The organism is Escherichia sp. WS568 (assembly GCF_046486085.1).
GTDB lineage: Bacteria > Pseudomonadota > Gammaproteobacteria > Enterobacterales > Enterobacteriaceae > Escherichia > Escherichia coli.
In genome coordinates, this window is record NZ_JBJQMC010000018.1 from 57,672 (window position 1) to 107,203 (window position 49,532).

General features: G+C 51.5%; 49 protein-coding genes, 1 other RNA gene and 1 pseudogene (1 of these 51 only partly in view). 23 read left to right on the forward strand and 28 right to left on the reverse strand.

Translation table 11 applies throughout. The annotated features are described in order from the left end of the window. Both ACJHWR_RS18385 and pdeB read left to right on the forward strand, forming a co-directional pair. Positions 1-174: the 3' end of a YlaC family protein gene (locus tag ACJHWR_RS18385; protein WP_000136192.1), read on the forward strand. The gene continues 297 nt to the left of window position 1, outside the view; only the last 174 of its 471 coding nucleotides appear in the window; its start codon lies off the left edge, out of view; it ends in the stop codon at positions 172-174. 163 nt (positions 175-337) lie between these two features. Continuing rightward, positions 338-1,888 carry a cyclic-guanylate-specific phosphodiesterase PdeB gene (gene pdeB / locus ACJHWR_RS18390; protein ID WP_012311818.1) on the forward strand — a complete coding sequence of 517 codons (1,551 nt, stop codon included), beginning with the start codon at positions 338-340 and terminating at the stop codon, positions 1,886-1,888. A gap of 40 nt (positions 1,889-1,928) precedes the next feature. Here pdeB and ACJHWR_RS18395 read toward each other — a convergent pair whose 3' ends face one another. Both ACJHWR_RS18395 and ffs read right to left on the reverse strand, forming a co-directional pair. Next, positions 1,929-2,282, reverse strand: a complete 354-nt coding sequence (locus tag ACJHWR_RS18395) for a DUF1428 domain-containing protein (protein WP_000878140.1) — start codon at positions 2,280-2,282, stop codon at positions 1,929-1,931. 119 nt (positions 2,283-2,401) lie between these two features. Continuing rightward, an RNA gene (gene ffs, locus ACJHWR_RS18400) (signal recognition particle sRNA small type) lies at positions 2,402-2,498 on the reverse strand. 162 nt (positions 2,499-2,660) lie between these two features. On the opposite strand from ffs, the gene ACJHWR_RS18405 reads away from it, so the two are divergent. Next, positions 2,661-2,972 (forward strand): MGMT family protein, encoded by a 312-nt coding sequence (locus ACJHWR_RS18405; RefSeq protein ID WP_000409911.1) that lies wholly within the window; start codon positions 2,661-2,663, stop codon positions 2,970-2,972. A gap of 30 nt (positions 2,973-3,002) precedes the next feature. Here ACJHWR_RS18405 and ACJHWR_RS18410 read toward each other — a convergent pair whose 3' ends face one another. Further along, on the reverse strand, positions 3,003-3,575 hold the full coding sequence (locus ACJHWR_RS18410; protein ID WP_000779831.1) for a YbaY family lipoprotein: 573 nt from the start codon (positions 3,573-3,575) through the stop codon (positions 3,003-3,005). Positions 3,576-3,792: 217 nt separating this feature from the next. Between ACJHWR_RS18410 and tesB the strand changes: the two genes are divergently transcribed. Next, positions 3,793-4,653, forward strand: coding sequence for an acyl-CoA thioesterase II (gene tesB / locus ACJHWR_RS18415; RefSeq protein ID WP_000075876.1), 861 nt, complete (start codon positions 3,793-3,795; stop codon positions 4,651-4,653). A gap of 48 nt (positions 4,654-4,701) precedes the next feature. Here the strand turns inward: tesB and amtB are convergent, their stop codons facing one another. The 6 genes from amtB to cof all read right to left on the reverse strand — a co-directional run bounded on the left by amtB (position 4,702) and on the right by cof (position 11,542). Next, the gene (gene amtB / locus ACJHWR_RS18420; protein ID WP_000685029.1) at positions 4,702-5,988 is read right to left on the reverse strand and encodes an ammonium transporter AmtB; all 1,287 of its coding nucleotides are present in this window, start codon (positions 5,986-5,988) and stop codon (positions 4,702-4,704) included. A 29-nt stretch (positions 5,989-6,017) separates the two neighbouring features. Continuing rightward, positions 6,018-6,356, reverse strand: a complete 339-nt coding sequence (gene glnK, locus ACJHWR_RS18425; protein WP_000780338.1) for a P-II family nitrogen regulator — start codon at positions 6,354-6,356, stop codon at positions 6,018-6,020. A 180-nt stretch (positions 6,357-6,536) separates the two neighbouring features. Further along, positions 6,537-8,318 (reverse strand): SmdB family multidrug efflux ABC transporter permease/ATP-binding protein, encoded by a 1,782-nt coding sequence (locus ACJHWR_RS18430; RefSeq protein WP_001256220.1) that lies wholly within the window; start codon positions 8,316-8,318, stop codon positions 6,537-6,539. Next, complete coding sequence (locus ACJHWR_RS18435; protein ID WP_001235636.1) at positions 8,311-10,083, reverse strand: SmdA family multidrug ABC transporter permease/ATP-binding protein; 1,773 nt, start codon at positions 10,081-10,083, stop codon at positions 8,311-8,313. Before ACJHWR_RS18435 ends, ACJHWR_RS18430 begins: the two co-directional genes overlap by 8 nt. 29 nt (positions 10,084-10,112) lie before the next feature. Next, positions 10,113-10,571, reverse strand: a complete 459-nt coding sequence (gene decR, locus ACJHWR_RS18440) for a DNA-binding transcriptional regulator DecR (RefSeq protein ID WP_000884589.1) — start codon at positions 10,569-10,571, stop codon at positions 10,113-10,115. 152 nt (positions 10,572-10,723) lie between these two features. Then, positions 10,724-11,542, reverse strand: a complete 819-nt coding sequence (gene cof / locus ACJHWR_RS18445; RefSeq protein WP_000113027.1) for an HMP-PP phosphatase — start codon at positions 11,540-11,542, stop codon at positions 10,724-10,726. A gap of 99 nt (positions 11,543-11,641) precedes the next feature. On the opposite strand from cof, the gene ACJHWR_RS18450 reads away from it, so the two are divergent. Further along, the gene (locus ACJHWR_RS18450; RefSeq protein ID WP_001238237.1) at positions 11,642-13,342 is read left to right on the forward strand and encodes an SgrR family transcriptional regulator; all 1,701 of its coding nucleotides are present in this window, start codon (positions 11,642-11,644) and stop codon (positions 13,340-13,342) included. A gap of 64 nt (positions 13,343-13,406) precedes the next feature. Further along, a complete protein-coding gene (queC, locus tag ACJHWR_RS18455) occupies positions 13,407-14,102 on the forward strand; it encodes a 7-cyano-7-deazaguanine synthase QueC (RefSeq protein ID WP_000817228.1) in 696 nt (231 codons plus the stop codon). 51 nt (positions 14,103-14,153) lie between these two features. Here the strand turns inward: queC and fadM are convergent, their stop codons facing one another. The 9 genes from fadM to bolA form a co-directional block, all read right to left on the reverse strand. Further along, the gene (gene fadM, locus ACJHWR_RS18460; protein WP_001194534.1) at positions 14,154-14,552 is read right to left on the reverse strand and encodes a long-chain acyl-CoA thioesterase FadM; all 399 of its coding nucleotides are present in this window, start codon (positions 14,550-14,552) and stop codon (positions 14,154-14,156) included. A 105-nt stretch (positions 14,553-14,657) separates the two neighbouring features. Further along, positions 14,658-15,029 (reverse strand): helix-hairpin-helix domain-containing protein, encoded by a 372-nt coding sequence (locus tag ACJHWR_RS18465; protein ID WP_000680294.1) that lies wholly within the window; start codon positions 15,027-15,029, stop codon positions 14,658-14,660. A gap of 150 nt (positions 15,030-15,179) precedes the next feature. Beyond that, positions 15,180-17,051 carry a peptidylprolyl isomerase gene (ppiD, locus tag ACJHWR_RS18470; protein WP_000969382.1) on the reverse strand — a complete coding sequence of 624 codons (1,872 nt, stop codon included), beginning with the start codon at positions 17,049-17,051 and terminating at the stop codon, positions 15,180-15,182. A 191-nt stretch (positions 17,052-17,242) separates the two neighbouring features. Beyond that, a complete protein-coding gene (hupB, locus tag ACJHWR_RS18475; RefSeq protein WP_254892905.1) occupies positions 17,243-17,533 on the reverse strand; it encodes a nucleoid-associated protein HU-beta in 291 nt (96 codons plus the stop codon). A gap of 190 nt (positions 17,534-17,723) precedes the next feature. Continuing rightward, a complete protein-coding gene (gene lon / locus ACJHWR_RS18480; protein ID WP_001295325.1) occupies positions 17,724-20,078 on the reverse strand; it encodes an endopeptidase La in 2,355 nt (784 codons plus the stop codon). 187 nt (positions 20,079-20,265) lie between these two features. Beyond that, complete coding sequence (clpX, locus tag ACJHWR_RS18485) at positions 20,266-21,540, reverse strand: ATP-dependent protease ATP-binding subunit ClpX (RefSeq protein WP_000130305.1); 1,275 nt, start codon at positions 21,538-21,540, stop codon at positions 20,266-20,268. 125 nt (positions 21,541-21,665) lie between these two features. Then, positions 21,666-22,289 carry an ATP-dependent Clp endopeptidase proteolytic subunit ClpP gene (clpP, locus tag ACJHWR_RS18490; RefSeq protein ID WP_000122253.1) on the reverse strand — a complete coding sequence of 208 codons (624 nt, stop codon included), beginning with the start codon at positions 22,287-22,289 and terminating at the stop codon, positions 21,666-21,668. 245 nt (positions 22,290-22,534) lie between these two features. Beyond that, entirely contained in the window at positions 22,535-23,833 is a 1,299-nt protein-coding gene (gene tig / locus ACJHWR_RS18495) for a trigger factor (protein ID WP_001198386.1), read from the reverse strand. 343 nt (positions 23,834-24,176) lie between these two features. Then, positions 24,177-24,494 (reverse strand): transcriptional regulator BolA, encoded by a 318-nt coding sequence (bolA, locus tag ACJHWR_RS18500; RefSeq protein WP_000973448.1) that lies wholly within the window; start codon positions 24,492-24,494, stop codon positions 24,177-24,179. 304 nt (positions 24,495-24,798) lie between these two features. Here bolA and ACJHWR_RS18505 point away from each other — a divergent pair, with 304 nt between their 5' ends. The 9 genes from ACJHWR_RS18505 to ACJHWR_RS18545 all read left to right on the forward strand — a co-directional run bounded on the left by ACJHWR_RS18505 (position 24,799) and on the right by ACJHWR_RS18545 (position 33,173). Next, positions 24,799-25,377 (forward strand): lipoprotein, encoded by a 579-nt coding sequence (locus ACJHWR_RS18505; protein ID WP_001295326.1) that lies wholly within the window; start codon positions 24,799-24,801, stop codon positions 25,375-25,377. A gap of 43 nt (positions 25,378-25,420) precedes the next feature. Continuing rightward, positions 25,421-26,896, forward strand: coding sequence for a muropeptide MFS transporter AmpG (gene ampG / locus ACJHWR_RS18510; RefSeq protein WP_000098423.1), 1,476 nt, complete (start codon positions 25,421-25,423; stop codon positions 26,894-26,896). A 459-nt stretch (positions 26,897-27,355) separates the two neighbouring features. After that, positions 27,356-28,303, forward strand: coding sequence for a cytochrome o ubiquinol oxidase subunit II (gene cyoA / locus ACJHWR_RS18515; RefSeq protein WP_001239436.1), 948 nt, complete (start codon positions 27,356-27,358; stop codon positions 28,301-28,303). 21 nt (positions 28,304-28,324) lie between these two features. Further along, on the forward strand, positions 28,325-30,316 hold the full coding sequence (gene cyoB, locus ACJHWR_RS18520) for a cytochrome o ubiquinol oxidase subunit I (protein WP_000467180.1): 1,992 nt from the start codon (positions 28,325-28,327) through the stop codon (positions 30,314-30,316). Beyond that, positions 30,306-30,920: a cytochrome o ubiquinol oxidase subunit III gene (locus tag ACJHWR_RS18525; RefSeq protein ID WP_000179819.1), complete on the forward strand. Its 615-nt coding sequence runs from the start codon at positions 30,306-30,308 to the stop codon at positions 30,918-30,920. Before cyoB ends, ACJHWR_RS18525 begins: the two co-directional genes overlap by 11 nt. Beyond that, positions 30,920-31,249 (forward strand): cytochrome o ubiquinol oxidase subunit IV, encoded by a 330-nt coding sequence (locus ACJHWR_RS18530; protein WP_000019869.1) that lies wholly within the window; start codon positions 30,920-30,922, stop codon positions 31,247-31,249. Before ACJHWR_RS18525 ends, ACJHWR_RS18530 begins: the two co-directional genes overlap by 1 nt. 11 nt (positions 31,250-31,260) lie before the next feature. Then, positions 31,261-32,151 carry a heme o synthase gene (gene cyoE / locus ACJHWR_RS18535; protein WP_000971336.1) on the forward strand — a complete coding sequence of 297 codons (891 nt, stop codon included), beginning with the start codon at positions 31,261-31,263 and terminating at the stop codon, positions 32,149-32,151. Between the two features lie 184 nt (positions 32,152-32,335). Then, on the forward strand, positions 32,336-32,647 hold the full coding sequence (locus tag ACJHWR_RS18540) for a DUF1778 domain-containing protein (protein WP_001353405.1): 312 nt from the start codon (positions 32,336-32,338) through the stop codon (positions 32,645-32,647). Further along, positions 32,631-33,173: a GNAT family N-acetyltransferase gene (locus ACJHWR_RS18545; RefSeq protein WP_000227787.1), complete on the forward strand. Its 543-nt coding sequence runs from the start codon at positions 32,631-32,633 to the stop codon at positions 33,171-33,173. The genes ACJHWR_RS18540 and ACJHWR_RS18545 overlap by 17 nt, the downstream gene beginning before the upstream one ends. Before the next feature lie 55 nt (positions 33,174-33,228). Here the strand turns inward: ACJHWR_RS18545 and ACJHWR_RS18550 are convergent, their stop codons facing one another. After that, complete coding sequence (locus ACJHWR_RS18550; protein ID WP_012311701.1) at positions 33,229-34,164, reverse strand: tetratricopeptide repeat protein; 936 nt, start codon at positions 34,162-34,164, stop codon at positions 33,229-33,231. 406 nt (positions 34,165-34,570) lie between these two features. On the opposite strand from ACJHWR_RS18550, the gene ACJHWR_RS18555 reads away from it, so the two are divergent. Then, entirely contained in the window at positions 34,571-35,935 is a 1,365-nt protein-coding gene (locus tag ACJHWR_RS18555; protein ID WP_001000978.1) for an MFS transporter, read from the forward strand. A gap of 127 nt (positions 35,936-36,062) precedes the next feature. Here ACJHWR_RS18555 and yajQ read toward each other — a convergent pair whose 3' ends face one another. Continuing rightward, positions 36,063-36,554: a nucleotide binding protein YajQ gene (gene yajQ, locus ACJHWR_RS18560; RefSeq protein ID WP_001138904.1), complete on the reverse strand. Its 492-nt coding sequence runs from the start codon at positions 36,552-36,554 to the stop codon at positions 36,063-36,065. Positions 36,555-36,721: 167 nt separating this feature from the next. On the opposite strand from yajQ, the gene panE reads away from it, so the two are divergent. After that, positions 36,722-37,633, forward strand: a complete 912-nt coding sequence (gene panE / locus ACJHWR_RS18565) for a 2-dehydropantoate 2-reductase (RefSeq protein WP_000705871.1) — start codon at positions 36,722-36,724, stop codon at positions 37,631-37,633. Beyond that, a complete protein-coding gene (gene yajL, locus ACJHWR_RS18570) occupies positions 37,596-38,186 on the forward strand; it encodes a protein deglycase YajL (RefSeq protein ID WP_001276309.1) in 591 nt (196 codons plus the stop codon). Before panE ends, yajL begins: the two co-directional genes overlap by 38 nt. Positions 38,187-38,239: 53 nt before the next feature. Here yajL and thiI read toward each other — a convergent pair whose 3' ends face one another. Beyond that, entirely contained in the window at positions 38,240-39,688 is a 1,449-nt protein-coding gene (gene thiI, locus ACJHWR_RS18575) for a tRNA uracil 4-sulfurtransferase ThiI (protein WP_000668665.1), read from the reverse strand. Between the two features lie 205 nt (positions 39,689-39,893). Here thiI and xseB point away from each other — a divergent pair, with 205 nt between their 5' ends. The 4 genes from xseB to yajO are packed head-to-tail and all read left to right on the forward strand — an operon-like array spanning position 39,894 to position 43,951. Continuing rightward, the gene (gene xseB / locus ACJHWR_RS18580) at positions 39,894-40,136 is read left to right on the forward strand and encodes an exodeoxyribonuclease VII small subunit (RefSeq protein ID WP_001124935.1); all 243 of its coding nucleotides are present in this window, start codon (positions 39,894-39,896) and stop codon (positions 40,134-40,136) included. Further along, positions 40,136-41,035: a (2E,6E)-farnesyl diphosphate synthase gene (gene ispA / locus ACJHWR_RS18585; RefSeq protein WP_000347217.1), complete on the forward strand. Its 900-nt coding sequence runs from the start codon at positions 40,136-40,138 to the stop codon at positions 41,033-41,035. Before xseB ends, ispA begins: the two co-directional genes overlap by 1 nt. A 24-nt stretch (positions 41,036-41,059) precedes the next feature. After that, positions 41,060-42,922: a 1-deoxy-D-xylulose-5-phosphate synthase gene (gene dxs / locus ACJHWR_RS18590; RefSeq protein ID WP_000006810.1), complete on the forward strand. Its 1,863-nt coding sequence runs from the start codon at positions 41,060-41,062 to the stop codon at positions 42,920-42,922. Between the two features lie 54 nt (positions 42,923-42,976). After that, positions 42,977-43,951, forward strand: a complete 975-nt coding sequence (gene yajO / locus ACJHWR_RS18595) for a 1-deoxyxylulose-5-phosphate synthase YajO (RefSeq protein ID WP_001199804.1) — start codon at positions 42,977-42,979, stop codon at positions 43,949-43,951. A 53-nt stretch (positions 43,952-44,004) separates the two neighbouring features. Here yajO and pgpA read toward each other — a convergent pair whose 3' ends face one another. From pgpA to nrdR, 6 genes are all read right to left on the reverse strand, one after another. Continuing rightward, positions 44,005-44,523 (reverse strand): phosphatidylglycerophosphatase A, encoded by a 519-nt coding sequence (gene pgpA, locus ACJHWR_RS18600; RefSeq protein ID WP_000154044.1) that lies wholly within the window; start codon positions 44,521-44,523, stop codon positions 44,005-44,007. Beyond that, entirely contained in the window at positions 44,501-45,478 is a 978-nt protein-coding gene (gene thiL / locus ACJHWR_RS18605; RefSeq protein ID WP_000742096.1) for a thiamine-phosphate kinase, read from the reverse strand. The genes pgpA and thiL overlap by 23 nt, the downstream gene beginning before the upstream one ends. 77 nt (positions 45,479-45,555) lie before the next feature. Continuing rightward, the gene (nusB, locus tag ACJHWR_RS18610) at positions 45,556-45,975 is read right to left on the reverse strand and encodes a transcription antitermination factor NusB (protein WP_000801125.1); all 420 of its coding nucleotides are present in this window, start codon (positions 45,973-45,975) and stop codon (positions 45,556-45,558) included. A 19-nt stretch (positions 45,976-45,994) separates the two neighbouring features. Continuing rightward, on the reverse strand, positions 45,995-46,465 hold the full coding sequence (ribE, locus tag ACJHWR_RS18615; RefSeq protein ID WP_001021161.1) for a 6,7-dimethyl-8-ribityllumazine synthase: 471 nt from the start codon (positions 46,463-46,465) through the stop codon (positions 45,995-45,997). Positions 46,466-46,553: 88 nt separating this feature from the next. Continuing rightward, positions 46,554-47,657: a bifunctional diaminohydroxyphosphoribosylaminopyrimidine deaminase/5-amino-6-(5-phosphoribosylamino)uracil reductase RibD gene (ribD, locus tag ACJHWR_RS18620; protein WP_001150488.1), complete on the reverse strand. Its 1,104-nt coding sequence runs from the start codon at positions 47,655-47,657 to the stop codon at positions 46,554-46,556. A gap of 3 nt (positions 47,658-47,660) precedes the next feature. Next, positions 47,661-48,110, reverse strand: coding sequence for a transcriptional regulator NrdR (gene nrdR / locus ACJHWR_RS18625; RefSeq protein WP_000543535.1), 450 nt, complete (start codon positions 48,108-48,110; stop codon positions 47,661-47,663). A gap of 150 nt (positions 48,111-48,260) precedes the next feature. Here nrdR and ACJHWR_RS18630 point away from each other — a divergent pair. Next, positions 48,261-48,389: pseudogene (locus tag ACJHWR_RS18630) on the forward strand (DUF3251 domain-containing protein); the annotation flags it as partial. 44 nt (positions 48,390-48,433) lie between these two features. On the opposite strand, the gene ACJHWR_RS18635 reads toward ACJHWR_RS18630, so the two are convergent. Then, positions 48,434-49,532: RNA-guided endonuclease InsQ/TnpB family protein (locus ACJHWR_RS18635; RefSeq protein ID WP_410226708.1), on the reverse strand; the 1,099-nt coding region annotated here is incomplete at its 5' end.

Genomic DNA, 49,532 nt, shown 5'->3' on the forward strand with positions numbered 1-49,532 from the left:
AACGGCGAATGGTACAACACGCGCTTTGTACCTGCCGCGCTGGTTGAAGCCATCTTGAACTCTCCGCGTGTCGCGGATGTTCATAAAGAACAACTGCAAAAAATGATCGTCCGTAAAGGTGAACTGTCTTTTTACGATATTTTTACCCTCGCTCGCGCCGAATCAACATCTTAAGTTAGGGTTACATACCAGGCGTAAAGCTCTGCGCCTGGTCAAATGACAACGTTCGTTTCCACCCATCACTTCATGAAATCCCGGCTCTACCTCCTTATCTCCTGCCAGCCTTTTTCCACAATCAGATATACTTTCCCTACACTGTGTTAATAAGGATATGCTGGTGAGAACACGACATCTGGTCGGCCTTATTTCGGGAGTACTGATTCTTTCAGTATTGCTGCCTGTCGGCTTAAGCATCTGGCTGGCCCATCAGCAGGTAGAAACATCATTTATTGAAGAGCTGAATACGTATTCCTCCCGCGTCGCTATTCGGGCCAATAAGGTGGCGACACAAGGGAAAGATGCGCTGCAAGAGCTGGAAAGATGGCAAGGCGCTGCCTGTAGCGAAGCCCATCTCATGGAAATGCGTCGGGTATCTTACAGTTATCGCTATATTCAGGAAGTGGTTTATATCGATAACAACGTTCCCCAGTGTTCGTCTCTGGAGCATGAAAGCCCGCCCGATACCTTCCCCGAGCCAGGTAAAATTTCGAAAGATGGTTATCGTGTCTGGTTAACATCGCATAACGATTTAGGCATTATCCGTTACATGGTCGCCATGGGAACGGCACATTATGTCGTCATGATCGACCCCGCTTCCTTTATTGATGTCATTCCCTATAGCTCATGGCAAATTGATGCCGCCATTATTGGCAATGCCCATAACGTTGTGATAACCAGCAGTGATGAAATTGCTCAGGGAATTATTACCAGACTACAAAAAACACCCGGTGAGCATATCGAAAATAATGGAATCATTTACGATATCCTGCCCTTACCGGAGATGAATATTTCGATCATCACCTGGGCTTCAACGAAAATGTTGCAGAAAGGCTGGCATCGGCAAGTCTTTATTTGGTTACCGTTCGGGTTGGTGATTGGCCTGCTGGCAGCGATGTTTGTGCTGCGTATTTTGCGCCGTATCCAGTCACCGCATCATCGGCTGCAGGATGCTATCGAAAATCGTGATATTTGCGTGCACTATCAGCCGATTGTCTCCTTAGCCAATGGCAAAATTGTCGGTGCTGAGGCACTGGCGCGCTGGCCGCAGACAGACGGTAGTTGGTTGTCACCAGATAGTTTTATTCCGCTGGCACAGCAAACGGGGCTTTCTGAGCCGTTGACGCTACTGATTATAAAAAGTGTCTTTGAAGATATGGGCGACTGGCTGCGTCAGCATCCGCAGCAGCATATTTCGATCAATCTTGAATCCACCGTGCTCACCTCGGAAAAAATCCCGCAATTGCTGCGTGAAATGATCAATCACTATCAGGTTAATCCCAGACAGATCGCGCTTGAACTCACTGAACGCGAGTTTGCCGATCCGAAAACCAGCGCCCCGATAATTTCTCGCTACCGGGAGGCGGGCCATGAAATTTATCTCGATGATTTTGGTACGGGGTATTCAAGTTTAAGCTATTTACAGGATCTGGATGTCGACATTCTGAAGATCGATAAATCTTTCGTTGATGCGCTGGAATATAAAAATGTCACGCCACATATCATCGAAATGGCAAAAACACTGAAACTGAAAATGGTAGCGGAGGGAATCGAAACCAGTAAACAAGAAGAGTGGCTACGTCAGCATAGCGTGCACTACGGCCAGGGCTGGCTCTACAGCAAGGCATTACCGAAAGAGGATTTCTTACGCTGGGCCGAGCAACATTTGTGAATTTTAGGGCTGACGGCACGCCGCACAGCCCGTCCGCTACCTACTCGTCGATGATTGATTCGAATCCACCATAGATCATTCGCTTGCCGTCAAACGGCATGGACTCGCCGAACTCTTTCATCCGTGGGTCCGACATCATCTTTTGATTAGCAGCGTCGCGGACCTCTTTTGAAGGGTATTCAATCCAGCTAAAGACAACCTCTTCATTCTCTTCAGCTTTTACCGCCATACGAAAATCGGTCACTTTGCCATCCGGTACATCGCTGGCCCAGCATTCGACAATACGAAGCGCGCCAAACTCTTTAAACAATGGCGCGGCCTTAGCGGCCATTTCCCGATAGGCATCCTTTTTATCGGCAGGAACGGCAACAACAAAACCATCAACATACTTCATCAGACATACCTCCGAAGCGTACTGCGCAGCCAGACAATTCTTGCGACGTCAGTTGTGGTTAAAGTTTAGCCATGTTGGGATTTTTTGACGAAACGGTGGGAGGCAGAAATGGGTGGGGGCCCTGCCAGCTACATCCCGGCACACGCGTCATCTGCCTTGGCTGCTTCCTTCCGGACCTGACCTGGTAAACAGAGTAGCGTTGCGGGAGAACCAACAGAGCCCCCATTGAGAGCGTTGAGAACCAACGCGCAGGCGCATTATCACTGCTGCCCCAGCTAATTGCAACCCATTGCGTGCCGGATGCTGGTTTCTTGCGCAATGCGACTTCACTCGGGCGTTTTTCCAGATTATGCTGAAAAATTACCTCAGGAAGAAAAGATGGAAAAAGAAGATTCATTTCCCCAACGCGTCTGGCAAATCGTCGCCGCTATTCCCGAAGGCTATGTCACCACTTACGGTGATGTGGCGAAACTGGCAGGATCGCCCCGCGCCGCGCGCCAGGTGGGCGGTGTGTTAAAGCGTCTCCCTGAAGGCAGCACCTTGCCCTGGCACCGGGTGGTTAATCGCCACGGCACAATTTCGCTAACCGGACCGGATTTACAGCGTCAACGACAGGCATTACTGGCAGAAGGTGTGATGGTATCGGGAAGCGGGCAAATCGACTTGCAGCGTTATCGCTGGAACTACTAACCCTCTCCGGGCGGAGAGGGTTAACTGCGCTTAATATTGCGTAGGAGCTGGAACTGCCGAAGACGGATTCACCTGAGTTGGTGAAGTCGAAGGTACGGTAGTCGTTGCGCCACCGCTGGCCTGAACCGGCACGGCGGTTTGCTGCACCGGCACCAATGTCAGGTCGGCTTTAGTTCCGCCCTGGTTGATCACCGGCTGAACGGTATCGGTAATAAATACCAGTTTGTCATTCACGGTAATCGCCGCACTCAACAGAATACGCGCATTCGGCTGAACATCTGCCGGGTTAAATGGCAGAACAAAGCTGAATGGTGACTGTTTACCTTCGGTACGCACCGCTTTCTGCGCCAGCACTTTTGACGGTGCATCGGCTAACGACGCGTCAGAAAGTGTCACGGTCAGCACGGCATCAGGCGGCAGTGCGACTTTCTGACGGATCCAAACGGTACCGGAGACATTCGGTTGCTGGATAGCAGGTTGTTGTGTTGCTGAAATAGACGTATTTGCAGCCGGTGCTGGCGTCTGAATATCCGCGCTTTTATCTGCGCAAGCCGCCAACGCAATCGCAACCGCTAAACCACTGGCCATGTGCACGAGTTTCATTCTCTTCTCCTTATTATCAATGCACCAGCGGGCTAACTTTCCTCGCCGGAAGAGTGGTTAACAAAATAGTAACGTCAACAAGTGTGGCACACATCACGCATTTCTGCCTGTAATTAGCCCGTAATTCAGACCATTGCACCCATCGGACCAGTGGCAAATTTGCGTTATACTCAACTCACTTTGGCTTGCTGCGGCAGCTTTGTTACTGGAGAGTTATATGAGTCAGGCGCTAAAAAATTTACTGACATTGTTAAATCTGGAAAAAATTGAGGAAGGACTCTTTCGCGGCCAGAGTGAAGATTTAGGTTTACGCCAGGTGTTTGGCGGCCAGGTCGTGGGTCAGGCCTTGTATGCTGCAAAAGAGACCGTCCCTGAAGAGCGGCTGGTACATTCGTTTCACAGCTACTTTCTTCGCCCAGGCGATAGTAAGAAACCGATTATTTATGATGTCGAAACGCTGCGTGACGGTAACAGCTTCAGCGCCCGCCGGGTTGCTGCTATTCAAAACGGCAAACCGATTTTTTATATGACGGCCTCTTTCCAGGCACCAGAAGCGGGTTTCGAACATCAAAAAACAATGCCGTCCGCGCCAGCGCCTGATGGCCTGCCTTCGGAAACGCAAATCGCCCAATCGCTGGCGCACCTGCTGCCGCCAGTGCTGAAAGATAAATTCATCTGCGATCGTCCGCTTGAAGTCCGTCCGGTGGAGTTTCATAACCCACTGAAAGGGCACGTCGCAGAACCGCATCGTCAGGTGTGGATCCGCGCAAATGGTAGCGTGCCGGATGATCTGCGCGTTCATCAGTATCTGCTCGGTTACGCTTCTGATCTTAACTTCCTGCCGGTAGCTCTACAGCCGCACGGCATCGGTTTTCTCGAACCAGGAATTCAGATAGCGACCATCGACCATTCCATGTGGTTCCATCGCCCGTTTAATTTGAATGAATGGCTGCTGTATAGCGTGGAGAGCACCTCGGCGTCCAGCGCACGCGGCTTTGTGCGCGGTGAGTTTTATACTCAGGACGGCGTGCTGGTTGCCTCGACCGTTCAGGAAGGGGTAATGCGTAATCACAATTAAAAAAATAGCCGGAGGTGAAAACCGTCCGGCTGTTTTTTGCAGTGCTTGTTACGCGTTATAGGCATTCTCGCCGTGGCTGTTGACGTCCAGCCCTTCTCGCTCCTGTTCTTCCGGTACACGCAGACCAACCGTCAGATCCGCCAGTTTGTAGCCAATAAACGCCACCACACCGGACCAGACGATCGTAATGGCGATGCTTTCCAGCTGTACCAGCAACTGATGGCCCATCGTCACACCTTCAGCGAAGCCCACGCCGCCCAGCGAGCTGGCGGCAAAAATCCCGGTCATGATACAGCCGACAATGCCACAAACGCCGTGCACACCGAAAACATCGCAGGGATCATCCACCCGCAGCAAACGTTTGAGCATGGTAACGCCCCACAAGCCCGCCAGACCAGCTACCACGCCGATAATCAACGCGCCGCCAACCCCAATGTAGCCACAGGCTGGCGTCACGCCGACCAGACCGGCAATCGCGCCAGAACACGCTCCCAGCAGTGAAGGCTTACCGCGCAGCGCCCATTCACCGAAGATCCAGCCAAGAATTGCTGCCGCCGTTGCGACCACAGTATTCACAAATGCCAGTGCTGCGATTTCATTCGCCGTGCCCGCTGACCCGGCGTTAAAGCCAAACCAACCGATATAGAGAATGGCAGTCCCGGTGAAGACCATCGGCAGGTTGTGCGGTTTAAACGCCTCTTTGCCGAAGCCCACGCGTTTGCCTATCAGATACGCGCCCACCAGACCGGCGATTGCGGCGTTAATGTGCACCACCGTGCCACCCGCGAAATCCAGTGCACCGTGAGAAGCCAGCAAACCGCCGCCCCAGACCATATGCGCAATCGGAATGTAGGAGAGCGTCAGCCATACCACCACGAAAATCAACACAGCTGAGAAGCGGATTCGTTCCGCCAGTGCTCCAACTATCAAGCCTACGGTAATGCAGGCAAACGATCCCTGAAACGCTACGTGGATATACTGATAAATGCTGCCCATCACCGCCGTCAGTTCGATGTTTTTCAGCATCAACCAGTTAATGTTGCCGAAGAAGTTGTTTCCCTCACCAAACGCCAGCGAGTAACCGTAAACCACCCAGAGAATACAGACCAGTGCAAACGTCACCGTCACCTGCGTCAGCATCGACAGCACGTTTTTGCCGCGAATCAACCCACCGTAAAACAGGGCAATCCCCGGAATAGTCATAAACAGCACCAGCGCAGTACAAATCATCATAAACGCATTGTCGGCTTTATCGGCCACCGCAGGTGCAGCCATTACCAGTCCCGGCAGCATTGCCAGTGAAGCAAGCCCAGTTTTTATCGTCGCTATCTTCATTTTTCGTTCCTGTTGCTGTGTGCCAGAGATTACAGCGCCGCTTCGTCGGCTTCGCCGGTACGAATACGAATGACGCGTTGCAATTCAGCGACGAAGATTTTGCCGTCGCCAATTTTTCCGGTGTAAGCCGCCTTACTGACGATATCAATCACTTCATCGAGTTGGTCATCAGCAATCGCCACATCAATTTTTACTTTTGGCAGGAAGTTGACGCTGTATTCCGCCCCCCGGTACAGCTCGGCATGCCCTTTCTGACGCCCGAAACCTTTCACTTCGGTGACGGTCAGGCCCTGAATACCAATGGAAGATAACGCTTCACGAACGTCTTCCAGCTTGAATGGTTTGATTATCACGGTCACCAGCTTCATAGATCCCCTCCGGTCAGAATTCGGTAATGGTTCTGCTACACGAAGAAGGTATTGCAAGCGGTGTGCCAGAAATGAAAAACGAGAAAGAGAGCAGGAAGTTAAGAAGATTGAAAATGAAAACGCACTATGACAGTGCACAGTGCGTTACATTATTGCACCAACGATGAAATATTGCGCTATTCAGGCGCTCAATGATTCCTCTTCACGCACGCTGGCTGCCAGCTCTTCGCCCGCAAGTTGCAGTTGATACATCTGCCAGTAGCGTCCCTGGGCCGCCAACAGTTGCTGGTGAGTGCCCTGCTCCACGGCTTGCCCACGATGAAGCACCAGAATAGTGTCGGCATCAACAATAGTTGATAAGCGGTGAGCAATCACCACCAGCGTGGTATGCTCACGCACCGCCGCCAGAGCATGTTGAATTGCCTGTTCAGTACCGGAGTCAATGCTGGCTGTTGCCTCATCAAGGATCAGGATTTGCGGCGTCTCCACCAACACGCGTGCCAGTGCCAGCAGTTGCTTTTGCCCGACTGAGAGATTATTCCCCTGCTCGCCAAGCGGCGTGTAAATACCGTCGTTCATGCTACGCGCCAGCTCCGTCAGTTGCACGGTTTCCAGCGCCTGCCAGACGCGTTCTTCGGAGATATCACGTCCCAGCGTCACGTTGGCGAGGAAGGTATCCGCCAGCACCACCGGATCTTGCTGCACCATTGCCACGCCCTGGCGCAGCGCGCTGTGACTTAACGAACTTAATGGACGACCATCAAGGCGAATCTCACCTTCCGTTAGCGGGTAATAGCCCATCAATAAACTGGCGAGGGTACTTTTACCACTGCCGGTATGCCCGACCAGCGCCACAAAATTGCGCGAAGGCACAGAGAGATTAATGTTCTTTAGCACCATATTGTCATCGCGATAAGCAAATGACACGTTATCGACTTCAATGGTGCCGCTCTGCAACGGGCGATCATCATTGCCATATTGCTGGCGCGGTCCGTCCATCAGCTCAAACACGCGCTCACCAGCAACAACAGCCTGTTGCAGCATCGCCTGTTGCGTGGTCAGTTCGATTAAGGGTTCGTTAAGCCGCCCAAGATAGCTGATAAACGCATACAGTACGCCCACTTCAATGGTGCCGCTGACAGAGAAGCCAAACAGCATCAACAATCCACAAAGAATGAGCGATGAAAACAGACTCAGCAGCGGACGCAGCAGAAAACCGTCGAGGCGCAGGGTTTGCATCCTCGCCATATAGTGTGAACGACTGGCCTCACCCATACGTTCGCCAAATCGCGCCTGCTGACGGAACTGCTGGATAACGCTCATGCCATTGATGATTTCGTTAAAGCCGTCGTTGATATCCGCCAGATAGGCGCGCACACGACGGACAATCGGCGTGCTGTAACGCTGGTATATCACCATTACCACCAGCACCACCGGGAAAATCATTATCGCCACCAGCGCCATTCGCCAGTCGAGGCTGAACATCGCCACCAGCATCGCGCCCACCAGTGCGGCGCTACGCAGGACAGTTGCCACCACGGTAACGTAGAGATCGCGGATCACTTCAGTGTCATTGGTGACGCGGGAAATCACCTGCCCGACGGGTTGGGTATCAAACTCGCTTAATGGCTGGCGTAACGCAGCATCCATCACGTCGGTACGCAACTGTTGCACTACGCCTACTGCCGCCCGATTAAACAGCAGCGACTGCGCGTAATGTAGCCCGGCGGCAAACAGTTGCAGCCCAACATACGCCGCAGCCAGCCCTGCAACCACTTTCAACGGCAGGTTATTTTTCGCTACCATATTGTCGATAAAATAGCTGATAAGCAGCGGCCCACTGACTTCTGCCGCAGCCGCAACCCACATCATCAGGACCGCAATCCCCAACGGTTTACGCCACGGCGAACCGTACGCTAACAGACGCTTGAGAGTCGGCCACAGTTGGCTAAAACTACGCATCGACGGCCTCCTCGCGATTTTCCGGAGCGTCGTCGAGCGCCGCCTCCAGTTGTTGATAGCGATACATATCGCGATACCAGCCGCTTTGTTGTGCCAGCACATCATGATTGCCACGCTGGGCGATATGTCCGTGCTGCATCACAATAATTTCACTGGCTTCCGTCAGTGCCGAAAGGCGATGGGCACTGATGATTACCGTCCTTCCCTGCCCCCACTGGCGCAGGTTATGCAGGATCTGGTGCTCTGTGCGTCCGTCTACTGCCGAAAGCGCATCATCAAGGATGAGGATTTCCGCGTTGACTAATAACGCACGAGCAATGGAGATACGCTGTTTTTGCCCACCGGAAAGCATCACGCCGCGCTCGCCCACTTCTGTATCGTAACCTTGCGGTAAACGCAAAATATCGTCATGCACGCTGGCTAACCGCGCGACATGCTCAATCTCTTGCTGGGTGGCATTCGGGCAACCCAACGCGATGTTGTTCGCTACGGTGTCGGAAAAAAGGAACGGTGTCTGGCTAACTACCGCCAGGCGGCTACGCCAGCTATCGAGTTGTAACTTCGTCAGAGGAATATCATGAAAGCGGATATCCCCCTCGCTGACGTCGAAATGACGCTGAATGAGCGACAACAGGGTACTTTTGCCGGAACCAGTCGGCCCGCAAATACCTACCATCTGACCGGGTTTCAGGGCGAAATTGACGTTTTCCAGCGCAGGATGGTCAGTCTGCGGATACGTAAACTGGCGAATATTCACATCCAGTTCACCACGACCTTCTGGCACCTTATCACTACCATCAATAACGACTGGCGCTTCGGCCAGCATGGTACGAATTCGGCTATACGCCGCGCTGCCACGTTCCACAATGTTAAACATCCATGCCAGCGCCAGCATTGGCCAAATCATCAGACCTAAATACATCATAAAACTGGTGAGCTGGCCCAGCGTTAAACTGCCCTGTACCACCATCCAACTACCGCCGCCAATCGCCAGCAAGTTCGCCATACCAATCGCGATATAGATGGTCGGGTCGAAACGAGCATCAATACGCGCCACCCGCATGTTTTTTTTGCCGGTATCTTCGGCATCCGCGGCAAATAACGCCGACTGACGATCTTCCAGACCAAAAGCTTTGATCATGCGGATACTGGTGAGGCTTTCCTGGGTGCGGTCATTAAGACTGGAAAACGCCGCCTGTGCCAGCTTAAAGCGTTCATGCAAGGCATCGCCGTTGCGCTTGATCATGATCGCCATCACTGGCATCGGCAACAGGGCAAATAAGGTCAACTGCCAGCTAATTTGCGTAGACATCATAATCAACACAGCGCAGCCCATTACCAGTGAATCCACCAGCGTCAGCACCCCTTCTCCGGCGGCAAACACGACGCGATCGACGTCATTGGTCGCACGAGCCATGAGGTCACCCGTGCGATGACGCAGGTAAAACTCAGGATGCTGCCGGCTTAGCTGGCGGTAATAATCTTCACGCAGTTCAACAGCCAGTTGATAAGACGCACCAAACAGCAATACGCGCCAGACGTAACGCAGGAGATAAACCACAACGGCAATCAGCACCATGGTGGCGATCCACATCAGGATCTGCCCGGTAGTAAAGTGTTGTTCTGTCACGCCATCGACAACAATACCAACCACTTTTGGCGGAACCAGTTGCAGCATCGCGATAATGACAAGCAAGGCGACAGCCCCGAGATAGCGACGCCATTCCCGACGGAAATACCAGCTTAATTGAGCAAATAATCGCACGCGTTGTGTCCTGACCTGATTCTGGATATTTATTCGATGGGTAAAGAAGTGGTGTATTTAATCTGTTCCATCGCGAAGCTGGAAGTGACGTCCGACAGCCCCGGCACGCTGTTTACCAGACGCTTATAAAACTCGTCGTAGCGTTTCATGTCGGCAACCTGGACGCGCATCAGATAATCGTATTCACCGGCCATGCGCCAGAACCCCAGCACTTCTGGCATTTCGGTAACCACCGTGACAAAGCGGCAATACCATTCGCTGCTGTGATGTTGCGTTTTTATCAGCACAAAGGCGGTCAGGCCGAGGCCTATTTTTTCCGGATCCAGCAGGGCGACTTTGCCGATAAGGATACCGTCGTCCTCCAGCCGTTTCAGACGCTTCCAGCAGGGGGTGGTTGTCAGATTAACGGCTTCAGCCAGTGCCTGCAAAGAGAGGGTGCAATCCTGCTGTAGCAAGGCCAGCAGCTTACGGTCAATTTTATCTAACATAGCCCTTCCACAGAGAATTTTTTTCTCTTTTAATTCTATTTTAAAGGTGAAATCGCGACAATTTATTCTGTGCGGTTTAAGCACCACGGCACAAAATGACAAATTCAACGCAAAAAAAACCGGGCAATTGCCCGGTGCTGGAAGGGATCTCGTTATTCGGGGGAATAAGGTAGATGTGGATAGTCCAGCCAGTGCGTCAAATAGTGAGAGACAGCCTGATTTCGGCAATGTCCAATCACCGGTAAATGCGGGAGCTCCGCGCGCAGTTGCGGCATCGCATTGCCCATAATAAATCCGCTACCGACACTGCCTAACATTTCGCGATCGTTCATCGCATCACCAAAGGCCATGCAATCGCGTAACGATAAACCTAAATGTTGGGTCAGCACCGTCAATGCAGCGCCTTTATTGCAGCCCACCGGCAGCACTTCGAGGCAATCCGTGGCGGAAAAACATAAATGTGCACGCTCGCCTAATGCTTCGTATAGCTGGATCTGCAAGCGTGTAAGATCGTCGTGATCGCCACAGAAGCAGATCTTGGTGACGCTGCCGAGTGGCATTTTTTTGACATCGATTATCTGATAACGAAAACCGCTATAGACAAATGCCTGCAACAACGCAGGGATCTCTTTCCCGGTAAACCAACCGTCGTCATTGAAGATATGCATGCTGGCTCGGGTATCCCATTGCTGATACAGCACCAGCTCCGCGACATCCGCAGGTAAATCATCACGATGTAAAAGTTCACCTTCCAGAGAATGCACGCGCGTTCCGTTGCCAGTAATCAAATATGCATCCAGCGATAGCGCCCCGAGAATATGCTGCATCTCCAGCGCATGACGCCCCGTGGCAAAAGTGAGGGTAATGTCGCGTTCACGCAGCCGCGCCAAAGTAGAGAGGGTTTTCTCACCTAAATGATGGTCAGGCATCAATAAAGTGCCATCCATATCAAATGCTGCCAGACGAGCCATTTCTTTCTCCACTCTGTGACACGGTTAATTGTGATTGAGTATCACCTGATATATACGGAAGTAATAGTGAATAGTTAAATAATATTGTTCCGGGTTTATATGCGACTGCTCAACCGTCTTAACCAGTATCAACGTCTGTGGCAACCTTCCGCCGGAAAGCCGCAAACCGTCACCGTCAGCGAACTGGCCGAACGCTGTTTTTGCAGCGAACGCCATGTTCGTACGCTGTTGCGTCAGGCACAGGAGGCGGGATGGCTGGAGTGGCAGGCGCAGTCAGGACGCGGAAAGCGCGGACAATTACGCTTTCTGGTCACGCCAGAATCGCTACGCAATGCGATGATGGAACAGGCGCTGGAAACCGGAAAGCAGCAAGATGTGCTGGAGCTGGCGCAACTGGCCCCAGGTGAGCTGCGCACTCTGTTACAGCCGTTTATGGGCGGACAATGGCAAAACGATACGCCCACGTTGCGTATTCCCTACTATCGCCCGCTCGAACCGCTACAACCGGGCTTTTTGCCCGGCCGTGCCGAGCAGCATCTGGCCGGGCAGATATTTTCCGGCCTGACCCGCTTCGATAATAATACCCAGCGCCCGATTGGCGATTTAGCGCATCACTGGGAAACCTCTACTGACGGGTTACGCTGGGATTTTTATCTTCGCTCAACCTTACACTGGCATAACGGCGATGCAGTAAAAGCCTCCCACTTACACCAGCGGTTATTGATGCTGTTACAACTGCCAGCACTGGATCAATTATTTATTAGCGTGAAGCGTATTGAAGTCACCCATCCGCAGTGTCTGACCTTCTTTTTACATCGCCCCGATTACTGGCTTGCGCACCGGCTGGCGAGCTATTGCAGCCATCTGGCGCATCCGCAATTCCCCCTGATCGGCACGGGTCCTTTTCGCTTAACACAATTCACAGCGGAACTGGTGCGCCTGGAAAGCCATGATTATTACCATTTACGTCATCCGCTGCTTAAAGCGGTTGAGTACTGGATAACTCCGCCGCTTTTCGAAAAAGATTTGGGAACCAGTTGTCGGCATCCCGTGCAAATCACCATCGGCAAACCGGAGGAGCTGCAACGGGTCAGCCAGGTCAGTAGTGGCATCAGTTTAGGTTTTTGCTATTTAACGTTGCGCAAAAGTCCCCGACTGTCCCTCTGGCAGGCGCGAAAAGTGATCTCCATTATTCATCAATCCGGTTTATTACAAACGTTAGAAGTCGGAGAAAACCTGATCACCGCCAGTCATGCATTACTGCCAGGCTGGACTATTCCGCAATGGCAAGTACCGGATGAGGTCAAACTACCGAAAACCTTGACGCTGGTTTATCACCTACCGATAGAACTTCATACCATGGCAGAACGTCTACAGGCGACACTGGCAGCGGAAGGCTGTGAACTCACAATTATTTTTCATAACGCAAAAAACTGGGACGACACGACCCTACTGGCACACGCAGACCTCATGATGGGCGACAGATTAATTGGCGAAGCACCGGAATATACCCTGGAGCAATGGCTGCGTTGCGATCCACTGTGGCCACATGTTTTCGACGCTCCAGCATATGCACATTTGCAATCGACACTGGACGCGGTGCAAGTAATGCCTGATGAGGAAAACCGATTTAATGCCCTGAAAGCGGTTTTTAGCCAGTTAATGGCAGACGCGACGCTGACGCCGCTATTCAACTATCACTATCGCATTAGTGCCCCTCCCGGCGTGAACGGTGTGCGACTGACACCGCGCGGCTGGTTTGAATTTACCGAAGCCTGGCTTCCCGCGCCGTCGCAATGAATAGCTGGTCCGGGTTAATCGCAGGCGTTACCATAACGCTTTTATTGTTCAAGCAGGATTATCTATGAAACGTGCTGTCGTTGTGTTCAGTGGAGGCCAGGATTCCACCACCTGTCTGGTGCAGGCATTACAACAATATGATGAAGTCCATTGCGTGACGTTCGATTACGGTCAGCGACATCGCGCAGAAATCGACGTGGCACGCGAACTGGCGCTGAAACTGGGGGCACGCGCGCATAAGGTTCTTGATGTAACGCTGCTCAACGAGCTGGCGGTCAGCAGCCTGACGCGTGACAGCATTCCAGTGCCTGATTATGAACCTGAAGCTGATGGCATCCCGAATACGTTTGTCCCTGGGCGTAATATTTTGTTCCTGACACTGGCGGCAATATATGCGTATCAGGTAAAAGCAGAAGCGGTGATTACCGGCGTCTGCGAAACGGATTTCTCCGGCTACCCGGATTGCCGCGATGAGTTTGTGAAAGCACTAAACCATGCCGTCAGTTTAGGCATGGCGAAAGATATTCGTTTTGAAACGCCGCTGATGTGGATTGATAAAGCGGAAACCTGGGCGCTGGCAGATTATTACGGCAAGCTGGATTTAGTCCGTAACGAAACGCTGACCTGCTATAACGGCATTAAAGGCGACGGTTGCGGTCATTGTGCGGCATGTAATTTACGCGCCAACGGTTTGAATCATTATCTGGCCGATAAACCGACGGTGATGGCAGCGATGAAGCAGAAAACCGGGTTGAATTAATTATTCCGGGTGTCGCCGGATGCGGCTTGAGCATCCGGCACCACAAAACGTTTACTTAACCATCTGCTCCAGCTTTTCGCGCAATTCCCCTTCCAGAGCTAATGCTTTCTGCGTTTTAAGATCAATACAAACAAACGTAATAAGCGCATCCGCTACTACCTGCCCTTCCGGCTCCAGTGTAATGACCTGGCTTAAGATGCCACTTTTACCGTTTAATTGCTGCAACTGACTGGTAATAGTTAACAGGTCGCTTAATACCGCCGGGCGACGATAGTTAATATTGATATTGACCACGACGAAGGCGATGTTATGGGCCGTCATCCACTGAAAACTGTCGCTATTTTCCAACCCATCCCAGCGGGCTTCTTCGAGAAATTCAAGGTAGCGGGCGTTGTTTACGTGCTGGTAAACGTCGAGATGATATCCACGAACTTTGATTTGTGTTTGCATAGCGCAATAACCTTACGTTGTTTTTATAAAAACTGTTATAAGTACAGAGGTCATAACTGGTATGACCTCTTCAGTCTGGCAAAAAATTGCCACTATGCAAATTAATTACAGGGTTAATACCGCCAGATTACGTTCCACCAGCGAATTGCCCATCCCCGGCACCTGCTTGAGATCCTCCACCGTTTTAAACGGACCGTACTCTTCGCGATAACTGACAATCGCCTGCGCTTTCTTCAGGCCAACGCCATTCATCGCGCGGGCTAACTCTTCCGCGCTGGCATTATTAATGCTGACCCGGGTGCCTTCTTCGTCACTGGCTTTCGCCGGAACTGCTGCTTTACTTTGTGCTGCAGGAGCCTCCGCTTTGGTTTCTACCGTTGTCGGTTTCGCCGCAGGAGCTGCCGCCAGAGCACTATGAGACATTCCGGCACAGGCCAGGGACAGGGTAATGAGCAGTGCTTTAATTCCGTGTTTCATACTGTTTTCTCCTTGTTTGTTAACAGTGGAATCACCTTAACGGCAGTGAAAACAGTAAACAAATGGCAATGTTCAGAAATGGAAAAGGCCGCGAAAGCGACCTTTTCTTGTTACAGCTGCAAAGCATTTTTTTGCGAGGCGGCTTCAGGATTATTGCTGTTCCAGCGCATCGCCAATTTTGATTTTCGCCTCTTTACGCAGGTTACTCATCAGCGCTTCAAAGACGATTTGTGCGTTGTTCTGGGTGATACCCTGCACCATCGCTTTTTTCTGATCTTCCGGCATTGAACCTTGTTTCACTTCGTCCAGCGCCAGCAGAACCACATTACCTTGCATATCGGTCGCCATACCGTAGCTCGGTTTGTCTTTCGCTGGCAGTGGCAGTGCAAACGCCGCCTGGCTAATCGGGTCACGACCGGAACGGCTTAAGGTTTTCGGCTCGCCAAATTTCAGACCGGCAGCCTGCATAGCTTCCGCACCTTTGCCGGCTTTCAAATCAACCAGCAGTTTCTCAGCATCCACTTTCGCCTGTTGTTCAGCTTTGTTGTGCTGAACCAGTGCCTTAACTTGTTCCTGAACATCTGCCAACGGTTTCACCGCTTCCGGTTTGTGCTCGCTGATGCGCAGCACGAATGCGCGGTCGCCGTCTACGGTGATGATGTCAGAGTTGATGCCCGGCGCACCGTTTTCACCTACCAGACCGCCGTTGAAGATAGCGTCAGCAACCGGCTTGAAGTTCAACTCTTCCGGCAGGTTATCTTTGCTGAACCAACCCGTCTGAGTGGCTTTAACGCCGGCAGCTTGCTCTGCACCGGCCAGAGACTCGGTATCATTGCTTGCTGCATCGCTCACTTTCTGCTGCAGTGCGTAGTACGCATCGAGGGCTTTTTCGTGTTTCACTTTCGCCGCGACATCGTCACGCACTTCGTCTAACGACTTCACTTTCGCTGGCTGAATGTCGTCCAGACGTACAATCAGGAAACCGACCGAAGATTTGATGACACCAGAGAGTTGGCCTTTTTCTTTCAGACCAGCATTTTTCAGTTCGTCCGGGATAGTGGCATCTTCTAACCAACCCATATCGCCGCCGTTACGGGCAGAGATAATATCGGCAGATTTTTCTTTGGCTAACGCAGCAAAATCACCGCCTTTATTCAGCTCATCAAGTACCGCTTTCGCTTCATCTTCAGTTTTGGTCTGGATGATGCTGTAGCGGGTACGCTGCGGCTGGGTGAATTGATCCTGATGCTGATCGTAGTAGCTCTGGATATCCGCATCGCTAACCGGTTGCTGCATCGTTGCGGCATCCAGCTTGATGTAACTCACGCGGAATTGTTCCGGCGTCATGAAATTGTTTTTGTTTTGTTCGTAGTAGCTGGCAATTTCCTGTTCGGTCACAGGCTGCTTCGCCGCCAGCGCGTTAACATCGATAGTCGCTTCACGTACCACGCGTTGTTGAGCTACCAGTGCCGCCAGCTCGTCGGTTTCACCTTTCAGCATAAAATCGGTACCGGCAACGCCGTTAATCAGCTGTTGGGTAGTGAGCTGGTTACGTAGCGCCTGGGCGTACTGATCGGCGGTCATCCCCATCTGGTTGAGGATACCGTTATAGCGGCTGTTATCAAATTTGCCGTCAACCTGGAAGGCTGGGGTCGCGAAAATCGCCTGTTTAACCTGCTCATCACTGATACCCAGTTTCAGCTCACGAGCGTACTGATCCAGAAGCGCCTCGTCGATCAGACGATTCAGCACCTGTTGACGCAGGGTTTTCATATAGCCTTCGTTCGCTGCAAGCTCAGAGTATTGATCGCCCAGCTGTTGCTGCATGCGATTACGCTCGCTGTTGAAGGCATTCTCGAACTGCCCACGGCTGATTTCCTGGTCATTCACTTTTGCGGCGTAGTTATTGCCTCCGCCAATCAGGTAACCACTCACGCCGGTCAATATGAACGACACGATAATGATACCGAAAATAATCTTGAGCACGAGACTGTTTGCAGCCGTGCGTAAGCTGTCCATCATGGTGTAACAACACTCCGCTGTAGATGACTGTGTACCTCACGCAACGTATCGATGCGCGCAAAGGCCTATTGTGACAAGAAACGGGGGCAATTGTCAGCCCACAAGACGCAGAAAGTCACCGATTACAAATAAAAAAGGCACATCAGTAGATGCGCCCTTGAACTTCGTCACATCCCCACTGGGGACAACGCTTAGTTTACCGCGTCTTTCAGTGCTTTACCTGCACGGAAGCTCGGTACTTTAGCGGCAGCGATGGTGATCTCTTTACCGGTCTGCGGGTTGCGGCCAGTACGGGCAGCACGCTCTTTAACGGCAAAAGTACCAAAACCTACCAGTGCTACATCATCCCCTTCTTTCAGAGATTCAGTTACGGAAGCAATAATAGCATCTAACGCACGGCCAGCCGCAGCTTTAGAGATATCAGCCCCTGCAGCAATCTTGTCGATCAATTGAGATTTATTCACTCTTCTCTTCCTCTTTATAATTTATATCGCACTTGAATCCTTCAAGGTACGAACGCGCAGCAGTTATATCAGGCCAGCCATCCCCTTACAACACCCCTTAATAAGGGCAAGCCCAATCCGCCATCTAACTTAGCGAGACAAAAAAAGGCTGGCAAGTCCGAATTAGCCTGCCAGCCCTGTTTTTATTAGTGCATTTTGCGCGAGGTCACTATTTTGCAGTCACAACCTGCATGCCAGACGGTTCATTTTGCAGCGCCAGAGTCAGAACTTCCTCAATGCGTTTCACAGGATGAATATCCAGATCGGCAATTACGTTGTCAGGAATCTCTTCCAGATCGCGTTTATTTTCGAACGGAATTAACACTGTTTTAATCCCGCCGCGATGCGCTGCCAGTAGTTTTTCTTTCAAACCACCGATAGGCAGTACCTGACCACGCAGAGTGATCTCACCGGTCATTGCCACATCGGCACGAACCGGGTTACCGGTCAGGCAAGAAACCAGCGCGGTGCACATAGCAATACCGGCACTCGGACCATCTTTCGGCGTCGCACCTTCCGGTACGTGGACGTGGATGTCGCGTTTTTCATAAAAATCAGGGTTGATCCCCAGTTTTTCCGCACGCGCACGAACCACCGTTAACGCCGCCTGAATGGACTCCTGCATCACTTCGCCAAGCGATCCGGTATAGGTCAGTTTGCCTTTACCCGGAACGCACGCGGTTTCAATGGTCAGCAAGTCACCGCCCACTTCCGTCCACGCCAGACCAGTTACCTGACCGACACGGTTTTCGTTATCCGCGCGACCATAGTCGAAACGCTGAACACCGAGATAGTCATGCAGGTTATCGCCGTTAATTTCGATATGTTTTAATGACTTATCGAGCAGTAACTGCTTAACCGCTTTGCGACACAGTTTGGAGATTTCACGCTCCAGACCACGCACGCCCGCCTCACGGGTGTAGTAACGAATAATGCCGATAATGGCGCTATCGTCGACGGTCAGCTCACCTTTTTTCAGTGCATTACGTTCAATCTGCTTCGGCAGCAGGTGACGTTTGGCGATGTTCAGTTTTTCATCTTCGGTATAACCGGAGAGGCGAATCACTTCCATACGATCCAGCAGCGGTGCCGGAATGTTCATGGAGTTCGACGTCGCGACAAACATCACGTCGCTAAGGTCGTAATCCACTTCCAGGTAGTGGTCGCTGAACGCTACGTTCTGCTCTGGATCCAGCACTTCAAGCAGTGCGGAAGCCGGATCGCCTCGCATGTCAGAAGACATTTTGTCGATCTCATCGAGCAGGAACAGCGGGTTTTTCACGCCCACTTTCGCCATTTTCTGGATCAGTTTACCCGGCATAGAACCGATGTAAGTACGGCGGTGACCACGGATTTCCGCTTCATCACGCACGCCGCCCAGCGCCATACGGACATATTTACGCCCGGTGGCTTTGGCGATGGACTGCCCCAGGGACGTTTTACCTACCCCCGGTGGCCCTACCAGGCAGAGGATCGGTCCCTTGATTTTGTTGACACGGCTTTGAACCGCAAGATACTCAAGGATGCGATCTTTCACGCGCTCCAGACCATAATGGTCGGTATCAAGGATTTCCTGCGCCTGACGCAGGTCTTTTTTGACCTTGCTACGCGCATTCCACGGTACCTGTACCATCCAGTCGATATAACCACGCACTACGGTCGCTTCTGCCGACATCGGAGACATCATTTTCAGCTTCTGCAACTCTGCTTCCGCTTTCTCTTTTGCCTCTTTCGGCATTTTCGCCGCGTCGATTTTGCGCTTCAGGGCTTCGTTTTCGTCCGGCGCGTCGTCCATTTCACCGAGTTCTTTCTGAATAGCTTTCATTTGCTCGTTCAGATAGTACTCACGCTGGGATTTCTCCATCTGCTTTTTAACACGGTTGCGAATGCGTTTCTCAACCTGCAGCAGATCGATTTCCGATTCCATCATTGCCATCAGATATTCCAGACGTTCGTTAACGTCGGACATCTCCAGAACGGACTGTTTGTCAGCCAGTTTCAGCGGCATATGTGCAGCAATGGTATCCGCCAGACGCGCCGGATCGTCGATGCTATTCAGCGACGTCAGCACTTCTGGTGGAATTTTTTTGTTCAGCTTGATGTAGCCTTCGAACTGGCTGATTGCAGTACGCACCAGCACTTCCTGTTCCCGCTCATCAATGGTCGGCGACTCCAGATACTCCGCCTTCGCAGAAAAGTGTTCGCCATTGTCAGAGAGCGCAGAAATACGCGCGCGCTGTAACCCCTCGACCAGCACTTTGACGGTGCCGTCAGGCAGTTTCAGCATCTGCAATATAGAGGCCACGGTCCCGACGGTGAAAAGATCGTTTACACCCGGCTCATCCGTTGAAGCTTCTTTCTGCGCGACCAGCATAATTTTTTTATCATGGTCCATCGCCGCTTCCAGACAACGGATAGATTTTTCCCGCCCGACAAATAAGGGGATGACCATGTGCGGATAAACCACCACATCGCGCAGCGGCAATACGGGGATTTCAATGCGTTCAGAACGCTCAGGATTCATAGAGCTCTCTCTTAGTTTAATTTCCGCCAGGTAATCAGATGACACGACTGTGCTTCACGCCATCTATTAACATGTACGTCAGTATATGGGGATGTTTCCCCCACATTCAACGCCGAGAATAGAGGAAAAATTAAAGGGGAGATAAAATCCCCCCTTTTTGGTTAACTAATTGTATGGGAATGGTTAATTATTCACCAGATGCCTGTTGCGCTTCCGGCTTGCCATAAATCAGCAACGGCTTGCTTTGACCATCAATTACCGATTCGTCGATAACCACTTTTTCGACGTCTTCCATGGACGGCAGATCGTACATGGTATCGAGCAGTGCGGCTTCTACGATGGAACGCAGGCCACGGGCACCGGTTTTACGCGCCATCGCTTTCTTAGCGATAGCATCCAGCGCCTCGTCACGGAATTCCAGATCCACACCTTCCAGATTAAACAGCGCCTGATACTGCTTGGTCAGGGCGTTTTTCGGCTCTTTGAGGATCTGAATCAGAGCTTCTTCGCTCAGTTCATTCAACGTTGCGACAACCGGCAGACGACCAATGAACTCAGGGATCAGACCAAACTTGATCAGATCTTCCGGTTCAACCTGCGCCAGCAGTTCACCTTCGCTTGCTTTGTCGGACTTCGCTTTTACCGTCGCGCCAAAACCAATGCCGGAACCGGTTTCTACTCGATGGGAAATCACTTTATCCAGACCGGCAAACGCACCGCCACAGATAAACAGGATCTTAGAGGTATCAACCTGCAAGAATTCCTGCTGCGGATGTTTACGCCCACCTTGCGGCGGAACAGCAGCTACCGTACCTTCGATCAGTTTTAACAGTGCCTGCTGTACGCCTTCACCGGAAACGTCTCGGGTAATGGACGGGTTGTCTGACTTACGAGAAATCTTGTCAATTTCATCGATGTAGACAATCCCGCGCTGCGCTTTCTGTACGTCGTAATCGCACTTCTGCAACAGCTTCTGAATGATGTTTTCAACGTCTTCGCCCACATAACCGGCTTCGGTCAGCGTGGTTGCGTCAGCCATGGTGAACGGAACGTCCAGCAGGCGCGCCAGCGTTTCGGCCAGCAGCGTTTTACCGGAACCGGTCGGACCGATCAGCAGAATGTTACTTTTGCCCAACTCGACGCCATTGCTGGTATCTCCGTTGCGCAGACGTTTGTAGTGGTTGTATACCGCGACCGCCAGCACTTTTTTCGCCTGTTCCTGACCGATAACGTAATCGTCCAGGTGGTTGCGAATTTCATGCGGCGTCGGTAGCGCACTGCGTTCACGATGCGGTGCAACTTCTTTAATCTCTTCGCGAATGATGTCGTTACATAAATCAACACATTCGTCGCAGATATACACGGATGGACCGGCAATCAGCTTGCGCACTTCATGCTGGCTTTTGCCGCAAAAAGAGCAATACAGCAATTTGCCTGAGCCATCTTTGCGTTTATCTGTCATGGGTCAAAACCTCTTCTTTGTTCTTTGTGCCGCACACGACGACGCAAATGCCATTCTCAGGCGCAAGCCGCTTACAGCGTTGTGCCGCCCTGGATAAGTATAGCGGCACAGTTGCGCCTCTGGCATCAATTACGATGGGTCAGAATCGAATCGACCAGACCGTATTCCACCGCTTCAGGGGCGGAAAGGAAGCGATCGCGCTCGGTATCACGTTCAATCTGTTCTAATGATTGACCCGTATGAAGCGCCATAAGTTCATTCATGCGCCCTTTAACTTTCAGAATTTCACGGGCATGAATTTCGATATCGGTCGCCTGGCCCTGGTAGCCGCCCAACGGCTGGTGAATCATCACGCGCGAATTCGGCAGGCAGAAACGTTTACCTTTTGCCCCTGCAGTCAGCAAGAAAGCGCCCATCGAGGCCGCCTGGCCCATACAGATGGTGCTGACATCAGGCTTGATAAACTGCATGGTGTCATAGATAGACATCCCGGCAGTAATCACCCCGCCTGGAGAGTTAATGTACAGATAGATATCTTTTTCTGGGTTTTCTGCTTCCAGGAACAGCATCTGCGCCACAATCAGGTTAGCCATGTGGTCTTCAACCTGGCCAGTCAGAAAAATGACGCGTTCCTTAAGTAGACGAGAATAGATATCAAAAGAGCGCTCACCTCGTGAGGTCTGTTCAATGACCATCGGCACCAGCGCCATATGGGGTGCAAAGTTATCTCGTTCGCCGCTGTATGACATTTCCGTCTCCTGGATAAAATTGAAAAAACCTGCTGTACCGATTGTAACCTTATGGACGGATTATCAGCTAGTCCCTGTGTTATGGGTACGGCATCACCATATTTCAAGCATAACAATCTTTTGTTGTTACGCTAACACCGAAAGAGGCTTTTCGCACGGTTCCATGCAAAATTCATGACAAAAAAAAGCCCACCACCTGGCGGTGACGGGCCTTTGTGCGAATTTAGCGCGTTATGCTGCGTAAATTACGCCTGCTGGTTCATCAGCTCGTTGAAAGTGGTTTCTTTTTCAGTCACTTTCGCTTTCGCCAGTACAGCTTCAACAGCCTGTTCTTCCAGAGCAACATTGCGCATGTTGTCCATCAGTTCTTTGTTTTTGCTGTAGAACTCGATAACTTCTTTCGGATCTTCGTACGCAGAAGCCATCTCTTCGATCAGGCCTTTCACGCGCTCTTCGTCAGCTTTCAGCTCGTTGGTGCGGATAACTTCGCCCAGCAGCAGGCCAACAACTACGCGACGTTTAGCCTGTTCTTCGAACAGTTCACGCGGCAGTTCCAGAGCTTGTTTTTCGTTGCCACCGAAACGCTGTGCAGCCTGGCGACGCAGAACGTCGATTTCGCTGTCGATCAGCGCAGCCGGTACGTCGATGTCGTTAGCTTTTACCAGACCTTCGATCGCCTGAGACTTAACGCGGTTACGGATGGCGCTCTTCAGCTCGCGCTCCATGTTTTTACGCACTTCAGCGCGCAGACCTTCTACGGAACCATCTTCAACGCCGAAACGTTTGATGAATTCTGCAGTCAGTTCCGGCAGTTCACGCTCTTCAACTTTCTTCAGGTTGATAGCGAATTTCGCTGCTTTACCTTTCAGGTTTTCTGCGTGGTACTCTTCCGGGAAGGTCACGTCGATGGTGAACTCTTCGCCAGCTTTGTGGCCTTTGATACCGTCTTCAAAGCCTGGGATCATACGACCCTGGCCCATCGCCAGTACGAAATCAGACGCTTTACCGCCTTCGAACTCTTCACCGTCTACAGAACCGGTGAAGTCGATGGTTACGCGGTCTTCTGCTTCAACAGCGCCGTCTTTTTCTTTCCAGGTCGCCTGCTGTTTACGCAGAGTATCCAGCATGCCGTCAACGTCAGCGTCGGTCACTTCAACGATCGGTTTTTCAACTTCGATCGCTTCCAGACCCTGCAGTTCAACTTCCGGATAAACTTCAAACTCTACAGAGTAGGTGAAGTCTTCACCCAGCTTGTATTCGCCCGGAACATAAGTCGGTGCGCCAGCCGGATTGATTTTTTCTTTAATGATGGCGTCAATGAAGTTACGGCTCATCAGGTCACCCAGAACGTCCTGGCGTACAGACGCACCATAACGCTGAGCAACGATATTCATTGGCACTTTGCCTTTGCGGAAGCCGTCAATACGTACTTTTTTCGCAACGTTGACCAGCTCGCTTTTAACAGCGGTCTCGATGCTGTCAGCAGCGATAGTAATCGTTACACGGCGGCCAAGGCCTTGAGTGGTTTCAACTGAAACTTGCATCTTGTTACCTCAAAAAATCACAGTGCTCGGTCAACTCTTACCCCGCAAGCACAGGTTGTTGGCTTCGCGGAACCGGGATGTTCTTATAATCAATCACATTCCCTGTTACCAGAATCATCCCGAAAGCATTCAAATAGGACGCGGCATTATAGCGGCATCACTTTTATGAGTCGAGAACGGTTATTGCGCGCTGTCGCGTATTTTTTCACAATTCCCGGGCAATTTTCGTCTGAATGCTGGGCAAAAAGCGCAAAATCCAGACAAAACAAAACGGCCCGCAGGCCGTTTTTCATAAAATCTTTAGCAACATACTGGAAAAGCGCCGACAGTTGCAAATGCGTTTTTACGCGATGCTTCCTGCTCCACGACAGGGAGGAGAGGCAAAGACGGTGTCCTGCAACCCTTCCCACTCCTTAATAGTGTAAGTATGCAGAGCCAGCGCATGAACGGTAGTAGAGAGTTCCTCCGCTAAAGTACTGTAAATCATTCGATGACGATTCAGAAAACGTTCACCCGTAAAACGATCGCTGACCAGCACAACTTTAAAATGGCTTTCAGAGCCGGCTGGGACATTGTGACGATAGCTTTCATCCACTACTTCGAGGAATACGGGTTGGAACGCCGCCCTTAATTTTTCTTCTATCCGCTCACGTATCATCATGAAATATCTCCTCCGACAACGCTGAGATGTCATCCATCCCTTTAAATACTAGCCGCTTTTACCGTTTCCATTGCAGCTTAACAACAAATATTTAGGTTTCGTCCTGGTTTTTCCGTCAAGCGTATGAAGTTTACTGATTTAAAGATTGAAACACAGGCCTCGCATCAGCGTTTCTTTTACCAGGGGCGATTATTTCGTCAACATGATGAATTTACATGCCTTACCCACTTCCCCTCGCCGTTGGCAATGTTATGATGGCGGGAATTTTTACCAAACACGCTTAAGAGTCTCTGAGAGCCCGAACATGTTCAAAAAAATCCTCTTCCCGTTAGTTGCTCTGTTTATGCTTGCAGGATGCGCAAAACCGCCAACAACTATTGAAGTTTCACCGACGATAACACTGCCACAGCAGGATCCAAGCCTGATGGGCGTCACCGTAAGCATTAATGGTGCCGATCAGCGTACCGATCAGGCGCTGGCAAAAGTCACCCGCGATAATCAAATCGTTACCCTGACCGCCTCCCGCGATCTGCGTTTCCTGCTGCAAGAAGTGCTGGAAAAACAGATGACCGCGCGTGGTTACATGGTTGGTCCGAATGGCCCGGTTAATCTGCAAATCATCGTTAGCCAACTGTATGCTGACGTGTCCCAGGGCAACGTGCGCTATAACATCGCCACCAAAGCGGATATCGCTATCATCGCTACCGCGCAGAATGGCAACAAAATGACCAAAAACTATCGTGCCAGCTACAACGTTGAAGGTGCGTTCCAGGCCTCCAACAAAAATATCGCCGATGCGGTTAACAGTGTGCTGACCGATACCATCGCTGATATGTCTCAGGACACCAGCATCCACGAATTCATCAAGCAGAACGCGCGTTAATTTCTGCCCTCTGGCCCGGTGCAAGTCGGGCCTGTAGACGCCCATGTCCAGTCAATATTTACGTATTTTTCAACAGCCGCGTTCAGCCATATTGCTGATTCTGGGTTTTGCTTCCGGGCTACCGCTCGCCCTGACATCCGGCACCTTACAGGCCTGGATGACGGTCGAGAATATCGATCTTAAAACCATTGGTTTCTTCTCTCTGGTAGGCCAGGCTTACGTTTTTAAATTCCTCTGGTCACCACTGATGGACCGCTACACGCCCCCATTTTTCGGGCGGCGGCGCGGTTGGCTGCTCGCCACGCAAATTCTGTTATTAGTCGCCATTGCGGCGATGGGTTTTCTCGAACCAGGCACCCAGCTCCGCTGGATGGCGGCACTGGCGGTGGTGATCGCTTTTTGCTCTGCCTCCCAGGATATTGTCTTCGATGCGTGGAAAACCGATGTGCTCCCGGCAGAAGAACGTGGTGCGGGCGCGGCAATCAGCGTGCTGGGTTACCGTTTAGGGATGCTGGTTTCCGGCGGCTTAGCCCTGTGGCTGGCAGATAAATGGCTGGGCTGGCAGGGCATGTACTGGTTGATGGCGGCGCTGTTGATCCCCTGTATTATCGCGACGTTGCTTGCACCAGAACCCACCGACACCATTCCTGTGCCCAAAACGCTGGAACAAGCGGTTGTTGCACCTCTGCGCGATTTCTTTGGTCGCAATAATGCCTGGCTTATTTTGCTTCTTATCGTGCTGTATAAGCTGGGCGACGCATTCGCTATGAGCCTGACAACCACGTTTTTGATTCGCGGCGTCGGGTTTGATGCGGGTGAAGTAGGCGTGGTTAACAAAACGCTTGGCTTACTGGCGACCATTGTTGGCGCATTGTACGGTGGGATTTTGATGCAGCGCCTGTCGCTGTTCCGTGCACTGCTGATTTTCGGCATTTTACAAGGTGCATCTAACGCCGGTTACTGGCTGCTGTCGATTACTGATAAGCATCTCTACAGCATGGGTGCAGCCGTCTTTTTCGAAAACCTCTGTGGCGGGATGGGTACATCAGCCTTTGTCGCGCTGTTAATGACGCTGTGTAATAAGTCATTTTCCGCTACTCAATTTGCCCTGCTCTCAGCGCTTTCTGCTGTAGGGCGAGTTTATGTCGGCCCCGTGGCGGGTTGGTTTGTTGAAGCACACGGCTGGTCGACATTCTATCTGTTCTCCGTCGCCGCTGCCGTACCAGGGCTTATTTTACTGCTGATTTGTCGCCAGACGCTTGAATATACACGAGTAAATGACAACTTTATCTCCCGTACCGAATATCCGGCAGGTTATGCCTTTGCCATGTGGACACTGGCGGCGGGCGTCAGCCTGTTGGCCGTGTGGTTACTGCTGTTGACGATGGACGCGCTGGATTTGACGCACTTCTCTTTCCTGCCTGCTCTGCTGGAAGTCGGGGTTTTAGTCGCCCTTTCTGGCGTCGTGCTTGGTGGTTTACTGGATTATCTGGCGCTACGAAAAACGCATCTGACGTAATCTGTAAATATTATTTAGCTGTAGTAATCACTCGCCGTAATTATTACGGCTAAATAAACATCAGCATCGCTTATTAATATTTGTTCTTTTGTGCGGCTTAGCGTCTGGAAATTATTGACGCTATTTATGAATTCTATTTTTCTTACACGATTCAGCAAATGAGTCTTTATTTTCTCACTACCAAGTTGTCACCTTAATGATAATTATTTGTTAAATAATTGTTTTATTTCGCATTGGTTATACCAATTGCCCGCCCAGACTCCTTCTGCACTCCCCTTTTGTTATAACGCCCTTTTGCAACAGCTTCTTAAAATCAATCCGATATGTTTTGCAACATATGTGACCTGGAAGCCAAATCCAAGTAACAGGAATTTAATCATGTTTACAGTAATGTAACCTTCCCGTAAAATGCCCACACACTTTAAACGCCACCAGATCCCGTGGAATTGAGGTCGTTAAATGAGACTCAGGAAATACAATAAAAGTTTGGGATGGTTGTCATTATTTGCAGGCACTGTATTGCTCAGTGGCTGTAATTCTGCGCTGTTAGATCCCAAAGGACAGATTGGTCTGGAGCAACGTTCACTGATACTGACGGCATTTGGCCTGATGTTGATTGTCGTTATTCCCGCAATCTTGATGGCTGTTGGTTTCGCCTGGAAGTACCGTGCGAGCAATAAAGATGCTAAGTACAGCCCGAACTGGTCACACTCCAATAAAGTGGAAGCTGTGGTCTGGACGGTACCTATCTTAATCATCATCTTCCTTGCGGTACTGACCTGGAAAACCACTCACGCTCTTGAGCCTAGCAAGCCGCTGGCACACGACGAGAAGCCCATTACCATCGAAGTGGTTTCCATGGACTGGAAATGGTTCTTCATCTACCCGGAACAGGGCATTGCTACCGTGAATGAAATCGCTTTCCCGGCGAACACTCCGGTGTACTTCAAAGTGACCTCCAACTCCGTGATGAACTCCTTCTTCATTCCGCGTCTGGGTAGCCAGATTTATGCCATGGCCGGTATGCAGACTCGCCTGCATCTGATCGCCAACGAACCCGGTACTTATGACGGTATCTCCGCCAGCTACAGCGGCCCGGGCTTCTCAGGCATGAAGTTCAAAGCTATTGCAACACCGGATCGCGCCGCATTCGACCAATGGGTCGCAAAAGCGAAACAGTCGCCGAACACCATGTCTGACATGGCAGCGTTCGAAAAACTGGCCGCGCCTAGCGAATACAACCAGGTGGAATATTTCTCCAACGTGAAACCAGACTTGTTTGCTGATGTGATTAACAAGTTTATGGCTCACGGTAAGAGCATGGACATGACCCAGCCAGAAGGTGAGCACAGTGCACACGAAGGTATGGAAGGCATGGACATGAGCCACGCGGAATCCGCCCATTAAAGGGGTTGAGGAAGAATAAAGATGTTCGGAAAATTATCACTTGATGCAGTCCCGTTCCATGAACCTATCGTCATGGTTACGATCGCTGGCATTATTTTGGGAGGTCTGGCGCTCGTTGGCCTGATCACTTACTTCGGTAAGTGGACCTACCTGTGGAAAGAGTGGCTGACCTCCGTCGACCATAAACGCCTAGGTATCATGTATATCATCGTGGCGATTGTGATGTTGCTGCGTGGTTTTGCTGACGCTATTATGATGCGTAGCCAGCAGGCCCTTGCCTCGGCGGGCGAAGCGGGCTTCCTGCCTCCTCACCACTACGATCAGATCTTCACCGCGCACGGCGTGATTATGATCTTCTTCGTGGCGATGCCTTTCGTTATCGGTCTGATGAACCTGGTGGTTCCGCTGCAGATCGGCGCGCGTGACGTTGCGTTCCCGTTCCTCAACAACTTAAGCTTCTGGTTTACCGTTGTTGGTGTGATTCTGGTCAACGTTTCTCTCGGCGTGGGCGAATTTGCGCAGACCGGCTGGCTGGCCTATCCACCGCTATCGGGAATAGAGTACAGTCCGGGAGTCGGTGTCGATTACTGGATATGGAGTCTCCAGCTATCCGGTATAGGTACGACGCTTACCGGTATCAACTTCTTCGTTACCATTCTGAAGATGCGCGCACCGGGCATGACCATGTTCAAGATGCCAGTATTTACCTGGGCATCACTGTGCGCGAACGTACTGATTATTGCTTCCTTCCCAATTCTGACGGTTACCGTTGCGTTGTTGACCCTGGATCGCTATCTGGGCACCCATTTCTTTACCAACGATATGGGTGGCAACATGATGATGTACATCAACCTGATTTGGGCCTGGGGCCACCCGGAAGTTTACATCCTGATCCTGCCTGTTTTCGGTGTGTTCTCCGAAATTGCGGCAACCTTCTCGCGTAAACGTCTGTTTGGTTATACCTCGCTGGTATGGGCAACCGTCTGTATCACCGTGCTGTCGTTCATCGTCTGGCTGCACCACTTCTTTACGATGGGTGCGGGCGCGAACGTAAACGCCTTCTTTGGTATCACCACCATGATTATCGCCATCCCGACCGGGGTGAAGATCTTCAACTGGCTGTTCACCATGTATCAGGGCCGCATCGTGTTCCATTCTGCGATGCTGTGGACCATCGGTTTTATCGTCACCTTCTCGGTGGGCGGGATGACTGGCGTGCTGCTGGCAGTACCGGGCGCGGACTTCGTTCTGCATAACAGCCTGTTCCTGATTGCGCACTTCCATAACGTGATCATCGGCGGCGTGGTCTTCGGCTGCTTCGCAGGGATGACCTACTGGTGGCCTAAAGCGTTCGGTTTCAAACTGAACGAAACCTGGGGTAAACGCGCGTTCTGGTTCTGGATCATCGGCTTCTTCGTTGCCTTTATGCCACTGTATGCGCTGGGCTTCATGGGCATGACCCGTCGTTTGAGCCAGCAGATTGACCCGCAGTTCCACACCATGCTGATGATTGCAGCCAGCGGTGCGGTACTGATTGCGCTGGGTATTCTCTGCCTCGTTATTCAGATGTACGTTTCTATTCGTGACCGCGACCAGAACCGTGACCTGACTGGCGACCCGTGGGGTGGCCGTACGCTGGAGTGGGCAACCTCTTCCCCGCCTCCGTTCTATAACTTTGCCGTTGTGCCGCACGTTCACGAACGTGATGCATTCTGGGAAATGAAAGAGAAAGGCGAAGCGTACAAAAAGCCTGACCACTATGAAGAAATTCATATGCCGAAAAACAGCGGTGCCGGTATCGTCATTGCGGCTTTCTCCACCATCTTCGGTTTCGCCATGATCTGGCATATCTGGTGGCTGGCGATTGTTGGCTTCGCAGGCATGATCATCACCTGGATCGTGAAAAGCTTCGACGAGGACGTGGATTACTACGTGCCGGTGGCAGAAATCGAAAAACTGGAAAACCAGCATTTCGATGAGATTACTAAGGCAGGGCTGAAAAATGGCAACTGATACTTTGACGCACGCGACTGCCCACGCGCACGAACACGGGCACCACGATGCAGGCGGAACCAAAATCTTCGGATTTTGGATCTACCTGATGAGCGACTGCATTCTGTTCTCTATCTTGTTTGCTACCTATGCCGTTCTGGTTAACGGCACCGCAGGCGGCCCGACAGGTAAGGACATTTTCGAACTGCCGTTCGTTCTGGTTGAAACTTTCTTGCTGTTGTTCAGCTCCATCACCTACGGCATGGCGGCTATCGCCATGTACAAAAACAACAAAAGCCAGGTTATCTCCTGGCTGGCGTTGACCTGGTTGTTTGGTGCCGGATTTATCGGGATGGAAATCTATGAATTCCATCACCTGATTGTTAACGGCATGGGTCCGGATCGCAGCGGCTTCCTGTCAGCGTTCTTTGCGCTGGTCGGCACGCACGGTCTGCACGTCACTTCCGGTCTTATCTGGATGGCGGTGCTGATGGTGCAAATCGCCCGTCGCGGCCTGACCAGCACTAACCGTACCCGCATCATGTGCCTGAGCCTGTTCTGGCACTTCCTGGATGTGGTTTGGATCTGTGTGTTCACTGTTGTTTATCTGATGGGGGCGATGTAATGAGTCATTCTACCGATCACAGCGGCGCGTCCCATGGCAGCGTAAAAACCTACATGACAGGCTTTATCCTGTCGATCATTCTGACGGTGATTCCGTTCTGGATGGTGATGACAGGAGCTGCCTCTCCGGCCGTAATTCTGGGAACAATCCTGGCAATGGCAGTGGTACAGGTTCTGGTGCATCTGGTGTGCTTCCTGCACATGAATACCAAATCAGATGAAGGCTGGAACATGACGGCGTTTGTCTTCACCGTGCTAATCATCGCTATCCTGGTTGTAGGCTCCATCTGGATTATGTGGAACCTCAACTACAACATGATGATGCACTAAGAGCGGCGGTTATGATGTTTAAGCAATACCTGCAAGTAACGAAACCAGGCATCATCTTTGGCAACCTGATCTCGGTGATTGGGGGATTCCTGCTGGCCTCAAAGGGCAGCATTGATTATCCCCTGTTTATCTACACGCTGGTTGGGGTGTCACTGGTTGTGGCGTCGGGTTGTGTGTTTAACAACTACATCGACAGGGATATCGACAGAAAGATGGAAAGGACGAAGAATCGGGTGCTGGTTAAAGGCCTGATCTCTCCTGCTGTCTCGCTGGTGTACGCCACCTTGCTGGGTATTGCTGGCTTTATGCTGCTGTGGTTTGGCGCGAATCCGCTGGCCTGCTGGCTGGGGGTGATGGGCTTTGTGGTTTATGTCGGCGTCTACAGCCTGTACATGAAACGCCACTCGGTCTACGGCACATTGATTGGTTCGCTCTCCGGCGCAGCACCGCCAGTGATCGGCTACTGTGCGGTAACCGGCGAGTTCGATAGCGGCGCAGCAATCCTGCTGGCTATCTTCAGCCTGTGGCAGATGCCTCATTCTTATGCCATCGCCATTTTCCGCTTTAAGGATTATCAGGCCGCAAACATTCCGGTACTGCCGGTGGTGAAAGGCATTTCGGTGGCGAAGAATCACATCACGCTGTATATCATCGCCTTTGCCGTTGCCACGCTGATGCTCTCTCTTGGCGGTTACGCTGGGTATAAATATCTGGTGGTCGCCGCGGCGGTGAGCGTCTGGTGGTTAGGTATGGCCCTGCGCGGTTATAAAGTTGCTGATGATCGAATCTGGGCGCGCAAGCTGTTCGGCTTCTCTATCATCGCCATCACTGCCCTCTCGGTGATGATGTCCGTTGATTTTATGGTGCCGGACTCGCATACGCTGCTGGCTGCTGTGTGGTAATACAACCTCTCTATAAAAAAGGTGCTACGGCACCTTTTTTATTGTCTGAGATCAGAGATACGGCTAATAACCGTATCTCTTGACAGAGTGAGCATATGCACATAAATTAATCACACGGTTGATAGCCGTATTATGCATGAGATCGACTCCCTACGATTTCATTCAGTTAATCAAAGAGGTCATAATGCCTGGAAAAACAGTCGCTCTACCCGATATCGATAAAACGCTGAAAAATGCGCGGGTTGAACTCAAAACCAGCCCCGACGCCAAAAACAAACTTCGTGAAGCTGCGCAAGCCGTTGGGGTAGATTTAAGCGCTTTTATTTTGAGCGCAGCTATGGAACGCGCCGAAAGTGTGCTTGATAACCAACGTCGCCGTGAGCTTTCGAATCAAAGCTGGGAACTGATGAACCAACTCATCGCTGAACCTGCTCAACCGACGCTCGCCCTCAAGGCGTTAATGAAAAGGAAAAACAGCGATGGTCGACAAGCATGAAGAGATTACTCTGCCCATAGTCCTCTCCTGTAATTATCAGTCTGATATTACTTATCCTGGGCAAAAACAGTTTGATTGCGGTAACCCTGTTATCGATAAATTTGTACGCGCATCGCTAAAGAAAAGTGTGCGTAATAGCGACTGTGCTGCTAAAGCTCTTATTGACAGACAAAGTGGTGAACTGATTGGCATCTGTACTTTTACGGCATATTCGCTGGAAAAACAACGCGTTTCTGGCGTCCTTCAGGGTTCACAACCTTCAGAGATTGGTGTTGTCAGATTAGTCATGTTAGGGGTAGCGCGGAAATATCAAAAGCGGGGCTTTGGTCAGGACCTACTATGTGATTTTTTTGAACATGTAAAAATAATTCACCGGGCATTACCAATTAAAGGGGTTTATCTTGATGCTGACCCTGCCGCCATTAACTTTTATACTCGCCTCGGCTTTGTTCAGCTTTCAGCGAGGCCCAATGTTTTCGGTGCTGTACCGATGTTTTTAGCGATTCAGCATATTCTCGCGGCTTAGATTATTATCGCCTCCGGCCAGGGCTAGTTTTGCCTCAGCCGGGGACTGAGCAGCGTTACCACTTTTGTTCAATTGCCCCCGCTTTCAGCAACTCCACATCCTTGCCGTTAATGGTTGCCGTTGCGGCAACGATTGTGGTCCTTACAGTTGCACAAGATTTTCGCTCAAATTCCGGTTTATAAAGAATTAGAGACGAATTACTGGTAAATGAATCAAATATGTAATCAGTAAAGCTAATATTCAGCCGGTTTAAACCGAAAGGCGCGAAGCCAACCGTTTGGTTAATCTCCTTACCGGATGGGCTACGAATGCTGAATGTCACGCGAAGATTGGCCACTTCGCCTAATTTATTGGTGGTGGCGAAGAGGCTATCCATGCAGGAAAAACCTTTATCTAAAAAATTATCCCGCATCCCAGAACGGGTAACCGTGATCACGGGTAACGTATCGTCAACCGTTTTTCTGTCAATCATGTCTTTTCGACATGTAGCCAGAAAGTCTTCCGGGCCACCATAAATGTGGACACCTTTATCAAGATATTCCTTCGCTTTCTTACAATCTACCTCAACATACTGACCATTGGCGTACATCATGCCCAACCTGGACCATGCTAAATTCACACCGTATTGCGCGGCCTGATTAAATAGTGCATACGCTTTGGCATAATCCACCCGCACCAGCTCACCGTCGTAGTAGATACTCCCCAGCGCTAACGGAGCTTCTCTATCACCGTGTTTAGCGGCTAACTCAAACCATTTAATCGCTTCCTGAACATCAGGTTTGGTATCAAAGCGAGGCTGATAATATTCCCAGCCTAACAGGCTCTGCGCGTCGACATCTCCCAATTCAGCCATTTTATGCAGTCTATTTATAACATCGGGCGCAGGTTGACCACCGTATATGCTGTCATACAATTCATGCGCTTTCTCGCTTGCCACCACGCATGGTGAAACTATTAGCATTAAAGAAAATAATATTCTTTTAGTTAACATGTATACCTTTATGTTCTCTCTGTCATATATTTCCATAATAATTAACCACCAAACATCCATTTAATGAATAAATACAGTACCATAAAGGCCCAAGTAATAAGCACACATTTAACCTGAAACATTATCATCGATGTCACCAAATCGTTTATTTAGTGAGATAAAAATAGCATGTTCGCAAGATAAAAAATGCACATAGCAATCAAGAAATAATATTATTACTTTTGATGTAAAACTATTTAGCTTTAAGAATAATTTTTTCAACATATAGAGCATTCATTTTATGAATGCAAAATAAACATACCTGACACACAAACTATTCTCCTCTGTAATATTTTCTCATTAACACTCTGTTTACCCAACATGCGCTCCGCACTACACTATGTGGGCATTTTTTTAAGAGGTGGTAATGAACGATTATAAAATGACGCCAGGTGAGCGGCGCGCGACCTGGGGTTTAGGCACCGTTTTCTCGTTGCGCATGCTGGGCATGTTCATGGTTCTGCCGGTTCTGACCACGTACGGCATGGCTCTGCAAGGTGCCAGCGAAGCATTAATCGGTATTGCCATTGGTATTTATGGTCTGACTCAGGCCGTTTTTCAGATTCCGTTTGGCCTGCTTTCAGACCGCATTGGTCGCAAACCATTAATTGTCGGTGGGCTGGCGGTGTTTGCCGCCGGTAGCGTTATCGCTGCGCTCTCTGACTCCATCTGGGGAATTATTCTGGGCCGGGCGCTACAAGGCTCCGGTGCGATTGCCGCTGCCGTTATGGCGCTGCTTTCCGATCTTACGCGCGAACAAAACCGCACCAAAGCGATGGCGTTTATCGGCGTGAGCTTTGGCATTACCTTTGCCATTGCGATGGTGCTTGGCCCGATCATCACTCACAAACTTGGGCTGCACGCGCTGTTCTGGATGATCGCTATTCTGGCAACAACCGGCATTGCGTTGACCATTTGGGTTGTGCCCAACAGTAGCACTCACGTACTTAATCGTGAGTCCGGAATGGTGAAAGGCAGTTTCAGTAAAGTGCTGGCGGAACCGCGGTTGCTGAAACTCAACTTTGGCATTATGTGTCTACACATGCTTCTGATGTCTACGTTTGTTGCCCTGCCCGGACAGCTGGCTGATGCGGGGTTCCCGGCGGCTGAACACTGGAAGGTCTATCTGGCGACGATGCTAATCGCCTTTGGCTCGGTCGTGCCTTTCATTATCTACGCTGAAGTTAAGCGCAAAATGAAGCAAGTCTTTGTCTTCTGCGTCGGATTGATCGTGGTTGCGGAAATTGTGTTGTGGAACGCACAAACGCAGTTCTGGCAACTGGTGGTCGGCGTGCAGCTTTTCTTTGTAGCGTTTAATTTGATGGAAGCCCTTCTGCCTTCACTTATCAGTAAAGAGTCGCCTGCAGGTTACAAAGGTACGGCGATGGGTGTTTACTCCACCAGCCAGTTTCTTGGCGTGGCGATTGGCGGTTCGCTGGGCGGCTGGATTGACGGCATGTTTGACGGTCAGGGCGTATTTCTCGCTGGCGCAATGCTGGCCGCAGTGTGGCTGGCAGTCGCCAGTACCATGAAAGAACCGCCGTATGTCAGCAGCTTGCGCATTGAAATCCCGGCGGACATTGCCGCAAACGAAGCGTTAAAAGTACGTTTGCTGGAAACTGAAGGCGTCAAAGAAGTGTTGATTGCAGAAGAAGAACATTCAGCGTATGTGAAAATCGACAGCAAAGTGACGAATCGCTTTGAGGTTGAACAGGCAATTCGCCAGGCATAAAAGCGAGGCGAAATTGCCTGCTGCGCTACGCTTACCAGGCCTACAAAGTTCCTGAGTTATAAACCTTTGTAGGCCAAATCAGGCGTTCATGCCGCATCTGACATGAACAAAGCGCAGGTTGTCGCGATTAATCGCGGAAGTTTTTGAACTGGAACGGCTGACCGAGATCGCCCCCACGTACCATCGCCATAACAGCCTGCAAATCATCACGAGATTTACCCGTTACACGGATCTCATCGCCCTGAATTTGCGCCTGCACTTTCAGTTTGCTGTCTTTAATCATCTTGACGATTTTCTTCTGGGTCGCGCTCTCAATGCCCTGTTTCAGTTTCGCTTCCACAAACCAGGTTTTACCGCTATGAACGATATTTTCCGGTACATCCAGTGAACTGCCTTCAATGCCGCGCTTCAGCAGCTTGGCACGCAGAATATCCAGCAACTGATTGACCTGGAAATCGGACTCGCTCAACACTTTGATGGTTTTGCTGGCGTCGTTCAGCTCAAATGAGGCTTCAACATTACGGAAGTCAAAACGGGACTCCACTTCGCGGCTCGCGTTATCGACCGCGTTACGTGCTTCCTGAAGATCAACTTCAGAGACAATATCGAAAGATGGCATCTTTTCCTCTCCCTTCATTTTTGATGCGAAGCATAATACCTGCAAAGTTAAATAACCAACAGTCCTGCACCAGGACGTATCCCTTAATTGTGCATAGTCGCAACAGCATGCACAATTAAGAGATAGCCTTATTGAACACCCGGAGTGGTTGCGGGTGAGGAGGAACAATGAAAATTACCGTATTGGGATGCGGTGCCTTAGGGCAATTATGGCTTACAGCACTTTGCAAACAGGGTCATGAAGTTCAGGGCTGGCTGCGCGTACCGCAACCTTATTGTAGTGTGAATCTGGTTGAGACTGATGGTTCGATATTTAACGAATCGCTGACCGCTAACGATCCCGATTTTCTTGCCACCAGCGATCTGCTCCTGGTGACGCTGAAAGCATGGCAGGTTTCCGATGCCGTCAAAAGCCTCGCGTCCACACTGCCTGTAACTACGCCAATACTGTTAATTCACAACGGCATGGGCACCATCGAAGAGTTGCAAAACATTCAGCAGCCATTACTGATGGGCACCACCACCCATGCCGCCCGCCGCGACGGCAATGTCATTATTCATGTGGCAAACGGTATCACGCATATTGGTCCGGCACGGCAACAGGACGGCGATTACAGTTATCTGGCGGATATTTTGCAAACCGTATTGCCTGACGTCGCGTGGCATAACAATATTCGCGCCGAGCTGTGGCGCAAGCTGGCAGTCAACTGTGTGATTAATCCACTGACCGCCACCTGGAATTGCCCGAATGGTGAATTACGTCATCATCCGCAAGAAATTATGCAGATATGCGAAGAAGTCGCGGCAGTGATCGAACGCGAAGGGCATCATACTTCAGCAGAAGATTTGCGTGATTACGTGATGCAGGTGATTGATGCCACAGCGGAAAATATCTCGTCGATGTTGCAGGATATCCGCGCGCTGCGCCACACCGAAATCGACTATATCAATGGTTTTCTCTTACGCCGCGCCCGCGCGCATGGGATTGCCGTACCGGAAAACACCCGCCTGTTTGAAATGGTAAAAAGAAAGGAGAGTGAATATGAGCGCATCGGCACTGGTTTGCCTCGCCCCTGGTAGTGAAGAGACTGAAGCCGTCACCACTATCGATCTGCTGGTTCGCGGCGGTATCAAAGTCACCACTGCCAGCGTCGCCAGCGATGGTAACCTGGCGATTACCTGCTCGCGCGGCGTTAAGCTGCTGGCGGATGCGCCGCTGGTCGAAGTGGCTGATGGCGAATATGACGTGATTGTGCTGCCTGGTGGCATCAAGGGCGCAGAGTGTTTTCGCGATAGCACCCTGCTTGTCGAAACCGTTAAACAGTTCCACCGTTCAGGGCGTATTGTCGCGGCTATTTGCGCCGCGCCAGCCACCGTGCTGGTCCCGCACGATATCTTCCCGATTGGCAATATGACCGGCTTCCCGACGCTGAAAGACAAAATTCCCGCCGAACAATGGCAGGACAAGCGCGTCGTCTGGGATGCACGAGTAAAATTGCTGACCAGCCAGGGGCCGGGTACAGCTATCGACTTTGGTCTGAAAATTATCGACCTGCTGGTTGGCCGTGAAAAAGCCCATGAAGTAGCATCACAACTGGTGATGGCGGCAGGGATTTATAATTATTACGAGTAGTGTCGGATGCGGTAAACGTCGCATCTGACCAGATGCGACGTTACAACCACATATTACGGGCGATACACCTTCACATTGTTAAAGCCCTGCTCGCGCAGATAGAGCGCCTGCAGGCGGCTCATCACCCCGCGCTCACACCACAACAGCCAGGTTTTGCTCTGGTCGAGATCGCCAAATTTGGTGCTCAGTTTATAGAACGGCAGAGAAACCACATCAATCCCTTCGACTTTCAGTGGCTTATCTTCCTGTTCATCGATAGAACGGATATCGAGGATCACGTCGTTCGGGCCGAAGCCATTGACGGTTTCCACTTCCACCACTTCCTGCTCGGTCTGCTGGGCGATTTCGCGGATATCAACGTTATTCGCTTCCTCAACCACTTTATCGAGAATGCTGAAGTCAAACTTCTCTTCTTCCGCTTCAATCTTCGATTTAACCGCTTTCACCGTCGGGCTTTTGGAAATCACGCCGCAATATTCCGGCATCGTGCGGGCAAAGTCTTCGGTGCCAATCTGGCGAGCCAGGTTGATGATGTGCTCTTTGTCGTAAGAGATCAGCGGACGCAGGATCAACGTATCGGAGACGTTATCAATCAGGCGCAGGTTGGTCAGCGTCTGGCTGGACACCTGGCCGAGCGCTTCACCGGTAACCAGCGCCTGAACGCCGTAACGTTCTGCCACTTTGGACGCGGCACGCACCATCATACGTTTGAGGATAACGCCCATCTGACCGTCGTCGATTTTCTCGAGAATTTCCCCGACGACCGGTTCGAAATTAATAGCGACAAAACGCACGCGGTGGGAGCTGCCAAAGCGGTTCCACAGATAATGCGCTACCTGACGCACGCCAATTTCATGCGCCGCGCCGCCAAGGTTAAAGAAGCAGTAATGCACACGACATCCGCGACGCATCAACATATAACTGGAAACGCCGGAGTCGAAACCACCAGAAATGAGCGACAGCACATCTTCCTGGGTACCAATCGGGAAACCGCCAATACCTTCGTAGCGGCCTTTAATCAGCAGAAGACGATCGTCTTCCACTTCCAGATGGACAGTCACATCCGGATTGGTCAACTTCACGCGCGCGGATTCAATATGCTGATTTAAACCGCCGCCGACGTAACGCTCCACATCAATCGAGCTAAAATCATGTTTGCCACGGCGCTTCACGCGCACGCAGAAGGTTTTGCCTTCCAACTGATCGCGATACTGAACCAACGCTTTCTCGAAAATATCGTGCATGTCGGTAAACGGCACGTCTTCGACTTCGAGAATATGGTGGATACCCGGAATACGGGTCAAGGCGTCGCGAATGGCCAGACGCTGGTTTTCATCTTTTGCGCGAACTTCGATGTTATCCCAGTGGCGGACGACAGCGAGCGTCTCATCATAGTGCTTTAAAACGTTACGAATGTTCCCGGTAAGGATTTTTATAAAGCGCAAGCGCACAGATTGGCTTTTGATGGTGATTTCCGGGAACAATTTAATGATAAACTTCATGGCGGCAATGGTTCGTTGGCAAGCCTTAAGCGACTTGTATAGGGAAAAATACAGCAGCCCACACCTGCGGCTGCATCCAGGCGCGGAAGTATACCACTAACATCGCTTTGCTGCGCACATCACCTTACCATTGCGCGTTATTTGCTATTTGCCCTGAGTCCGTTACCATGACGGGGCGAAAAATATTGAGAGTCAGACATTCATTATGCCGAAGAAAAATGAGGCGCCCGCCAGCTTTGAAAAGGCGCTGAGCGAGCTGGAACAGATTGTAACCCGTCTGGAAAGTGGCGACCTGCCGCTGGAAGAGGCGCTGAACGAGTTCGAACGCGGCGTGCAACTGGCACGTCAGGGGCAGGCCAAATTACAACAAGCCGAACAGCGCGTGCAAATTCTGCTGTCTGACAATGAAGACGCCTCTCTAACCCCTTTTACACCGGACAATGAGTAATGGACTTTCCGCAGCAACTCGAAGCCTGCGTTAAGCAGGCCAACCAGGCGCTGAGCCGTTTTATCGCCCCACTGCCCTTTCAGAACACTCCCGTGGTCGAAACCATGCAGTATGGCGCATTATTAGGTGGTAAGCGCCTGCGACCTTTCCTGGTTTATGCCACTGGTCATATGTTCGGCGTTAGCACAAACACACTGGACGCACCCGCTGCCGCCGTAGAGTGTATCCACGCTTACTCATTAATTCATGATGATTTACCGGCGATGGATGATGACGATCTGCGTCGCGGTTTGCCGACCTGCCATGTGAAGTTTGGCGAAGCAAACGCGATTCTCGCTGGTGACGCTTTACAAACGCTGGCGTTCTCGATTCTAAGCGATGCCGATATGCCGGAAGTGTCAGATCGCGACAGAATTTCGATGATTTCTGAGCTGGCGAGCGCCAGCGGTATTGCCGGAATGTGCGGTGGTCAGGCATTAGATTTAGACGCTGAAGGCAAACACGTACCTCTGGACGCGCTTGAGCGTATTCATCGTCATAAAACCGGCGCATTGATTCGCGCCGCCGTTCGCCTTGGTGCATTAAGCGCCGGAGATAAAGGACGTCGTGCTCTGCCAGTACTCGACAAGTACGCAGAGAGCATCGGCCTTGCCTTCCAGGTTCAGGATGACATCCTGGATGTGGTAGGAGATACTGCAACGTTGGGAAAACGCCAGGGTGCTGACCAGCAACTTGGTAAAAGTACCTACCCTGCACTTCTGGGTCTTGAGCAAGCCCGGAAGAAAGCCCGGGATCTGATCGACGATGCCCGTCAGTCGCTGAAACAACTGGCTGAACAGTCACTCGATACCTCGGCACTGGAAGCGCTAGCGGACTACATCATCCAGCGTAATAAATAAACAATAAGTATTAATAGGCCCCTGATGAGTTTTGATATTGCCAAATACCCGACCCTGGCACTGGTCGACTCCACCCAGGAGTTACGACTGTTGCCGAAAGAGAGTTTACCGAAACTCTGCGACGAACTGCGCCGCTATTTACTCGACAGCGTGAGCCGTTCCAGCGGGCACTTCGCCTCCGGGCTGGGCACGGTCGAACTGACCGTGGCGCTGCACTATGTCTACAATACCCCGTTTGACCAGTTAATCTGGGATGTGGGGCATCAGGCTTATCCGCATAAAATTTTGACCGGACGCCGCGACAAAATCGGCACCATCCGTCAGAAAGGCGGCCTGCACCCGTTCCCGTGGCGCGGCGAAAGCGAATATGACGTATTAAGCGTCGGGCATTCATCAACCTCCATCAGTGCCGGAATTGGTATTGCGGTTGCTGCCGAGAAAGAAGGCAAAAATCGCCGTACCGTCTGTGTCATTGGCGATGGCGCGATTACCGCTGGCATGGCGTTTGAAGCGATGAATCACGCGGGCGATATCCGTCCTGATATGCTGGTGGTTCTCAACGACAATGAAATGTCGATTTCCGAAAATGTTGGCGCGCTCAACAACCATCTGGCGCAACTGCTTTCCGGTAAGCTTTACTCTTCACTGCGCGAAGGCGGGAAAAAAGTTTTCTCTGGCGTTCCGCCCATTAAAGAGCTGCTCAAACGTACCGAAGAACATATTAAAGGCATGGTAGTGCCTGGCACGTTGTTTGAAGAGCTGGGCTTTAACTACATCGGCCCGGTGGACGGTCACGATGTGCTGGGGCTTATCACCACGCTGAAGAACATGCGCGACCTGAAAGGCCCGCAGTTCCTGCATATCATGACCAAAAAAGGTCGTGGTTATGAACCGGCAGAAAAAGACCCAATCACTTTCCACGCCGTGCCTAAATTTGATCCCTCCAGCGGTTGTTTGCCGAAAAGTAGCGGCGGTTTGCCGAGCTATTCAAAAATCTTTGGCGACTGGTTGTGCGAAACGGCAGCGAAAGACAACAAGCTGATGGCGATTACTCCGGCGATGCGCGAAGGTTCTGGCATGGTCGAGTTTTCACGTAAATTCCCGGATCGCTACTTCGACGTGGCAATCGCCGAGCAACACGCAGTGACCTTTGCTGCGGGTCTGGCGATTGGTGGCTACAAACCCATTGTCGCGATCTACTCCACTTTCCTGCAACGCGCCTATGATCAGGTGCTGCATGACGTGGCGATACAAAAACTCCCGGTTCTGTTCGCCATTGACCGCGCGGGCATTGTTGGTGCTGACGGTCAAACCCACCAGGGCGCTTTTGATCTCTCTTACCTGCGCTGCATACCGGAAATGGTCATTATGACCCCGAGCGATGAAAACGAATGTCGCCAGATGCTCTATACCGGCTATCACTATAACGATGGCCCGTCAGCGGTACGCTACCCGCGTGGCAACGCGGTTGGCGTGGAACTGACGCCGCTGGAAAAACTGCCAATTGGCAAAGGCATTGTGAAGCGTCGTGGCGAGAAACTGGCGATCCTTAACTTTGGTACGCTGATGCCAGAAGCGGCGAAAGTCGCTGAATCGCTGAACGCTACGCTGGTCGATATGCGTTTTGTGAAACCGCTTGATGAAGCGTTAATTCTGGAAATAGCCGCCAGCCATGAAGCGCTGGTCACCGTAGAAGAAAACGCCATTATGGGCGGCGCAGGCAGCGGAGTGAACGAAGTGCTGATGGCCCATCGTAAACCAGTACCCGTGCTGAACATTGGCCTGCCTGACTTCTTTATTCCACAAGGAACACAGGAAGAAATGCGCGCCGAACTCGGCCTCGATGCCGCCGGTATGGAAGCCAAAATCAAGGCCTGGCTGGCATAATCCCTACTCCACTCCTGCTATGCTTAAGAAATTATTCATGGCAGGAGTGGCAGCATGCAATACAACCCCTTAGGAAAAACCGACCTTCGCGTTTCCCGACTTTGCCTCGGCTGTATGACCTTTGGCGAGCCAGATCGCGGTAATCACGCATGGACACTGCCGGAAGAAAGCAGCCGTCCCATCATTAAACGCGCGCTGGAAGGCGGCATAAATTTCTTTGATACCGCCAATAGCTATTCCGATGGCAGCAGCGAAGAGATCGTCGGTCGCGCACTGCGGGATTTCGCCCGTCGTGAAGACGTGGTCGTTGCGACCAAAGTGTTCCATCGCGTTGGTGATTTACCGGAAGGATTATCCCGTGCACAAATTTTGCGCTCTATCGACGACAGCCTGCGCCGTCTCGGCATGGATTATGTCGATATCCTGCAAATTCATCGCTGGGATTACAACACGCCGATCGAAGAGACGCTGGAAGCCCTCAACGACGTGGTAAAAGCCGGGAAAGCGCGTTATATCGGCGCGTCATCCATGCACGCTTCGCAGTTTGCTCAAGCACTGGAACTACAAAAACAGCACGGCTGGGCGCAGTTTGTCAGTATGCAGGATCACTACAATCTGATTTATCGTGAAGAAGAGCGCGAGATGCTGCCGCTGTGTTATCAGGAAGGCGTGGCGGTGATTCCATGGAGCCCGCTGGCGCGGGGCCGTCTGACGCGTCCTTGGGGAGAAACCACCGCACGGCTGGTGTCGGATGAAGTGGGGAAAAATCTCTACCAAGAAAGCGATGAAAATGACGCACAAATTGCAGAACGCTTAACGGGCGTCAGTGAAGAACTTGGTGCAACACGAGCACAAGTTGCGCTGGCCTGGTTGTTGAGTAAACCGGGCATTGCCGCACCGATTATCGGAACTTCGCGGGAAGAACAGCTTGATGAGCTGCTGAACGCGGTGGATATCACTTTAAAGCCGGAACAGATTGCTGAACTGGAAACGCCGTATAAACCGCATCCGGTAGTAGGATTTAAATAGGTATGCAGGCCTGATGAGACGTGACAAGCGTCACATCAGGCATCGGTGCACAACTACGACAGAATACCCAGCGGCCAGTGATGTCCAATAAAGTACAGGATGCCTGCGGAAATCACCCCGGCGACAATATCGTCAATCATGATCCCCATGCCGCCATGTACATTGCGATCAAACCAACGGATCGGCCACGGCTTCCACATATCCAGAATACGGAAAATCACAAACCCGGCGGCAACCCACTGCCAGTCATTGGTCGGCAGCGCCATGAGCGTGATCCACATACCGATAAATTCGTCCCAGACAATGCTGCCGTGATCGTGCACACCCATGTCTTTCGCCGTTTGATGACAAAGATACACGCCGATACAGATCCCCAGCATCACCACCAGCGAATAGAGCTGCCAGGGCAAAAAAGTCATCAGATACCAGAACGGAATCGCTGCCAGCGATCCCATCGTGCCAGGAACGATTGGGCTTAATCCACTTCCGAATCCGACAGCAAGCAGATGCCACGGATTACTCATCTTCAGGCGACTTTTCGCGACATCTTTATGGCGTGGCAAAATGGTCATATCCTTTCCAGTCTAACGTGACAGGTTCGCCGTCACGAATAAAACAAAGCCCTTCGATATCGGCGGTCATTTGCCCGATACAGGTAAACGGTACGCCCAGGTGTCCGAGAGCCACATCCAGCGCGCCACGGTTCAGTTCCGGCACAGTGAAACACAACTCGTAATCTTCACCGCCAGAGAGCGCCCAGCGCAACGCCTGTTCAGGTTCAACATGGCGAGAAAGCGCATCAGAAAACGGCAGCAATGCCAGGTCAATACGTGCGCCGCAGTCGCTGGCTTTCACGATATGCCCGAGATCGGAAATCAGACCGTCAGAGAGATCGATAGCTGAATTTGCCAGATCGCGCAGTGCCTGCCCCTGTAAAATACGCGGCGATGGACGGAGATGACGTTTGATCAAGTAGTCCGCATCTTTAGCATCGGCAACCTGCAAACGGTTTTGCAAAATCGCCAGCCCGGCGGCGCTATCGCCCGGTGTACCGGTCACATAGATCCAGTCACCCGGTTTCGCCCCAGCGCGCGTTAAGGCTCGTCCCATCGGAACAAAGCCGTGGATACCCAGCGTCATTGATAATGGCCCACGCGTGGTATCGCCGCCAATGAGTTGCATATCGTAATAATTGAGAAGATCAAACAAACTGTCGCTGAAGGACTCAAGCCACGCTTCGTCGACGTCCGGTAAGGTTAATGCCAGCGTCAGCCAGGCTGGATCGGCCCCCATCGCTGCCAGATCGCTTAGGTTCACCGCCAGTGCTTTATACGCCAGATCAGCAGGATCGATATCAGGGAGGAAGTGGTTGCCCGCCACCAGCGTATCAGTGCTGATCGCCAGGGTCTGCTTCTCGGGGATATTGAGAAGTGCGCAATCGTCGCCGATGCCCAGTTCGACATCAAGACGAGAACTTCTTACACGGTCAAAATAACGGGCAATCAGGGAGAACTCGCCACATGCCATACGTTATGCCTCAGCAGGTAAAAAAGAAAAGGCCGGCGATCGCGGAACGGTCTTCCGTGAATCTACCGGCCTGGATATCACTTTTTGTTAGGGCGAATCACAGGTGCTGCTTTATCGAGTACGCCGTTGACGAACTTATGGCTGTCTTCTGCGCCGAACGATTTCGCCAGTTCGATCGCTTCGTTAATGGCCACTTTGTATGGCACATCGCTACGTTTAGACAGCTCGTACAGCGCAATGCGCAGTACTGCTTTTTCTACCTGGCCCAGTTCTTCCAGCAGGCGGGACAGGTATGGCTTCATCAGTCCGTCGAGGTATGCGGTGTTAGTCGCCACCCCGGCCAGCAGCTCACGGAAGTACAGGACGTCAACGTCTTTTACATCCTGTTCAGCCAGGAACTGGTATTCAACATCAGCGATGTCGTTCTGGGACAACTGCCAGGAGTAGAGCGCCTGGACGGCACACTCACGAGCGCGGCGACGAGCAGCAGGTTTCACGGATTTCCCCTTACTAATTTCAGGCCTTGATGGCTTTCAATACATTAATCATTTCAAGCGCAGTCAGTGCAGCTTCTGCACCTTTGTTGCCAGCTTTGGTGCCAGCACGTTCGATCGCTTGTTCAATGCTTTCAGTGGTCAGAACACCAAAAGCAACCGGAATTTCGCTGTCCTGGGCAACATGCGCCAGGCCGTTGCTTGCACCACCAGCGACATATTCAAAGTGGGCAGTGCCACCACGAATAACCGTACCCAGCGCAATCACCGCGTCGTATTTACCGGTTTTAGCCAGTGCACCCGCCGCCAGCGGCAGCTCATAGGCACCAGGCACCCAAACAACGGTAATGTTTTCATCTTTTACCTGACCGATACGTTTCAGTGCGTCAATTGCACCTTCCAGCAGGCTGTCATTGATAAAGTTGTTGAAACGCGCGATGGTGATGGCGACGCGAGCGTCCGGGGTAGCAACGTTAGCTTCAATAATGTTCATTTTCTTCCTTCGGGTTCGAGTATGGCCCCGCAGGGGGGCGGATTTTAGCATAATATTTCGTGCTCTGCTTCCCTTTCGAGCCGGGAGATCATGCACCCACTAAATGCAGGCAAACATCCGGGCCTACATGACGTATCTCTTTGAATTTAAATTGGGGGGCGTCGGCTAATTTCTCAAGCCCTGGCAGCGAGCATAATCCACGGGCGTCGCTGCCTAATAGTTTAGGTGCGATATAGACAATCAGCTCATCGACTAACCCCGCCTGTAGCAATGCGCCAGCGAGCGTTGGCCCCGCTTCCACCCAGATGCTGTTAATTTGCTGTTTACCCAGTTGCATCATCAGTACAACCAGATCCAGATGACCTTTATGCTCTGGAATCAGCAAGGTACGCACCGTTTCCGGCCACTCACGAGAATCATCCTGAGTACGCGCGAACCAAGTTTCGCCGGGCTGCTGCACAATGCGATGTTCCGGCGTCACGCGATTTTGGCTATCAATCACAATACGTATCGGCTGACGGAGATTTTGTTGCGGATAGAGCGCCTGAGTTTGTTCATCCAGTTCAGACCAACGCACTGTTAAGGCTGGATCATCCGCCAGCACCGTGGCGCTGCTGGTTAAAATGGCATGACTTTGTGCGCGCAGTCGTTGTACGTCGCGCCGCGCCTGAGGCGAAGTGATCCACTGGCTTTCGCCGCTCGCCATCGCCGTGCGGCCATCAAGCGATGCGCCAAGTTTTAACTGAATATAAGGAAAGCCGGTGCGCATCCGCTTGAGAAAGCCTTTATTCAATTGCTCGGCTTCACTCATCATCAACCCGTGGCTGACGTCAATACCAGCCTGTTGTAGACGGTAAAGTCCACGCCCAGCGACCTGCGGATTGGGGTCTTGCATTGCAGCAACCACGCGCGCCACGCCCGCAGCAATTAATGCATCACAACACGGTGGCGTACGACCATGATGGCTACAGGGTTCGAGTGTGACATACGCCGTTGCGCCTTTGGCTTTTTCGCCGGCCATGCGCAACGCGTGTACCTCGGCATGCGGTTCACCCGCTCGTTGATGGTAACCTTCACCGACAGTTTCGCCATCTTTGACAATGACGCACCCGACATTCGGGTTGGGATGCGTGGTAAAACGTCCTCGTTGCGCCAGCTTTAGCGCCCGCGCCATGTAATACTCGTCCTGCACGGCTTAGTCCTCCAGGCGCGCGATCTCTTCGCCAAATTCTTTGATATCTTCGAAACTGCGGTAGACAGAGGCAAAACGGATATAGGCGACTTTATCGAGCTTTTTCAATTGCTCCATCACCAGATTGCCAATCATCTTGCTCGGCACTTCGCGCTCACCGGTGGCGCGCAGCTGCGATTTTATATGATTGATTGCCATTTCGACGTCATCGGAACTCACCGGACGTTTTTCCAGCGCCCGCAGCATTCCGCTACGTAATTTCTCTTCATTAAACGGTTCACGCACGTCGTTGCTTTTTACAACACGCGGCATAACCAGCTCCGCCACTTCAAAGGTGGTGAAACGTTCATTACACACCAGACACTGCCGACGGCGGCGTACGGATGAACCCTCGCCCACGAGACGAGAGTCAATTACCTTAGTGTCCACGGCGAAACAGAATGGGCAATGCATACGGCGTCCTGACCAGGTGGTTAACAGAAATCTATTTTACCCTGAACTGACGATACAACAAAGGCGCAACGCTTTTGAGATAAAGGATCGATGCTTTCACTGCTTTTACCCTCTACCATTAGGCTAATTGCGACGAGAAAGGGACGACCTATGAATACTAACGTTTTTCGACTGCTCCTGCTGGGAAGCCTGTTCAGCCTTAGCGCCTGTGTGCAGCAAAGCGAAGTGCGGCAGATGAAACACAGCGTCAGCACACTGAACCAGGAGATGACGCAACTCATTGACATCCTCCACGCCCTGAAGGACGTGGATCCCTGCTACGTTCAGGCTGTCGCCTGAATCATTTCGGTGGGTTCCTGCTTCAACGGGCGGCCTGACTGCACCATCCCTCCACAGGCAAGAACGGCGTGCCCCGCCGCTAAAATGTTACGAGCGCCATTTACATCGGCGTTCGCTGTATATCCACATACCTGGCATCTGAATTGACTTTGTGACAGGCGATTTTCTTTCGCTGTATGACCACAGCACGTGCAACGCTGGCTTGTGTACGCTGGCGGAACAGCAAGCACCTGACCGCCACGCCAGAGCTGCTTGTACTCAAGCTGGCGGCGCATTTCATACCAGCCCTGATCCAGTACCGAACGGTTTAAACCTGATTTTGCCCGGACATTGCGTCCCGGCTGGCTGACCGTACCCGCTGCTGACTTTGACATGTTGCTGACCTTCAAATCCTCAATGACTATCATTGCGTGGTTTTTGCTGACGGTCGTTGTGACTTTGTGAAGGTAGTCCCTGCGGATATTTGCGATACGGGAATGCAGTCGCTGTATTTTGCGTTTCTGCTTCTGCCAGTTATTGCTGAATTCGACCTTGCGGCTTAACTGTCGCTGAAGTCTCGCCAGCGTCTTCTGGTTTTTCTGAAAACTGTTTACAGGCTCAAAGACTGTGCCATCTGACAGCGTGGCGAGTTTAGCCACGCCAGCATCCAGCCCGACCATTGATGCTGAAGGGTGAACCGGAGTGGATACTTCACTTTCTGTCTGAATACTGATGTACCACTTACCGCAGGACTGGCTGACAGTGACATTTTTCACAACACCCGTGACCTGGCGGCTGTTCCGGTAGCGCATCCAGCCCAGTTTCGGCAGAAAAATACGGCTGTTTTCCTGATCGAGCTTAACGCCCTGCGGGTAGCGGAATGCATCATTCTGTCCCCGCTTTTTGAATCGGGGAAAAGCAGCCCGCTTCTGGAAGAAGTTTTTGTAAGCCCGCTCAAGGTCTTTCAGTGACTGTTGCAATGGCTGTGAGGGCGAATCTTTAAGCCATTGCGTTCCAGTGGCGTTTTTCCACTCAACCAGCCAGGAAGCCATTTTCCCGTAAGGGATGTATTTATTACCGGCCTCATGATTCTCATTCTGAAGC

Bases quoted from the DNA above. Each gene is read 5' to 3' on its own strand.
- ACJHWR_RS18395 (WP_000878140.1), bottom strand. From the start codon at position 2,282: ATGAAGTATGTTGATGGTTTTGTTGTTGCCGTTCCTGCCGATAAAAAG.
- ACJHWR_RS18405 (WP_000409911.1), top strand. From the start codon at position 2,661: ATGGAAAAAGAAGATTCATTTCCCCAACGCGTCTGGCAAATCGTCGCC.
- ACJHWR_RS18410 (WP_000779831.1), bottom strand. From the start codon at position 3,575: ATGAAACTCGTGCACATGGCCAGTGGTTTAGCGGTTGCGATTGCGTTG.
- tesB (WP_000075876.1), top strand. From the start codon at position 3,793: ATGAGTCAGGCGCTAAAAAATTTACTGACATTGTTAAATCTGGAAAAA.
- amtB (WP_000685029.1), bottom strand. From the start codon at position 5,988: ATGAAGATAGCGACGATAAAAACTGGGCTTGCTTCACTGGCAATGCTG.
- glnK (WP_000780338.1), bottom strand. From the start codon at position 6,356: ATGAAGCTGGTGACCGTGATAATCAAACCATTCAAGCTGGAAGACGTT.
- ACJHWR_RS18430 (WP_001256220.1), bottom strand. From the start codon at position 8,318: ATGCGTAGTTTTAGCCAACTGTGGCCGACTCTCAAGCGTCTGTTAGCG.
- decR (WP_000884589.1), bottom strand. From the start codon at position 10,571: ATGTTAGATAAAATTGACCGTAAGCTGCTGGCCTTGCTACAGCAGGAT.
- cof (WP_000113027.1), bottom strand. From the start codon at position 11,542: ATGGCTCGTCTGGCAGCATTTGATATGGATGGCACTTTATTGATGCCT.
- ACJHWR_RS18450 (WP_001238237.1), top strand. From the start codon at position 11,642: ATGCGACTGCTCAACCGTCTTAACCAGTATCAACGTCTGTGGCAACCT.
- queC (WP_000817228.1), top strand. From the start codon at position 13,407: ATGAAACGTGCTGTCGTTGTGTTCAGTGGAGGCCAGGATTCCACCACC.
- fadM (WP_001194534.1), bottom strand. From the start codon at position 14,552: ATGCAAACACAAATCAAAGTTCGTGGATATCATCTCGACGTTTACCAG.
- ACJHWR_RS18465 (WP_000680294.1), bottom strand. From the start codon at position 15,029: ATGAAACACGGAATTAAAGCACTGCTCATTACCCTGTCCCTGGCCTGT.
- ppiD (WP_000969382.1), bottom strand. From the start codon at position 17,051: ATGATGGACAGCTTACGCACGGCTGCAAACAGTCTCGTGCTCAAGATT.
- lon (WP_001295325.1), bottom strand. From the start codon at position 20,078: ATGAATCCTGAGCGTTCTGAACGCATTGAAATCCCCGTATTGCCGCTG.
- clpX (WP_000130305.1), bottom strand. From the start codon at position 21,540: ATGACAGATAAACGCAAAGATGGCTCAGGCAAATTGCTGTATTGCTCT.
- clpP (WP_000122253.1), bottom strand. From the start codon at position 22,289: ATGTCATACAGCGGCGAACGAGATAACTTTGCACCCCATATGGCGCTG.
- tig (WP_001198386.1), bottom strand. From the start codon at position 23,833: ATGCAAGTTTCAGTTGAAACCACTCAAGGCCTTGGCCGCCGTGTAACG.
- bolA (WP_000973448.1), bottom strand. From the start codon at position 24,494: ATGATGATACGTGAGCGGATAGAAGAAAAATTAAGGGCGGCGTTCCAA.
- ACJHWR_RS18505 (WP_001295326.1), top strand. From the start codon at position 24,799: ATGTTCAAAAAAATCCTCTTCCCGTTAGTTGCTCTGTTTATGCTTGCA.
- ampG (WP_000098423.1), top strand. From the start codon at position 25,421: ATGTCCAGTCAATATTTACGTATTTTTCAACAGCCGCGTTCAGCCATA.
- cyoA (WP_001239436.1), top strand. From the start codon at position 27,356: ATGAGACTCAGGAAATACAATAAAAGTTTGGGATGGTTGTCATTATTT.
- cyoB (WP_000467180.1), top strand. From the start codon at position 28,325: ATGTTCGGAAAATTATCACTTGATGCAGTCCCGTTCCATGAACCTATC.
- ACJHWR_RS18525 (WP_000179819.1), top strand. From the start codon at position 30,306: ATGGCAACTGATACTTTGACGCACGCGACTGCCCACGCGCACGAACAC.
- ACJHWR_RS18530 (WP_000019869.1), top strand. From the start codon at position 30,920: ATGAGTCATTCTACCGATCACAGCGGCGCGTCCCATGGCAGCGTAAAA.
- cyoE (WP_000971336.1), top strand. From the start codon at position 31,261: ATGATGTTTAAGCAATACCTGCAAGTAACGAAACCAGGCATCATCTTT.
- ACJHWR_RS18540 (WP_001353405.1), top strand. From the start codon at position 32,336: ATGCCTGGAAAAACAGTCGCTCTACCCGATATCGATAAAACGCTGAAA.
- ACJHWR_RS18545 (WP_000227787.1), top strand. From the start codon at position 32,631: ATGGTCGACAAGCATGAAGAGATTACTCTGCCCATAGTCCTCTCCTGT.
- ACJHWR_RS18550 (WP_012311701.1), bottom strand. From the start codon at position 34,164: ATGTTAACTAAAAGAATATTATTTTCTTTAATGCTAATAGTTTCACCA.
- ACJHWR_RS18555 (WP_001000978.1), top strand. From the start codon at position 34,571: ATGAACGATTATAAAATGACGCCAGGTGAGCGGCGCGCGACCTGGGGT.
- yajQ (WP_001138904.1), bottom strand. From the start codon at position 36,554: ATGCCATCTTTCGATATTGTCTCTGAAGTTGATCTTCAGGAAGCACGT.
- panE (WP_000705871.1), top strand. From the start codon at position 36,722: ATGAAAATTACCGTATTGGGATGCGGTGCCTTAGGGCAATTATGGCTT.
- yajL (WP_001276309.1), top strand. From the start codon at position 37,596: ATGAGCGCATCGGCACTGGTTTGCCTCGCCCCTGGTAGTGAAGAGACT.
- thiI (WP_000668665.1), bottom strand. From the start codon at position 39,688: ATGAAGTTTATCATTAAATTGTTCCCGGAAATCACCATCAAAAGCCAA.
- xseB (WP_001124935.1), top strand. From the start codon at position 39,894: ATGCCGAAGAAAAATGAGGCGCCCGCCAGCTTTGAAAAGGCGCTGAGC.
- ispA (WP_000347217.1), top strand. From the start codon at position 40,136: ATGGACTTTCCGCAGCAACTCGAAGCCTGCGTTAAGCAGGCCAACCAG.
- dxs (WP_000006810.1), top strand. From the start codon at position 41,060: ATGAGTTTTGATATTGCCAAATACCCGACCCTGGCACTGGTCGACTCC.
- yajO (WP_001199804.1), top strand. From the start codon at position 42,977: ATGCAATACAACCCCTTAGGAAAAACCGACCTTCGCGTTTCCCGACTT.
- pgpA (WP_000154044.1), bottom strand. From the start codon at position 44,523: ATGACCATTTTGCCACGCCATAAAGATGTCGCGAAAAGTCGCCTGAAG.
- thiL (WP_000742096.1), bottom strand. From the start codon at position 45,478: ATGGCATGTGGCGAGTTCTCCCTGATTGCCCGTTATTTTGACCGTGTA.
- ribE (WP_001021161.1), bottom strand. From the start codon at position 46,465: ATGAACATTATTGAAGCTAACGTTGCTACCCCGGACGCTCGCGTCGCC.
- nrdR (WP_000543535.1), bottom strand. From the start codon at position 48,110: ATGCATTGCCCATTCTGTTTCGCCGTGGACACTAAGGTAATTGACTCT.